This is a genomic window from Paraburkholderia sp. 32 (assembly GCF_050435345.1).
Lineage (GTDB): Bacteria > Pseudomonadota > Gammaproteobacteria > Burkholderiales > Burkholderiaceae > Paraburkholderia > Paraburkholderia tuberum.
Map to the genome: position 1 here is coordinate 2,629,812 of NZ_JBNDKD010000003.1, position 57,145 is coordinate 2,686,956.

Genomic DNA, 57,145 nt, shown 5'->3' on the forward strand with positions numbered 1-57,145 from the left:
TTACCGCGATTTCCACGTATTTCACAAAGTCGGGCGCTCATGGTTTCGGCGAGTTCGATCATGCGGATCTGTTCCTCGCTCGGTGCGCTTACATGGAAGCGCAGTCCGCCGAATTTCTCTTTCACCTGACTGGCCACGACCTGAGGTCCGCCGTTCTTCGTCGCTTGCTGCAGGTTCCAGCACAGCGCGTCGATGAGGTCATACCAGCCATCCCCGCATTCGAAACCCCAGGCTGCAAAGGACGACAGCAGTGCCGGCGCGTCGGGATCAACCGCGGCCGTAATGTCAAAGATCAGCGGGTAGTCGGCGCATAGCTTCGCATCCAGTTCAGGACTCAATTGTCTTCTCCGTTTCACCCATGCGCGCTAGCCGTACCAGGTCGGCGTCGACCAGAGCGTTATGTACGCGATTATGTGCTTAAAGCAGTCGCGCCCGGTCGTCTTTCGTGCCTAAGCCGCGCTCAAAAAGACGGCCGGGGGGGAGATGGCGCAAAGCGCAAACTAGCGGGTGCGCGCCATCTGGCGTATGTTTAGCGACACGTGGCGCAATCCGAGTCTGAAATGAACCAAACCCCAGAGGCCAAGGAGCCGCGCGGCCCGTTCGCCGGCCTCCTGATCGCGATCAAGTTGAAGATTGCGGCGCATGCCGAGCTTCACCCCGAGGAACCGTGCGCTGAAGCCATCTCGAAGCTTGCGGACATAACCCCGCTGCAGACGCACGACATTGCGATCAAGGGGCTTCCGGTCGCACTGCTCCGCGACGTCACGGCAACCTACCAGATCGTCCGTCGTAGTGAGGTGCTCCAGACCATCGGTGTGAGCGGGCGAACGCTGCAACGTGGCAAGAACTCTGATCTGACGCTCGATAGCAACGCAAGCGACCGGCTCATCCGGCTCGCAGCGGTGACCGAGCACGCAATCGACGTTTTTGGTTCCACGGGCGCGGCCGAACGGTGGCTTGTCGCCCCGGCCGTCGGGCTCGCTGGCAGAAGGCCGCTGGACCTGCTTCAAACTTCAGAAGGCGCCAAACTCGTCAAGTCGTTTCTGACGCGCATCGACTACGGAATCTACTGTTGACGGAACACTTCGACATGGCGAGGGGCAACCCGGAATATTGTTTGCGCGGCGCGTTTGGGAAGTGTCGGTATACGGACACTCGCCGTGTAGGCGCCAACCCGAATGAAGTGCGGGGAAGTTGAAGTTGAAGGTTCGTTGGACTGCACGCGGCGCGTTTGGAAAGTGTCCGAATTCGGACAGCCGCCGTGAAGCCGCCATTACGAATGGCGCGCGGAAGTTGGTTGTTGATTAGGCCTCGTCCTGCTCAGCGACACCGGTTCACAACCGCTCCATCCGCCGTTACCACAGCACCGCGAAGCGGCGTTTCTGCGCCATTATTTTGGTGTGTTTGCAACGGTTCCGGAGCCCCCTGCATTCGCGTGCCGTCTCCGCGCGAAAGACGGAGGCCAGTCCGGTACTCGTGGCGGCAGAAAAGCGGCTACCGCGTCGTCCATATGGCCCGCGCGCTCCAGTTCATCTGCTAGTGTGATTACACGGGCCCAATTTTCGGGAGCGCGCAGCACCTCGGTTGTAACCGCGCAGGCATGCTCTAGTTCGCCGCGATTAGGCAGTAACCTCGCGAGGCCGTCCGCCTGTGGATTTGCACGCAAATCTGAGCCACTGGGTCAGGTTTCCGTGCCAATCAACAGCGCGGACCGCACCAGCCAATCTCACACCGGCTTCTGACCGACCTTCCGCTCCTTGATTGAAGGGCGTCATTTGTTGACCGATTACAGAGAAGTGTCATCGCGTACCCCACGCCTTGATACTTCTCAAACCGCGAGAAACGAGTGAAAAGAATTCGCTGGGGCTTCCCTTAATCCGCTGCCAGACGATGGGTTTTGCACTCCGGATGACAGGAGCGCACGCTGCGGGCATGCGGGAAACAGTTCTGCTCGGGCGCGGAGGTATTCCCATCCCAATGCGGCTGGGTCCTTCCGCTTGATTGCAAAGCGAACGCTGATGTCCTTCGAGCCGTGTTCGCAGGATGCCGTTTCCCACTCTATTTCCACGTCTGACCGTTCATTTATTTCGCGTATCGCCGTCGCCACGATTCTCTGAAGGAAGTAGTGAGCTCGTGCGGTGCTGGCCCGCGACTTTCCTGGCCAGGAACGAACTACATCCAATGGAATCCAGTCCGTAGAGGCGTGTTCTTCATGCGCACGCTGAGAGAGATTGGCATACAGCGAGCGCGCGTAGGTCGACGGGAGATCTGGCTTGAACTCAAGGGGTAGCGCACCGGGAGATTCTTGTGAGCTGATATACCGTAAAAAGTTAGTGTTCACACTGAAGCCCAGTCGACCGCCGGCCATTGCACAGGTGCCCACGAACGGTACCGCCACAAATTCTGTTGAATGCGACATCGGGAATCCCACGTAAAGCACTTTCTGTGCGACCCTAAGCATGCGTTTCAGGCGCTCCAAGTCCTCGCTGTCGACACGCAGCAGCCATGCGAAAAAACTCAGGTCGACTTCATGCCAATCTTGTTCCTTTCCGGTGGGGAACGCCGCCGTCAATGCAGTGTTTGAATAAGCGATGAAGTAGATGACGCTAAGCACCTGCGCAGAAACCCAGATGAGGCCATCCGTCTGCCAGACCAACTGCTTCTCGCCGGCAACTCGCCGCGGGTGGCCGTTCCAAGGACTGATATTTTTTGACATTGAGTTTCCCAATTTTCTTTGCCTGCTCATTGCAGGGGAGTGTCGAGTGTCAACCACGCTTTTTTGGTGAAGAATGGCCGCTCGATTCCGGAGCGCCTTCGACCTCGTACGAGGAGCGTGGACTGCTACGGTCGTGTTGGCTCGCCCCTTTGTATCTGACCAACCGGGCGGTACCGCGGTGGGCTGTACCGGGGGGCGGCTGAGACGCGTTGCTGAGAGCTTTGAGCTTGCGATCGAGGGCAGACAAGGCCTCAATGGACACATGGATCACTTGCTGCATTTCAAGCAACGAGACGTCATTTGGCGCGCGGTTCAATATGCGGTTCATAAGAAAGGAGCGAGATTGAAGTGACGGAGTTGCAAACGGTTATGCACGCACGAATTCGTTCAACGCGAGCGGCACCGCGCCGACCAAATCGGCTGCAAATGAGTCGTTAAGTTGGAAAAGCCAGTGGCCCGAAGCGGCGATAGCGTTTCATGAGCCGCTTCTGGGTTTCACAAGCTGAGTTCGGAACGGCGCCTGTCGATGTATCAGCCAATGAGCTTCGAGTGCACTTCGGCGAGCCACTTCTCTACACTCTCGATCGCTATTCCTCCTTCGGTACCTTCGCCGTCAGCAGATGGACTACCGAGGGATTCGCTTGGGCAACGTGACTTGTCTCCACGCGGTAGCCAAATAACCGATGGAGTCCCAATGCAATGGCGCATGACCTTGAGTAGCCCCCCTCGCAGTGAACGACAATCGACACGATTTTCGGTGGCAGGGCAATGGTGAACGAGCGAATCGCCCGCGCTTGCTGTTCGGTGAACGCATGTACAAGCTTCTCCGAAGCTCTTTTGGAAAGGTTGGGGTTGAGGAAGTCCACGTCCGCGAAACTCAGGCGCAGCACATATTCGAATCCGTTGAGATCGGCCGCACGCCGATCTGGCGCCGTGATGGAGATGACCGCGATTGATGCAAGGCGAGGCAATTTCTCGGCATCGGTTCTCGACAGCGCAAACACCTGGCGTGTGCCATCGCCGGGCGGCCTGTACAGCTTGCCGATACAGTCTTGGAATCGCTGCGTCATGGCTCCTTCGGCCCCTTCGTCTCCCCATGTACAGCTGCGAGCCATTGGGCTATGCGCGAGAGCGCGGCGCCGTCGCTGATTCCTTTGGATGAGTCGAGCAAAAGGAAGCGTTCGACAAGCTCTCCCGGCTCGCGTCCGAATCGCTCCGCGCCGAACACCGCGTCGTCAACTGCCAACCAATGCTTCAGCCGTTTTCCGTACACATAGCTGCAAATGACATCGGTACGCTCTGTGCCGTCGAGCACATAGCTACGTCGGGGCTTGATGTCTCTGGTCGTGCCAACGACGCGCGGCCGCAGTTCGGAAAGCAGGTAAGCGATGACACGCTCTTCTGATAGCCGGCGTGCCCAGGAGGTCGTGAGCACAATTTCCACTGCCGGATAGGGCGCGAGCACATCAACGAGCAGAGGCGCGAATTCAAGCAGCGGGCGCCCCGTGTCGACGGCGACCTCATCGTTCTCGTCGACGTAGGCATTGCCGACATGGAGCGTGCCGTCGAAATCGTCGAAGAGAGTAGGCGTCGTGTTATCCATGCGCAATGGCGCGGGCGGAGCGCTTTTTCTACGCGGGGAGCGTCGCGCCATCACTTTGGACCAGTCAACGGGATGGCGGACCGCCTGGAGAGCGTCGGTTGTGTCATTTCGGTTCACGACAAGCATCTCCAGCCCCAAGCCATAGAGCACCTTAAACAGCGCTTCGGTGCCAATGGACCGCCCGTCCTCCAGGTTGCTCAATTCACTGACGTCAACGCAAAGATAGTCGGCGGCGTCGAGGAGGCTCAGTTCACAGCGTAGCCTAGAGAAGCGAATCAGTTTGCCAAGTGCATGAAGGCCTACTGCGAGTGGGCGGGGCGCCGCCTTCCGCGTGTATGATGTTGAAGACATTGTGTGTTCTACAGGACAAGTTGACTCCAGCTCCGATTCGCTAAATGACGTCACCGGTGTGCTGGTGTTCGGCGCACCGCGTCCTGATTCCGCCGTCTCGGAGAATACTGCCTCGATTGCCGCACACCTCACAGAGCCGCACACTCAACATCTCGGCCAATCCGATCATGCCCTCGTGTACCTCGTTTTGACCTCGAGCATGAAAGCGCAGCCCGCCTAATTTCTCTTTGACCTGTAGGGCGAGAACCTGCGGAGCTCCATTTTTTGTCTCGATCTGCAGGGCCGCACAGAGTGTATCGACGAGGTCATACCAGCCATCGCCGCACTCGAAGCCCCAGGATGCGAATGGCGAAGGCGTAGCAGGAAGGTCTGGATCGTCCGGATCGGCAATTGGCTCGGCGGTAAAGATTAGCGGGTAGTTGGCGCGCAGCTTGGCATCCAATTCTGGTCTCATCTGTTTTCTCCGTGGTTGGCGCATTGACGCACGCCGGCCGAGCCGAGTGTTTCGTCGATCACGTTGATCGCGGCGTCGAGCTTCCTGCAGTCCAGTCTCGAGAAGATACGGTGCGGACCAGTTACGAAGCGGCCCCGACGGCGATGGCAACTCATGTCGGGATCCCATAGAAGATTCGCCCAAGGAGAGTTTCCACTAACGCGGCGCCGGCAGCATCAGTCGCTGCGGCCTCGTACGGCGTCTTGCCACCGAGTTCGGGATGCGGGTGCTGCATCCAAGCGTCGGCGTCGGCCGCGTCATCCCAAACCTGCGTTGGGAGGCGCAGGAGCCGCCACGCCTGAATCGGCTTGTCGCGCCAGGTTTTCATCTCGTCCACGGACACACCGGTGACCGACGATTTCACTGAGCCTGCCAGTTCTTTATTGACCGAACACCGGCTCCCCTTGACGTCCGATACCGCGCCACGGTCGGCTCTCGAGGAAATTCGTCGAGTACAATGAAGCGGGCATGGCAGCAGCCTGAAACGTGATGAGGACGCTACCCTAACAGACGCGATCGGTCAGATCCAATTTCCACTTCGGACTGCTTGACAAAAGAACATTCAACGATATACAAAATCAGGAAAGTGTGGTTTTTTTGCGAAAGACTGGCGAGACGATTCCTGCGCATGTTGTTCCTGGTGACGCGAACGCATCCGATGCTTGTTCGCAAGGAGCACGAGCTGCCCGGGCCCGCTTTTCGCCTCGTCGAAGGTCCGGGGTCGCTACCGGGGAGGGTGTCGTTTGACCAGAGTGGCCTGCACAGGTCGAACCAGGCTCCTGCGTCTCTGGAGAGCCCGGGCGAAAGGCGCCGGGCCGGGTTGGTCAGGAAAAGGCCAAGGCGAGGCCGAAAACCTCGGGAGAAAGGTTTCTCGATGAACAGCTGGCCGTCGAGGCGCCGTACCGACATGGCCCACCTGTATCAGGAGAGGCACTTCCCCTACGCTGCAAGAGCGCAGTTCATGAAGAGAGAACTGGCGTCGCAATCGAGGAAGTTGCAGTCGCGCAAAGATGGGCTTGGACGAACGGGTAAGGCAACCGCCCAGGGGAGAGGAGGGTCGGTACTCCGTCCGGTCAAAGCCGTCATACGAGACTTGTGGGATTCGGCCCGCGCGAAGACGGCAAGGTTGGCATCCCGGATACGATGCCAGCCTATTGCCGCTTTTTTAGAAGTAGTCGATATGAAATACGTCGCTTAGAAGCGTTCCACGTCCAGCGAAATAATGCGCCTGTGGTCCAATCCCTTGGAAGTCGTACTCAATGACGCAACCAGCGCGCTATTGTGGGAAATATCCCACTACCTTCAACAGACCGTTCGGTTGCTGGCGCACGGCCAAATCAAAACCGAAGCTTGCGAGCTTGACAGGGTCGAAGTCACCCAACTGGCCGTCCCTGGCTACGAAAACATGCCCTTGGGGAATTTGAACAGCCTTGAATTGAAAAGGCGCTTTAGCCGTTACGGTCCCGTCGTCGTTTCGTGTAAAGAGCGCGTCAAACGCCAAATGCAACAGCACTCCTTGGTCTTGGGCCGACTGCTGTACTGGTTGACCTATCGCGTAGGTCGCAATCGCAGGTTGCTGCGCGACAGCATTTGGTTGAGTAACTGCGGCGGCTAGTGTGAAGACACCAAGACCAACGATGCGCGACCGATAGCGTGCAAGCTTTGTAAGGCTGCTCATAAGACTCCTTGCTTAGTTCACTTCGCTGCTCACGGTTCGGGTGGGGGACGGCGGCCGACCAAAGTTATTACTTTTATCACCGTTGTCGACTGGTTTACGGCAGGTATATTCGAAACTTTAAGAGCCGCAATCCGAAAGGCGTCAGCGTTTGGATGGAAACGATATGCACGGTTAGGGAAATACTTTGTGCACGTGAAGCCGTACCGTGGGCATCTTTCTGGGGCGAGCGAGGCGATGAGCTTTGCTGCGACCACGGGCGGTTACACCTGTGACATGGTGCGCGACGTGATGCTTCAGGCGCTAGAAAACCTTTCGCTGGTGAGTTGAAGGCTGACAGCTAAGTCGAATGGCTGGGCGACAACGGTTCTTGCTACATCGCCGACGAGACGCGGACGTTCTCGAGGAAAATCGGCCTGAAGCCGGTCACGACACCCGTCAGAAGTCCGCAGAGCGATAGGATGGTCGAGAGCTTCGTGAAGACGATGAAGCGTGATTGCGTTTCGTGGATGCCCAAGCCCGACCAGAATGGCACTGCAGAACTTGGCCATTGCGTTCGACCACTACAACGAATCGCATCCACACAGCGCCCTGAAACACCGCTCGCCACGTGAGTTTCGCCGGCAAGCAAATTCTCCAACCTAAGCGTGACCGCGTGTCCGGCCATGCAGGGGCAAGTCCAGCATCTAACCGCGCCCCATCGGCAGCCGAACTCACTTTTGACCTTGAACCCAAGCGCCTTGAGATGGGTGATATGTCTCAAAATCGGCGCTGATTCCGAGTGCGGATAGCTCAATCACAGTTTCGTCGTTAATCCCGTTGCAGGCAGTCACTTGACCGACTACGGTCTGTTCGTGTTGCCCCAGAAGATGGTGGCCTTTCGACGTCATGCTAAGCCCGTACCAGCTGTCAAAGGAAAATCGAATCGAAACATTTCCGATGCGTGTCTCGGCAACCCTCATGTGTGTTTCGGAAGGATATTTCCCAAAATCGCGGTCGACTTGGTGGTGAAAGTTTGCCCGCACGGCAACGTGCATTTTCGTTGTAATGAATTGGCGCAGATTTCCTGTGCCACCCAAAAAAAGGTTTAAGTCAACAATGTTGAGTTCACGTGCAATCGTATCCATCAAATCGGATAAATACGTCGCCATGTCTATGCCTTGCTTGAAATCCAGAAACCAATGCTCCGGCTCCTTTTCGGTTTGCCATTCGCTCCGTGGTGTGATGTTGCCATCTCCGTCGATGAAGCCGCTGTTCCGCAAGCGTTTAACAAGCTCAGGCATCTGGTCGGACGCTAAGCGAATTCGATTTCTCGTGGCGTAAATATTTAAATTTTGCAGATTCACCCAAAACCAACGTGCCTGCTTCTCAGACACCAGCCGATTGTGCTGATTTCGGATGAGTTCTTGCACCTTCAATTTCCACTTCGTCTTTGCACCTCGAATCTTTTCAGCGGAAATGTGCCGTTTGTCTCGCGACGGCATGTGTGCTCTAGCATGGTCATTTGGGCATAGTACGACGAGATTGCCTTCTTCGTGGCTATGACTCTTTGCCCAGTCCACGATGTGATGCACCTCGATTGCTTCATGGGATTTCTCGCAAATACAGCAAGTCTCTCTACTTTCCTCGAACAGTTTATTCAGCGTGTCGTCTGGAATCGATGGGCGACTTGCTTTGCGTATTGCTTCGATATTTTTATCGCTTAATCCTAGTCGTACGAGATATGCATCATCACTCAATTGGAGGTCTTGAAGTGTAAGCCCTAGCGCCACTATCACCTTCGCGCGTCTGTTGGACACACCTTTGCTCATCAATGCAGAGACGGTGGAATTCATGGCAATTAACCAATTTCACGTTCAACAATCATACGCAGACGACGTTCACCGTCGGTGTACCCATGGTTCTCATGCCCAAGCTGCGCCAATTCTCGCTCGCTCAAATTTGGTCACTCGCACATAGGCCTTCTTCAGCCCTCTGAGCGCTGACGTCTTGGCAGCTATCGCGGCTGCCTTCGGACTTCCGCCGATAACAGAGACTTCAAGTGGTCCGTCTAGTTTATCTACTGTATCTGTCGCAGATTTGGTGGTGGTCATAATTGTAGATAGGGGCGCTTTCTGACTGACTCGCACTATGCACTGCACGCCAGAAGCGCATCAACCAGTTGGAAAGCCCGATGAAGAGCTGACGCAGACGAATTGTTTGCTTTTAATATCAACACCGAAATTCTGCAAAACTCCAGGTCCATGAGCTTCGCAAAATCGACCAACCGGAAGGTCCGGAGGATTGCATGAAGCGATATGGTTGCCTAGTACATTGTTTGTGTTCGGGCCACCAGCATTGAAAGTCACCTCGAGCTGACTCAGAATCGGGGAAGTTTGCGCCATCAGATATACATCCGCAAGCTTAACAAACACCCCGGTAGAGTACCCGACTAGGACTGTCACAATGGCACCAACGATTTCGGCGACATAGGCTGTACCGACCCCGCTCTTGGCACTTTCTGCGTTATGCATGTCCATGATACACCTCGCACATGAACCAGCGATAGGGAACGCCTAAAGCATAGACGAGAATGTCTGGAAGGTCGTCGCGGTAAGAGGCGTGATGGGGCATCGGCGTCAGCGTCGAAAATTTCCGATTGACAGGGGTAGAATCGCGCTTCACCTAAACTTGCTGGAAAGGGAAAGATGCTGGATTTTAAGGAGCTATCAAAGGACGGGCAGGACCTTGAATTGCTGGTTCGAGAGATACTTTTTCGGCAAGGATTTGTCGTCAACTGGAGCGGAAAAGGAGCGGATGGGGGGCGGGATTTGACATGCGTCGAAGCTCGTGACAGCTTCATCCTGCCTGATACCAAGCGTTGGCTCGTGCAATGCAAGCACAATGCTCACGGTGGCGGCTCAGTCGGAATCGGAGACATCGATAACATAGTGGACAGCTGTGAGCAGCATAAATGTACTGCCTACCTCCTAGTCTGCTCGACCCAGCCGTCTTCGGCAGTGATAAACCGGCTGGAGTCGATGACAAAGGTTTCCGCGACGTATTGGGATGCCGTAAAAATTGAGCAAATTCTCTCAACGCCGAGAAACTGGACACTCGCACAACGTTTCTTTCCCATTTCCGCAAGCGCTGAGAACTGGCAAGTCTACGCAACCGAGAGACCTAATCACTGGGTCGTAAATCTGCGCGGTTACTATTTTCATTTGCAGAACCGTATAGGGTCAAGGCACGACTACCACCTCGAAGGTTTGAAATGCACGCTTGATGAAATTGAAAGCTTGGCTTTGCCAAAGGACCATTTTATCCGCGTCCGGTCGGTATATTACGACGACAAGAATGGTGGATACACATGGTACATGGACTATATGTATCCGTCAGGCTCCTATCAAGCTGTGTCGGCGGAAGCTATTGCTGACCTGTTGGGCGATGGGAAGGTTGGCGATGACGGACAGATGTACCGTTTCGACGTTCGTGCTACCGGCTACTTAAAATGGAGCGACCACTACGACCCCGACCACTACGACTATTACCTCGACAGCGAACGATGGACGTCTGTCGGCTCGCCCAGACCGAAAGATGCTGAAGATATCGAGTTCGCGGTTCGCTATCGCGAAGAAGTCCGAGAGCAGGAGTTGTCCGCGCGTGGCGGCCAGTTTTCGCGCCTGAAGGAGGCTCTCGACAAACTCCCATTCCTAGCAGTCGCGCGAGCAGTGAATGCGCATATCGAAGATATTGACAAGTTCTACGCGCGTAAGAACTGGCAAGAGATAACTTGGGCCGGCCCCGGCGAAAACCGGACACGAGGTAACGCTTAAACTTTGAGGTAGTCTTACGCCTATGTTTAAGCCCAGCTCTAACGTGGAACCCATTGAAGTTCTGACCCAGCCCGAACGGCGCCGCCGGCGCTCTGTCGATGAGAAGCTCGCGATAGTGCGCGAGACCTTCGAGCCCGGAGCAACCGTTTCCGGAGTTGCCCGTCGTCATCAGGTGAATGCAAACCAGGTGTTCGCCTGGCGCAAGCTCTATCAGGACGGAAGCCTGTCGGCAGTCAGTGCCGGCGAGCAGGTGGTGCCGGCATCCGAGCTGGCCGAAGCGATGAAGCAGATTCGTGAACTCCAGCGACTGCTGGGCAAGAAGACGATGGAAGTGGAAATCCTCCGCGAAGCAGTGGAGTACGGCCGGGCAAAAAAATTGATTGCGCGCTCACCATTGCTGCCGGGGGACGACCGATGAAGACGGTCTGTGAAGTCCTGGGTGTGTCGCGCTCTAATCTTGCGGTGAAATCAAAGCGCGACGCTGAATGGGTCGACAAGCGCAAGACGCCCGCCCGTGACGACATACCGCTCGTTGCGGAGCTCCAGGGGCTGGTTGCTGATTTGCCTACTTACGGCTACCGGCGCGCCTGGGCCCTCCTACGCCGAAACCGGGACGCACAGGGGCAGCCCCGGGTTAATGCAAAACGGGTTTATCGGGTCATGCATACTCACGGCCTGCTGCTCGAGCGCCGCCCTCGACATCCCGAATCCAGGCGCCGGCACGATGGCAGGGTCGCGGTGGACCGGAGCAATGCGCGCTGGTGCTCGGACGGCTTCGAATTCCGTTGTGATGACGGCTCGCCGCTGCGCGTCATCTTTGCACTGGACTGCTGCGACCGTGAGGCCATGAGCTGGGCTGCGACCACTGGAGGCTATACCGGAGACATGGTGCGTGATGTCATGCTTCAGGCTGTAGAAAACCGTTTCGATGGTGCGTTGAAGGCCGACAACGAAATCGAATGGCTCAGCGACAACGGTTCCTGCTACATTGCCGAGGAGACGCTGACGTTCTCGAAAAAGGTGGGCCTGAAACCCATCACGACGCCGGTCAGAAGTCCGCAGAGCAACGGGATGGCCGAGAGCTTCGTCAAAACGATGAAGAGAGACTACGTCTCGTGGATGCCCAAGCCGGACGCGAGAACGGCGTTGCACAACCTGGCCATCGCGTTTGACCACTACAACGAATCCCATCCGCACAGCGCCCTGAAATACTGCTCACCACGCGAGTTTCGCCAGCGAGCAAATTCACCAACCTAAGCGTGACCGCATGTCCGGTCATGCAGGGGCAAGTCCATAACTTCAACATACGAGTTGAACGACGACCACTTCTTCTCGGTATGGTTTTTTCTCCGCGTCTCTAACGACATGCATCTCCATGAACTCATGTCAAAATTTCCGCAAGTCTTCGAGACTCACTTCAGACTCTGCAAGCTGTTCGCATATGTGCCAACGGACGACGGCGCTGGTTCGGAATTGAGCGCGGACGATAAGGATGACGACCAATATTACGACCTTACGCTGTCGCTAGCACCGCATGTGGTCTCGGACGCGCTCACGGGTCGAATGATGCTTAACGAATACATGTCGAGAATGGCTGACGCCGTTGAAGCGTATCTTGCCAAGGCTGTAGTTCTTTAGAGGGAGAAAAGAGGCTTCAGGCCAACGACTGTGATGGTGACTCTTCGGCGTCGTGGTCTCGATTCAAGATTGCCGTCAGCCAGCGCGACGGCCAGATCAGGTGCCGCGGATATGTGCGCTAACCTGTCTTGCTGCAACTCGGCTGTCCAGCGGGACAAGCGACGATGCTTCTGCGGCTTCGAGCCGCAGCGATGGTTTGGCTGTTGCCTTTCCCGCCGCGCACCCCCACACCCTTTGCTACGGCAGCGACGTTGACTCGGCGAACATTCGAAAGTCTGTCTGGGGCCTTTCGGTAGCAGGCGGCGAATATCTGGACTAGGCTGAACTCAGCAGGACCGGAGGCTTTTTTTGCCAAGCATGGCCATCGGCATCATGCGGTCTGGGACGCACGCGCGAATCTGGCCGGCCCCCAATTGGAAACTAACATTGGAGCCGGGCAGAATTGAGGGTAATTGGTGCGGCGGCGGTGCACCTCGGGTGTCCTGTTGCAGTCTCTGCGGTCGGACTTTCGGGCCTGATTTGCAGCCGAATCGGCGTTGGGGCAAATTCCGGGGCACGCTGAAAAGCCATCACGGAAAAGTCGGCGTTTCTGATTTGCGTTTTTACAACGTTTTCGTGGCCCTCCTCTCAAAGCCGGCCTCCCGCCGATTTTTGTTTTTCTACATCGACAAACGCACATCGTCATTGCCCTCGATGAACGACTTGACCGCATGCCGTGCCTTCGGGAACAGCAAGCGCGACGCGCAGCCGAAAAAGCTCCGGTCAGAACTTATCCCACCCCTCCGCGATCAAGTCGGTCGCGCATGCGACGGGCGTGCATGACCTCGTTCATCGTCCTCCCCGCTTCGCCAGCGAGCGCCGAGCCGTCGCGGATCCGGTCGACCGACGTCGCGATGGGGTCCTCGATCTCCTGGCGGCGCTCGACGAGCGTTGCGCGAGGCTGCGCGCCTCGCTCGCGACCACCGCGAAGCTGCGTCCCTGCTCGCGGGCGCGCGCCGTTTCGACGACCGCGTTCAGCGCGAGAATGTTGGTCTGAAACGCAACGCCTCGATGATCGCCGTGATGTCCGCGATCTTCGTCGCGCTGTCGATGATGTGCCGCGTCGTGTTGACGACTCAGGGCCGGCCACCGCGCTTTCCCTTCTGCGCAACAGACAACGCAATGACCGAAAAATTAGAAGCTTGCACGGTTTTGCGCGTATTTAAAATGCGTGATGAATGCATCGCTTTTCGTTTGAATTTCGGTCTCTTTTCCATTTGGCAGCGATTCTCCATGCCAGCACAGCGGTGCTTTACCGGAGGACAATGTTTTATTCCATCCACCCGGAGCGGTCGCGGTTGAGGTAGGCTTAGCCAAACCCATCATGTCCACGTTTGCGCCTTGATGGACTGTCTGCCCTCGGGGGCACGCACCTCAATAGCTCGTCTCCAGGTATGTCAACTCCGGACCCCAACAACCGCGATCTCCGTGCCGCATTGAGCGACCTAGACGGCGCCCGCAACTGGATGGCGTCTATCTGCGGCCCCCACGGCCTGCAGGTCAGTCACCCAGAGCGCTTGCGCTTCCACCAGTCCGGCACCGTACTTCGTTCGATGGCGACGACGATAGGCTACGTCGAATACGGCACCGACGTGACGGTCGCGGTGAGTGAGAGCAGTCCGCTGAACTGCTACAGCGTGAGCCTGCCGATGGTCGGTCAACAGGAGCTCGCAGCACACGGCAAGAGGTGGTTGTCGGATCAGGATTGCGGTCTGATCGTCAGTCCGCAGGAATCGCAGGATCTCGCGATCACCGGCAATTGCCGCAAGCTGCACGTCGCGATTCCGCGCTCCGCGCTCCAACAGGTGCTGCAGACGATGCTGCAACGCCCCGTCGAAGCGCCGCTCGTGTTCCAGCCCGACATGGACGCAGCCGCCGGCGACCAGGCATCGTGGTGGCGCATGGTCAAGTTCCTGGCCGGCGAGATGGAGCGCTCGGGACCGTCGCTGGGGCAGCTTTACATGTCCAGCGAGTTCGAACTGACGTTGCTGAAGGGGCTGCTGCTGTCGCAGCCGCATAACTATTCGGAACAGCTGGCCAACGCGTCCGCGCCGACGCCACCGCATTATCTGACCCGCGCGCGCCAGTTCATTCACGACAACGCGCGCGAGCCGATCACGCTCGAAGACATCGAGCGCGCGTCGGGTGTATCGCGCTTCAAGCTGTTCGACGGCTTCCGTCAATATTTTGGCTGCGCGCCGATCGCGTATCTGAAACGCTACCGGCTCGAATCGGCGCGGCGCGATATTCTCGACGACCGCTCGGTGCGCAATATCTCGTCGGTGGCGTTGGGCTGGGGGATGTCGCATCTCGGCCGTTTTTCGACCGAGTACAAGGCATTGTTCGGCGAGTCGCCGTCCGAGACGCTGAAGCGCGCGGCGCGGCGTTAGAACGTCCTATCGCGCGTTGCTTTCGCCGAACTTCTCGTAAAACAGCCGGTAATCCTGAATACCCTGTTCGGTGAGCCAGGTCTTGATCGCTTCGACCATCGGCGGCGGTCCGCACACGTACATGTCGAAGCCATTCGATTCGAAAAACGAGCGGTCGAAATGCTCGGGAATCAGCCCGGTCTTGCCCGACCATTCCGGCGCCGGATTCATCACGACGGTCTCGACCGCGAATCCTTCGATGCTCGCCTTGTAACCGTTGATGCGCCCGGTCTCGCACAGATCGGCTGCATTCGTGACGCCGTAGTACAGATGCACCGGATGCGCGACATTGCGTTTCGCCGAGATGTCGTCGAGCATGCCAAGGAAGGCGGAGAGTCCCGTGCCGCCCGCCACCATCACGAGCGGACGCTCGACCTGGCGCAGATAGAACGTGCCGAGCGGCGCCTCGAACTCGACCGTATCACCGGCCTTGCAACGTTCGCGCAGATAGTTGCTCATCATGCCGTCGGGCAGCAGACGGATCAGGAATTGCAACTCGTTGCGCGCGTTCGGATGATTCGCGAACGAGTACGAACGCCATTCTTCGGTGCCGGGCACCTTCACGCGCGCATACTGGCCCGGCAGAAAATCGAGCTGACGCTCAAGCGCGCTCGCATCGACACGCAGAATCGCGGTCGTCGCCGACACCAGCTCGACGCCGACCACGCTCGCGGACACGGTGCTCGTGCCGGCGCCTTCGCACAGCGTCGAGTCGAAGTCGAAATAGAACGACGCATCCGACTTCACGCGCGTCTGGCACGAGAGGATCTTGCGCTGCGCGAGGTCTTCTTCGCTGAGCGTTTCGTCGTCGACGTAATCGAGCGTGTAGTCGCCCGATTCGCAGCGCCCCTGGCAGGTGCCGCACACGCCTTCGCGGCAGTCGAGCGGAATGTTCACGCCGTTCTTCAGCGCCGCGTCGAGCAGCAGCTCGTTCGGGCTCACATCGAAGAACGCGGTTTTGCCATCGGCGAAGCTCAACGCGACCTTATGTTTCATCGTCGTGCTCCCGGCTCACAGATGGTAGAAATCCAGCACCGCGTTGATGTGGTCGTTCAGCAGCAGCACGTGCTTGCGCTTGATCTTCCAGCTATCGCCCGACGCTTGCAGGTCGTACACCGCGCGGCCGTAGAAGTAGTCGGTCGAGCCGTGACGCGTGTACAGCGTCGACCAGTTCACGTTCGCTTCGACGCTCGAATCTTCGCGCTCGCTCAGACGCACGTTGCTGATCTGATGCATCGTGCGCGGCAGCGGCGTCGACGCGGCCGACTTGCCGGTGCGCAGCCGAAACACGCGGTCTTCGAGACCGGCGCGATCCGAGTAGTAAATCAGCGACATGCCCTGCTTCGGATCGGTCGTATACACGTGCTCGGAATCCCACTGCGGCACATGAAACACGCTCTGCGGATCGAATAAATCGAGGTATTCGTCCCATTGCTGTTTGTCGCACAGATCGGCCTTCAGATACAGAAACTGCTCGACGGAGTGTTGGAGTTGGCTCATGCCTGCTCTCCCTGCGATTCGATGGATTTGTCGAGACCCTTGAGGATCGTGTCGCGCCAGATGCCGTGCTGGTTCACGTAAAGCCCTTCGTGGGTCAGCTCGGTGCCGGTCAGATTCGGCTCGATGCCGAGCAGCGTGGTGTTCGCGGTCGCGCCGCTGGCCCACTTGTGATGCCCACGCGAGATGTCGCTCCAGCGTTCGAGGCGCGCCTGGAAGCCGCGCTGCTGCTCGCGGAACTCGACGAGATCGTCGGGCGTGCCCATGCCGGACACGTTGAAGAAGTCTTCGAACTGACGAATGCGGTTCTCGCGATCCTTCGCCGACTCGCCCTTCACGCCGATGCACTGGCTGATGACCTCGGTCCTGTTCCACGCGACCGGCCGCACGATGCGCAGCTGCGAGCTGATCTGGTCCATGAAGAACAGGCTCGGGTAGACATTCAGATTGCGCAGCCGGTGCATCATCCATTCGGCCTTGTCGTGGCCATAGGCTTCGACGAGCCGCGGCATCACGCTCTCGTAGCCGGGACGCACTTGCGGATTCGGCATGTCGCTGAACAGCACGCTGTGGCCATTCCTGAACGCGAACCAGCCGTCGTCGGTTTCGCTGTCGCCGGCGCCGAGCTTGCTGTAGTCGAGCGTGCCGCCGGGGTTATCCCCTTTCTTCGCATTCGCCTCGATGCGGTGCTGCACGGTCGCCACGTAGTTGTAGTGCACGGTGCTCACGTGATAGCCGTCGAGACCGTTCTCGTTCTGCAGCTTCCAGTTGCCGTCGAACGTGTAGGTCGACTTGCCGGGCAGCACTTCGAGCTCGCCGGTCGGCGACTGCGCGACCATCATGTCGAAGAAGATGCGCGCGTCGCCGAGATAGTCTTCGAGCGTGTCGATGCCGTCGACGTCGAGGCTCACGAACACGAAGCCCTTGTAGCTCGCGATGCGCGCTTTCTTCAGGCCGCGCACCGACTTGTCGAAGTCGTCGCGGTATTCGCCCGGCGCCTTCACCTTCACGAGCCGGCCGTCGTTCTTGTAGCACCATGCATGGAACGGGCACGTGAAGGTCGACTGGTTGCCCTTGGTCATACGCGTGAGCGTCGCACCGCGGTGCTGGCACGCGTTGATCATCGCGTTCAGGTTGCCGGCGCCGTCGCGCGAGATGATCAGCGGCTGGCGGCCCGCGCGCATCGTCAGGAAATCGTTCTTGTTGGGGATCTCGCTTTCGTGGCACGCATAGATCCAGGCCTTCTCGAAGATGTGCTCCATCTCGAGCGAGAACAGCTCGGGCTCCGTGAACATTTCGCGGGCAATCCGGTACACGCCTTCCGCGGGGCGGAAGTCCAGACAGCCGCTGACGAATTCGCGCCATTCCGAGGCGCTGCGCTTCTCGCTCATGATGTCTCTCTCTCCTTGTGTCCAATCGTTTGAACGTGACAGGCTCGATTGAATACCCAAGTGGCGAGGCCAACTATCCAGCCAATTCGCATTTGCTATCCGAATATTTGGACGGCGCCTGGATAATCTGGCGATCGGGCGCAACCCCCGCCGGACGGGACTTCTGGCGTGCCGTTCCGGTGCATGCGGGCAAACACCCGGCTACGCAAACGTTTGCCTGCGCGCCATGTCTGCTACGCTCACGTTTTCGTAGGTCGCGTTTTTGACGGTGATTGCCGAGACGCGGCCGCTTCTTCACGCGCGACGTTCAGCGCATGTCAGAACCAAAAACGCATGGTGACGCGCCGACCGAACAACGTGATTGCGATCAGTGTCTTACTGGCTGGCGCGATCCTCGCGATCGCCGTGTCGCTGCTCGCACAGATGCGCGACGATGCGTTGCGGCGCGCGCAGGACTCCATCGCCAACATATCCCTGCTGGTCCAGCGCGACGTGTCGCGCAATCTCGAGATCTACGACCTGTCGCTGCGCGCGGTGATCGACGGACTGAAGCAGCCGGGCGTGCTCGATCTGCCGCCGGAGATCCGCCAGATGGTGCTGTTCGACGGCTCGATCAGCGCAAAGGACATGGGCTCGGTATTCGTGCTCGACGAGAACGGCAACGTGCGCTTCGATTCAAGCGCGTGGCCGCCGCGCGCAAGTAACCATGCGGACCGCGACTACTTCAAGGCGCAGCGCGCTTCACCCGACGTCGGCCTGTACATCAGCCATCCGTTCAGCCCGAGCGGCACCGCCGACGACCTGCGCATCGCGCTGAGCCGGCGCATCTCGAGGCCGGACGGCAGCTTCGGCGGCGTGGTGGTCGGCACGCTGCGCCTCACGTATTTCCATCGGCTGTTCGACGGCATGAAGCTCGGGCCGAGCGGCTCGATGGCATTGATGCTCAGCGACGGCACGATGTTGATGCGCCGTCCTTACGATTCGAAAACGATCGGCATCAACCTGACCGGCACGGCCAACTTCTCGCGCTTCGTCAAGCATCCGAGCGGCGACTTCTTCGGCACGGCGGCGATCGATCGCGTCGAGCGCTGGTATGCGTTCCGCCATATCGACGGCTTTCCGCTGATCCTCGACGTCGCGCTCTCGACGCGCGACATCTACGTCGAGTGGCGGCGGCGCGCATGGATCATCGGCACGCTGATCGGCGCGCTCGACGTGACGATCATCGCGCTCGCGATCCTGTTCTCACGCCAGTTGCGTCTGCGCCGCGCGGCCGAGGAAGAGTTGCGCGAACTGGCGCGCACGGACGGGCTGACCGGCCTGAACAACCGCCGCGCCTTCGAGGAGCACGTGAACGACGAATGGCGACGCGCGCAGCGCACCGGCCGGCCGCTGTCGCTGCTACTGATCGATGTCGACAACTTCAAGGGCTTCAACGACCTTTACGGTCATTCGGCCGGCGACGAAGCGCTGATCGGCGTCGCGCGCTGTATCGCGCAGAACGCGCGACGTCCGGGCGATACGGCCGCGCGCTTCGGCGGCGAGGAGTTCGCGGTGCTGCTGCCGGACACCGGCGCGACGGGCGCGCAGCGGATCGCCGAGCAGATGCGCGCGGCGGTGCAGGCGCTGCAATGCCGCCATGTGGCCAGCACGCATCACGTGCTGACGGTGAGCGCAGGCGCTGCGACCGCGCAGGGCGCGGCGCTCGCGACGAGCCGCGCGCTAGTCGACGCCGCCGACGAAGCGCTGTATCGCGCGAAGGATGCCGGCCGCAATCGGGTGATGCTGTACGGCGCGCCGACGGACCACTCCGCGCGGGACGGCGCCGCGGTGACGCCGGACCCCGACCCGCGCCGGGCGAATTGACGCGCTTCCAGGGCTCGTTTCCCGAGCCACTCGTCGGCCCGCTTGCCAGCCCTTATTGCTCTCCGTAAACTCGCGCGTAACTTTTGCCGGACCCACGCCGCAGCGCGTGATCGGCACACACCACGCCGACCCTGAGGAGAATCCCCGCGATGGCCGCATCCTATTTCCCCCGCTGGCGCCGCCAGCCTGCCGGCGCCGAAGGCAGCATCGTCGGCATCGACGAACGGCTCGGGTGGCCGCAGATGTTCGCGATGGGCGTTCAGCACGTCGTCGCGATGTTCGGCTCGACCGTGCTTGCGCCGCTGCTGATGGGCTTCGATCCGAACCTGGCCATCTTCATGTCGGGGATCGGCACGCTGCTGTTCTTCGTGCTCGTCGGCGGGCGCGTGCCGAGCTATCTCGGTTCGAGCTTTGCGTTCATCGGCCTCGTGATCGCGGTGACCGGCTACGGCGGACACGGCGCGAACCCGAATATTGCGGTCGCGTTGGGCGGCATCATCGCGTGCGGCGTCGCGTACGGGGTGATCGGTCTGATCGTGGCGACGGTCGGCACGGGCTGGATCGAAACGCTGATGCCGCCGGTCGTGACCGGCGCGATCGTCTGCGTGATCGGTCTGAACCTCGCGCCGATCGCCGTGCATGGCGTGAGCGGCAGCAATTTCGAGTCGTGGATGGCGCTCGTCACGGTGCTGTGCGTCGGCGCGGTCGCGGTGTTCACGCGCGGCATGCTCCAGCGTTTGCTGATCCTGGTCGGCCTGCTGCTCGCCTACGTCATTTACGCGATCGTCACGAACGGCCTCGGCATGGGCAAGCCGATCGATTTCTCGATCGTCGCGAACGCCGCGTGGTTCGGCATGCCGCACTTCATGTCGCCGGTGTTCGACCCGCACGCGATGACGCTGCTCGCGCCGATCGCGGTGATCCTCGTCGCCGAAAACCTCGGCCACATCAAGGCCGTCAGCGCGATGACGGGCCAGAACCTCGACCGCTATATCGGCCGCGCGTTTCTCGGCGATGCGCTCGCGACGATCGTGTCCGGCTTCGCGGGCGGTACCGGCGTGACCACGTACGCGGAGAACATCGGCGTGATGGCGGTCACGAAGATCTATTCGACGCTGGTGTTCGTGATCGCCGCGTTGATCGCCCTCGTGCTCGGCTTCTCGCCGAAGTTCGGCGCGGTGATCCAGACGATTCCGGGACCGGTGCTGGGCGGTGTGTCGATCGTCGTATTCGGGCTGATCGCGGTGACGGGCGCGCGCATCTGGGTCGTCAACAAGGTCGACTTCTCCGACAACCGCAATCTGATCGTCGCGGCCGTCACGCTCGTGCTCGGCGCCGGCGACTTCTCGCTGAAGCTCGGCAGCTTCGGGCTCGGTGGCATCGGCACCGCGACGTTCGGCGCGATCATCCTGTACGCGCTGCTGAGAAGAAAGCCGACGCAAGGGCCGGTGGCCTGAGCGTCTTTTATCGGCACTGGCATTGCAAGCGCCGGTGCCGACGCCGATGCGGCAGCCAACTCCTACCTTTTGCGCGCGGTCAGCGCCGTCTCCGAAAGATCCACCTCGCGCATCAGCTTGTACAGCGTCTCGTCGTTGATGCGCTGGGTGTCGCGCAGGTCGAGCAGCGTCTTGCGCTCGGCGCGCATCGCCGCGAGCTTCATGCGGAATTCGAGCGCATCGGCACGGCGCGCGAGTTCGCGTGGCGCCTGTTCGTCGTCGAGCGTCGCGAGGCGGCGGCGGTACAGGTCCATCACCCGCGCGGTTACATCGGTCGCATACGCCTGAGCCGATTCCTCGAGGTCCGCGCATTCCGTGTCGTGCAGATGATCGACCGCGCGAATCGCCGACTGCGCGGCGAGCGTACGCGCGAGTGCTTCCTCGGCGGCATGCGGGTCCTTGCCGCGCCGCCAGCCGCGCAGCAGCAGCGGCAACGCGGCCACCGCCACCAGCAGCGACACCAGGATCACCCCCGACGCGATGAAGATCGCGAGATCGCGTCCCGGCAGCGGCGTGCCGTTCGGCAGCACCTCCGGCAGCGACAGCACGCCCGCGAGCGTCACCGCGCCGCGCACGCCGGCCACCGTCGTCACCGACACCATGCGCAACCCGGGCACTGCGTTCGCGACGCCGTGCTTCGTCGCGCCGCGGCTCGCGAACCAGCGCAGCAGCCACACCCACGCGAAGCGCATCGCGTACAGCGCGAGCGCCACCGCAACGATATAGCCGATCAGCAGCGCGACCTGCGCGTCGTTGGTTTCGTGCGCGTCGAGCAGCGCGCGGCCGAGGATGTGCGGAAACTGCAGGCCGAGCATGATGAACACCATGCCGTTGAACACGAACTCGATCATCGTCCACGTGCTCGAGGCCCGCACGCGCGAGGCGACCTGCCATTTTTCCGTGATGCTCGCGTAGTTCATCATCATGCCGGCGGAGACCGCGGCGAGAACGCCCGACAGCTCGAAGCGCTCGGCGGTCAGATAGGCGGCGAACGGGATCAGCAGGGTCATCACGACGCCCGGCGCGGGATCGCCTTCTTCGGTGAGATTCAGGAAGCGCGCGGACACGAAGCTGAACACCGCGCTCACCGCCGCGCCGACCGCAAGGCCGCCCACCGCGATGATCACGAAGCTCACCGACGCTTCACGCAGCGAGAACGCGCCGGTCAGCGCGGCGGCGATCGCGAACTTCAGCGCGACGAGGCCTGACGCATCGTTCATCAGCGCCTCGCCTTCGAGGATATGCATCAGTTGCACCGGAATCTTGCCCTTACCGGCGATGCCGGACAGCGCGACCGCGTCGGTCGGCGACAACACGGCGGCGAGCGCGAATGCGACCGGCAGCGAGATCTGCGGCACCAGCGCGTGCACGAAGTGACCGACCACCAGCACCGTCATGAACACGAGGCCTAGCGCGAGCATCAGGATCGCGCGGCGCGCCATGAAGAACTCGCGCTTCGGGATGCGCCAGCCGTCCGCGAACAGCAGCGGCGGAATGAACAGCAGCATGAAGATTTCCGGATCGAACGCGACGTGCAATTCGAGGCGCGGCCACGCGAGCATCGCGCCGATCGCGATCTGCACGAGCGGCAGCGGCAGCTTGAACGGCAGCGCGCGGGTCAGCATGCCGGACGCGGCGACGGCGAGTAGCAGGATCAGGACGGTAAAGACAATTTCCATCGTGTGTTTCGGGGATGAGGGGTGTCCCGGGAGAGGGCCCCATGCGCAGGGTCGAGTGTAGCCCGGCGGCGCGCGCGGTTGCCGCGAGCTTCGCCGCGACGTGGCCTGCGAATCCGTGCACCGCGACGGTGCGCGCGACGCCCACGGGCGGCGCACGGGCGCTGTCGCCGGTGCAATCTTTCGAGCGAGTTATAGCGCAGTGTGCGCCAGCGTGCGCATGGACCTTGCTTAACCGGTAACGATGACGCACATTTTGAGAGTTCGTTGCCGGTCGCGTTCGGACCGGCCGGCTCTCGCGTGAGAGGATTGCATGACGATTGCGCAACAGGACAGGGCGGCGAGCGTGCCGCACGGCTTCGAGGTCGAGGTGAGCTCGGGCCTTCAACGCTATTCGGTGCAGCACGGCGAACTGACGCTTACCAGCGTGTTCCAGCCGATTTTCAGTCTGTCGCACCTGCGCGCGGTCGGCTATGAGGGCTTGCTGCGCGCGCACGACGCGCTCGATCGCGCGGTGTCGCCGCTCGATGTGTTCGGCGAGGCCGCGCGCCTCGGCGACGCGCTGCAGATCGACCGGCTGGCGCAGACGCTGCATCTGGAGAACTTCAAGGTGCTCGGCGCCGAGCGCGAATGGTTGTTCCTGAACGTGCACCCGGGCGTGCTGACCGACCCGTATCTCGCGGCCGCTTTGCTCGCCAATCTGCGGCGGCTCGATCTGTCGCCGCGGCGCGTCGTGCTCGAAGTGCTCGAGCAGAGCGCCGAAGATCTCGATCGACTCGCCGACGCGGTGCGCGAGTTTCGCGAGCGCGGCTTCCTGATCGCGCTCGATGATTTCGGCGCCGGCCATTCGAACATCGAGCGGATCTGGCAACTGAATCCCGACATCGTGAAGCTCGACCGCGTCATGCTGTCGCATGCCGCGCATCGCGCCGACATGGCGACGATCCTGCCGGGGCTCGTGGCGATGCTGCATGAAGCGGGCAAGCTCGTGCTGATCGAGGGCATCGAAACCGAGCACGAAGCGCAGATGGCGCTCGCCTGCAATGCCGACTTCGTGCAGGGCTTTTTCTTTGGGCGGCCGAATCCGGGTGTTGCCGATCCGATCCACGCGGCGGTTTGCATCGGCGAAGTCACCGAGCGTTATCGTGAGCAGGCCGAGGCACGCGAGCGGCGCAGCGCGAGTCGCCTCGCGCCGTATCTGCGCGCGTTCGAGCGCGCCGCGGAGCGTCTCGCCGCCGGTGAGCCGCTCGACGAGGTGTGCTGGAATTTCCTCGCGCTCGATCACGTGGCGCGCTGTTTTCTGCTCGACGCGAAGGGGCGCCAGGCCGGCCGCAACGTCGTGCTGCGCGCCGATCGCGCGGCGCACGAAACGCGCTTTCTGCCGCTGGCCGACGCGCAGGGCGCGAACTGGCTGCGTCGTCCGTATTTCAGCGTCGCGATCAATGCGCCGGAGCGGGTGCACGTGACGCGGCCGTATCTGTCGATCAACGAGGCGTTGCCGTGCGTGACGCTGTCGGTGGCGACGCGCGTCGGCAGCGAGACTTGCGTGCTGTGCGGCGATATCGACTGGGTCGAAGACGAACGCGACGCGCGCATCTGACATGATGCCGTTTTCAACGACACCAGGTTGCGCTCATGTCCGTGCTGCTCGAAGTGATTGCCACGACCGTCGCCGATGCGCGCGCTGCCGCGCAGGCCGGTGCCGACCGTCTCGAACTCGTGACCGCGATGGGCGAGGGCGGATTGACGCCGAGTGTGGGGTTGATCGAGGCGGTGGTTTCAGCGGTCGGCGTCCGGGCAGCCGGCGTCCCCGTGAACGTGATCGTGCGGCCGCATAGCCGCGCGTTCGTCTACGACACCGACGACTACGCGGTGATGCTGCGCGACATCCGGGCCGCCAAGGCGGCCGGCGCGAACGGCATCGTGATCGGCATGCTCGATGCGGGGCGGGCGATCGACCGCGAAGGTCTCGCGCGCGCGTGCGAAGCTGCCGATGGACTCGCGATCACGTTCCATCGCGCGTTCGACGAGGCGCGCGATCTGCGCGAAGCGCTCGACGTATTGCTCGGTTTCGAGGCGGTGACGAATGTGCTGACGTCGGGCGGACAGCCGTCGGTGCTGCGGGCGCAAGCGACGATCGGCGAACTGCTGCGGCAGGCTGCCGGCTCGCATTGCACGGTGCTCGCCGGTGCCGGCTTGACGGTCGATGCGGTCGCGGAGTTCGTGAGCAAAACGCACGTCGAGGCCGTGCATTTCGGCTCCGGCGTGCGCGTGAACGGCAACGGACTCGCGCCAGTCGATCCCGCGAAGGTGATGCAGGTGAGGGCGCTGCTCGACGCAATGCAACGGTGAGCAGCGCAACTAACCACTTACTTCGCGACCACCACCGGAATGCCGCGCAATTGCCCGGCGCCCTTCATCTCCTCGAGCGACTTCTTCACCGCGACACCCGTCGCCGCATCGATGCCGAGGCGCGCGGCGAGGTCACGCTCACCACGCTTGACCCCCGCCAGATTCGCCAGCTTCACGTGCCCATACCCGCGCACGCGCGCATGCAGTTCAGCGAGTTTCGCGACGTCGTCGAAATGGCTCGCGTCGAGTTTCGCTAGCGCACGGTGCAGCGTGGCTTCGTAATCGCTCGCGAGCTCGCGCTCCATCTTGCGCTCGAGCGTGCGGCCGAACGGATCGAGCGCAGAGCCGCGCAGACCGCGCCATTTCGCGAGCAGGCCGAGCACGGGCCACATCCACTGACCATAGGTTTTCTTCGTCGGCACGGCGCCGGGCTGCGCACGCGTGAGCGTCGGCGGCGCGAGGTTGAAGCGGATCGTGAAGTCCTTGCCGGCGACGCCCTCGAACTGCGCTTCGAGCGCATCGCGGAAAGCGGCATCCGTATGCAGACGCGCAACTTCGTATTCATCCTTTACCGCGAGCAGCCGGTAGAACGTGCTCGCGACCGCGCGCGTCACGCGCTCGCTCGCCGCATCGACGGCGGTTTCCGCGCGCCGTGCCGCATCGACGAGCGAGCGATACCGCTTCACATAAGCCGCGCCGCCATACGCGAGCAGCCGTGCTTCGCGATGGGCGATCAGCTCGTCGAGCGTATCGACCCGCACGCTCGGCTTCGGTGCATGACGCGACTGCCACAGCGATTCGAGCGCGGCGGGATCAGCCGCGGCCATGCGCCCGATCGAGAACGCGAGCTGGTTCATCTGCACGGCGACGTTGTTCAGTTCGATCGCGCGCATCATCGCGGCGAACGACACCGGCACGAGACCGAGCTGCCACGCGAAACCGAGCATCAGAATGTTCGCGCCGATCGTATCGCCGAGAAAACGCGTTGCGAGCGCTTGCGCGTCGCACGTCGACATACGCTCTTCGCCGGCCGCGTGACGCATCTTGTCGATCAGCGCGTCGGCATGCAGCGTCGCATCCGGGTTCTGCACGAAGCTCGCGTTCGGAATCGCATGCGTGTTGACGACGATGCGCGTGCGGCCATGTCGCACCGTCTGCAGTGCATCGGCACTCGCGCCGACCACCATGTCACAGGCGAGCAGCACGTCGGCCTGCTGCGTGTCGATGCGGACCTGGTTCAGCCATTCGTCGCGGGCGGCAAAGCGCACGAACGACAACACCGCGCCGCCCTTCTGCGCGAAGCCCATGAAGTCGAGCACCGACGCGCTCTTGCCTTCGAGGTGCGCGGCCATGCTGATCAAGGCGCCGACCGTCACGACGCCGGTACCGCCGACACCCGTGATGAGGATGTCGTACGGCGCGGCATCGAGTTGCGTCGCGGGCATCGGCAACGCGTCGACGTGCGTGGCGAGCGCCTGCGGATCGAACGCGTCGCCCGCGGCTTTTTTCAGCGTACCGCCTTCGATGGTGACGAAGCTCGGGCAAAAGCCGTTCACGCACGAGTAGTCCTTGTTGCACGACGACTGATCGATGCGGCGCTTGCGACCGAGCGCGGTTTCCACCGGTTCCACCGACAAACAGTTCGACTGCACGCCGCAATCGCCGCAGCCTTCGCAGACTTCCTCGTTGATGAAGAGCCGTTTGTTCGGGTCGGGGAATTCGCCCTTCTTGCGGCGCCGGCGTTTTTCGGCCGCACAGGTCTGGTCGTAGATCAGCACGGTCACGCCGTCGGTGTCGCGCAACTGGCGCTGCACCGCGTCCATCTCGCTGCGATGGTGAAACGTCGTGCCCTGCGGAAACTGGCCGTGATGACCGTCGTATTTCTCCGGCTCGTCGCTGACCACGACGAAGCGCGACACGCCCTCGGCTTCGACCTGTCGCGCGATCTGCGGCACCGAGATGCTGCCGTCGACCGGCTGGCCGCCCGTCATCGCGACCGCGTCGTTATAGAGGATCTTGTAGGTGATCGTCGCGTTCGCGGCGACCGCCTGGCGGATCGCGAGAATGCCGGAGTGAAAGTAGGTGCCGTCGCCGAGATTCTGGAATACGTGGCGGGTTTTCGTGAACATCGAATGCGCGGCCCAGTCGACGCCTTCGCCGCCCATCTGAATCAGCCCGGTCGTGTCGCGCTCCATCCACGACGCCATGAAATGACAGCCGATGCCCGCCTGCGCGATCGAGCCGTCCGGCACTTTCGTCGACGTGTTGTGCGGGCAGCCGGAGCAGAAGTACGGCGTGCGCTTCACGCTGTCCGCCGCGTTCGACAGGATCTGCGGCGCGACCAGATCGACGACGCGTTCACGGCGATCGAGCGCCGGCTTGTGCTTCGCGAGCCAGTTCGCGAACACCGGGAGAATGCGCGACGGCCGCAATTCGCCGAGCGACGACAGCAGCAACGTGCCGTCTTCGGCGTGCTTGCCGATCACGACCGGCCGTGTGCCTTGTGTGCGGTTGTACAGATAGTCCTTGATCTGTTGCTCGATGACCGGGCCTTTCTCTTCGATCACGAGCACTTCGGACAGACCCGACACGAACGCGTCGATGCGCGTCATCTCCAGCGGAAACGACAGCCCGACCTTGTAGATGCGCACGCCGGCCGCGTCGAGATCGGCGACCGTCAGATCGAGCCGGCGCAGCGCTTCCATCAGATCGAGATGCGCCTTGCCGCAGGTGACGATGCCGACATTGGCGTGCGGGCTCGGCGCGATCCATTTGTCGATGCTGTTCATGCGCGCAAACTGGCGCACCGCGTCGAGCTTCGCATGCAGACGCGCTTCGATCGTCAGGCTCGGCAGATCGGGCCAGCGGTTGTGCAGGCCTCCGGCTGGTGCTTCGAATTCCGGTGGCGGTGTCCATTCGGTTTGCAGCGCGTCGAGATCGACGGTCGAGCCCGATTCGACGGTCTCCGAAATGGCCTTGTAGCCGACCCACGCACCGGAGAAGCGCGACAACGCCCAGCCATACAGGCCGAATTCGAGCATGTCCGCGATGTTCGACGGATTCACGACCGGCATGTGCCAGCCGATCAACGCGAAGTCGCTCTGATGCGGCATCGACGACGACACGCAGCCGTGATCGTCGCCCGCGACCACCAGCACGCCGCCGTGCGGCGACGAGCCGTACGCGTTGCCGTGCTTCAAGGCATCGCCCGCGCGGTCGACGCCCGGGCCTTTGCCGTACCACATCGCGAATACGCCATCGACGGTGCGCTCGGGATCGGCTTCGACGCGCTGCGTGCCGAGCACGGCGGTGCCGCCGAGTTCTTCGTTGATCGCGGGCAGAAAGCGGATGTCGCTCGCGGCGAGCAGTTTTTTCGCCTTCCACAACTGCTGATCGACCATGCCGAGCGGCGAGCCGCGATAGCCGCTGATGAAACCGGCCGTGTTCAGGTTGCGGGTCTTGTCGAGCGTGCGCTGCATCAGCGCGAGGCGCACGAGCGCCTGCGTGCCGGTCAGAAAGATCCGGCCGCGCGTCGCGGTGAGATTGTCGGAAAGCTTGTAGTCGGCGAGTGCGGGCGTGCCGTCGATGGGCAGGCGAGCGGTCATGGGGGAGTCTCCAAGGTTCTGGCTTCGCGCGCGGGCGGTGGGGTCACGGATGCCGCGCAGCGAAAGAGACTCTATTTTTTAGCGCTCGCGAGAGTGAATTATTTCTTCTTTAATCGGGCGTGCGCGAATGGGCGCGACGAGTCGCGCGTTTCGGCCCGCTTTTGAGCCGGATTTGCCACGCGGCGGCGCGCTTCGGGTATGCCCTGGGGTATCGTGAGGCGGCGAATGGGACGATGGCTATTGCTATTGCGCCGTGTTCGCCGCGATGTCCGGCTGGAGCGGTGCCGCATCGAGCGGCACGATTTCGTCGAAGTGCGCGTAGTCGATGTGGCTCACGCCGTCGCGCTCACTCATGATGTCGACGAACCGGTGCTGCCAGACGATCTGGTCGCAGGTCCACATGTGGCGCGCCTGCATGGTTTGCGACGTCGATTCGTCGATGCCTTCGAGCGTGAGCAGCAGCGAAACGTCGCGGCCTTTCAACGATTCGGCGTTTTCGCCGAACAGCGGGCTCGCTTCGTCGATGATGTGCATCAGCGTCCAGCCGAGCTTGAAGACCGGGTGCTGGTCGCGCACCAGCGCGAGGTCGTAGAGCTTGCGCAGCGTAAAGCCTTCGATCGAGGTCTCCAGACGCATGATGCGCAGCCGCGCGCGTGCCTCGGCGATCACGTTCTGACGCGCGTTGGCCGAGCGCACCATCAACGTCATGCGGCCGTCGATCGGCCGGATCACCGCGTAGCGCGCGAACATGATCTTCGCGTGCGGCCGCGAAAAGCGCGCGAAGATCAGTCCGGTCGCCAACGCGATGCTCGACATGCCGATGAAGATTTCGAGCGTCGCGATCCAGTGCGCGTAGACGGTTTGCGGATGCATGTCGCCGTAGCCGACCGTCGCGAGGGTTTCGACGCTAAAGAAGAACGCACCGCCGAAGCCCTTCGGAAACTGATTCGCGATCGGAGCGTCGCCGAGCATGTAGAGCGTGGCGAACACGATGTTGAGCAGCAGGAACAGCAGCGCGAGCGACACGAAGAACCCCGGCCAGCGCACGCCGAGCGCGCGGTGATACAGGTCTTGCCACAGCGGCGTCGGCATGCCGTGCGCGATCACCACGCGATCGTCGAGACGCATTTCGCGACTGCCGTGCGCGCGGCGCCTCGCGTCGGTGTCGCCGAGCGTGGAAAAACGGTCTGACGGTTCGCTTGCCATCACGCGCTCGTGGGAATGAAGACGTGGACAGCGTAGCATGGCGCGCTGCGCGAGTTTCCGCGCGGTGCGAAGGCAGCGCGGCGCGATGTATCGCCAGGGTGCGAGGTTGCGCGATGCCGTCGTTGAAATGCTTCCGGGCGCGTCCCGGAATTCAGGCTGGGTCAGGTCGCATCACGCGCGGCGTGCGGGTCGGACGCCGCCGCGCACCACACCCACCCAACCGCCGTCACGGAAACACGCGCGGCTTCGGAATTCCCGCGCCATGCTCGATATCGTCGACCGCCTGCCGATGCGCACTTTCCACCGCTTCGGCCTGCTCGGCATAACCCGCGTCGCCGCCGACCGTGGTCCACGCCTTGACGGCCTTCTCGCGATGACGGATTTCGTATTCCGCGTCCCAGCGCGCGCCACTGAGTTCGAGCGGACGAACGTGAATCGAATACACGCCATATTGGAACAGCTGTTCAGCCATGATCGCCTCCAGCCGGCCGATCCGGCAGCGGCGCGCCGATGCGCGAGGACGCGCGACGCGCTGCCCCTTGGTTCGGCCTACAGTTCGATTTCCCCGAGGATACGATGTGCGAGCGCTTTGGCTTCTTCGAGCGCTTCTCCCGGCGTCGACGAGGTCGAGTCGACTTCGTAGAGCGTGGTTTCCTGATCGGCGCTGGGTTCGCCTTCGTCGCGCGCGAGGGTGACGACACCTTGCCAGGCGTCATGTGCGACTTCTCTTATCGACGCGGTGGCCGTGTACAGCCCTTTGGTGTAGGTGACGTCCTCCATGGCCTCGCTCCTTTTCGCAAAGGTTTCGATGTTTTCATCCTAGCACGGCGTGGCGGGATCGGTTCCCGCCCGGGGCAGCTTCGCGCCGCGCGACGTGCTCGACATCCGTTACGCTACGCGCGCCCCAGGGCAGCAGAATTACAGCGTCGCGTTTTATAGCAGCGCGACCACCTCGTCGAGCGTCGGCGCGTGCGCGCCGGCGTGCCCGCAAGCCGCCGCGCCGGCCGCGAGCGCGAATGCGAGATGCTCGGGCCACCCGCGTTGCGGCGCGCTCATCAGGCTGAACAGCAGACCGCCGATCGACGCATCACCCGCGCCGACCGTATCGACCACTTCGACGCGCGGCGGCTTCGCCTCGATCACCGCGGCGCCGTCGAGCAGCATCGCCGCTTCGGGGCCGCGCGTGACGAGCACGGTGGCGGCGGGATTCATCGCGCGCAATTGCGCGAGCGCGGCGGCTTCGTCGCTGGTCTTGAAGATCATGCGCAGATCTTCGTCCGATACCTTGATCAGATCCGCGAGCGCCGCCATCTTGCGCAGCGTCGGCTCGTAGCCGTGCTCCATCAGGTTGCGATAGTTCGGATCGAAGCTGATCTTCACGCCGTGCGAACGCAACTCGGCGGCGAGTTTCGCCAGTGTGTCGCCGAGCGGCTGACGCACGAGGCTGATGCAGCCGAAGTGCGCCCACTTCACCGCGTTCATCCAACCGGCGGGCAGCTTCGCCGGCTCGAACGCGAGGTCGGCGCCGTTCTCGCCCATGAAGAAGTACGCGGGCGGATGCGTCTGATGCACGATCGCGAGCAGCGGCGGACGCTCGACGCGCTGCAGGAAGCGCATGTCGAGGCCGGCCGCGACGCTCGCGTCCCACAGCTCGTCGGAAAAGTTATCGACGCCGAGCGAGCCCGCGCACGCGGTCGGCAGGCCGAGCCGCGCGACGCAGCGCGCGGCGTTCCAGCCCGCGCCGCCCGGACGCGACAGCCAGTGCGATGCGCCGGTGCGCACGAGATCGGTCAGGATGTCGCCGGCGGATACGAAAACGGGGAGGTTGGTCGTCGCGCTCATTGTGCTTTCTCCGTGGAAGCCGCTGCGGCGGGAGCGGCTGATTCAGCCGCAGCGTTTTCGCCGAGCGCATGGGCGAGCACTTCGTAGCACGCGCCCATCGTGTGATAGTCGGTCTTGCCGGCCGGGCTCTTTTCGTCGCTGTACTTGCGGTTGTCGCAGGTGAGGATGCGATACCAGGCGCCGTACTTGTGGTCCACGAAGTGCGTCCAGCTATAGCGCCAGATCTCGTCGTACCAGTCCCAGAAGCGCTCGTTGCCGGTGCGCTTGCCGAGCAGCGCGGCGGTCGCGAACGTTTCGGCCTGCACCCAGAAGTACTTGTCGTGATCGCACACGGTGCCGTCGGGGCCGAAGCCGTAATAGAGGCCGCCGTGGTCTTCGTCCCACGCGTGCGTCATCGCGGCGTCGAACAGTTCGATCGCGCGCGGCAGCAGCCACGGCAGCGGACGGAAGCGTTCGAGAATCAGCAGCAGCTTCGCCCATTCGGTCTGATGACCGGGCTGAAAGCCCCACGGACGGAAGATGTTCGAGCTGTCTTCCTCGTTGTAATGCCAGTCGACCGACCAGTCCGCGTGAAAGTGCTCCCACACGAGTCCTTGCGACAGCTTCGCCTGGCGCAGCGTGATATTCGACGCCACGCGCTCGGCGCGATCGAGATACACCAGATGACCGGTCGCTTCGTGCGCGGCGAGCAGCGCCTCGGTGGTATGCATGTTCGCGTTCTGCCCGCGATACGTGCTGACACGCCAGTCGGCCGACGCGTCGTCGGCATAGAGGCCGGCGGCGGCGTCCCAGAAGCGGTGCTCCATCAGCTCGAAGGTCGCGCCGATCATCGGCTTCGCTTCCTCGATGCCGGCCATCGCCGCGTGCGAGTACGCGAGCAGCACGAACGCGAGGCCGTAGCAGTGGCGCGTCGCGTCGAGCGTGCGCTGTTTGCCGTCGCGCCATTCGATTTCCCAGTCGTAGCCCTCGTGCTGCGAGTCCCAGTGCGCGTCGCGCAGAAAGCGCAGGCCGTGGCGCGTGTATTCGAGGTGCTTCGGGTCGCCGAACTGCCGGTACGCCATCGCGTAGTTGAACACGTAGCGGCAACTGCTGACCAGGTGGCGCGTGGTGCGGTTGTAGATCGAACCGTCGTCGCGCAAGAAGTGGTAGAAGCCGCCGCTCGGGTCGAGCACATTCGGCGCGTAGAAGCGCAGCGTGTCTTCGATGTGCGCGAGCAGAAACTCGCGCTTGCGGAAGCTGGCGAACGGCGGCGCCTTCGCGGCGTCGCTGGAAAGTTGAAGCGGATCGGTTAGCGTCATGGCGTTTTCACCAAAGTACTGGCACGGGCAACGAGTTGAACGGGCAAGCGGACTTCGAGTTCGGCGGGCGAGTCTTCGAGCAGCAGTTCGACGCCGCGTCGGCCGAGCGCTTCCTTGTCGACCGCGATCGTCGATAGCGGCGGGGTAGCGTGGGCGGCGGCGGGGATGTCGTCGAAACCGATGATCGCGATGTCGTCGGGCACGCTGAAGCCGCGCGCGAGACACACGCGCAGCGCGGCAAGCGCGGCGGCGTCGTTGAACGCGAATACGGCGTCGGGGCGCGGGCCCGGCGCGTCGAGCAGGCGCTGCATCGCGCGCGCGGCGCCGGTGTCGGGATCGAGCCCGGCGTCGATGTTCACTTCGAGCGACGGATCGAACAGCAGCCCCGCTTCGAAGAATGCGCGCCGGTAGCCGAGCGCGCGCTCGGCGATGCTGAAGTGCGCGAGCGAGCCGCCGATGAACGCGACGCGCTTGCGCTGCTGCGCGAACAGATGGCGCATTGCGAGCGTGGCGCCACCGGCGTTGTCGAGATTGACCGAGCGCAAGCCCGGCGACCATAGATCGATCAGCACCAGCGGGCGTTGCATCGCGACCAGCGTGGCGAGCGTTTCGGGCTCGACGAAGCCGGCGATCGCGACGGCGTCGGGCGCGTGCAGGCGCATCTGGTGAATCACGTCCTCGGTCGGCCCGGCGGTCAGCACCGACGGCACGATGCCGCGCTCGCGGCACGCGTCTTCGACACCGTGCAGCACGTGCGAGAAGAACGGGCTCGCGGCGAAGTTGTTGTGCTGACGATGCAGCAGGAAAGTTAGCCGGCGGATGCGCGGACGCAGCTGCGCCGAGTCGTAGCCGAGCTGGCGCGCCGCTTCGACGACGCGTTCGCGCGTGGCCTCGGAAAGGCCCGGCTGATTCTTGAGCGCGCGCGACACGGTGCCGATCGAAACGCTGGCCGCGCGAGCGACGTCGCGGATGGTTGTGGCCATCGAATGAAGCTGCCGCGCGAGGCGAGGCAGCACGGGTTCAGGTCGGGCGATTGTATAGTAAAACGCAGATAAAGCCGCTCGCAAAACGCCAGCATGACACCAGTAAATACCCGTATTTTATGGACTTGTTGGAAATTAAGTTGTTTAGTAAAAATGCCTAAACAGCAGGCGGGCCGCTGTTTTCGAGACGGTTCGAGAATCGTCCTATGCCATCCGGCCGAGGCGACAGCGAGAGCGTTTGCGCGTGAAATAACGACAAAGGCCAGTGAAGAGCCAAAAGAAAAGCCGCCCGAAGGCGGCTTGCTTCACACGATCAAAACGACGCTCAGGGAGGGCGCTTATGAATGTCCTGTTTGCATTGCGTGTGTTTTCAACGGCGCGCGACGGCGGCGGCGGGTCGCCGCGCCGCGGCATTGCTCTCGCCGCTGAGGTCGCGGGCGCCCCAGCGTTGCGCGAGCGCGGCGCAGACCATCAGCTGGATCTGGTGGAACAGCATCAGCGGCAGCACCACGGCGCCGACCGCATGCGACGCGAAGATCACCTTGGCCATCGGCACGCCGGCGGCGAGGCTCTTCTTCGAGCCGCAGAAGATGATGGTGATCTGGTCCGCGCGGCTGAAGCCGAGCCGCTTGCTCGCGAAGATCGTCGCGGCCAGCGCGAGCGCGAGCAGCACGGCGTTTACCACGACGAGGCCGCCGAGCGCCGACAGCGGAATGGTGTGCCACAGGCCTTCGGTGACGGCCTCGCTGAACGCGCCGTAGACGACGAGCAGGATCGAGCCCTGGTCGACGAACTTCAGCACGCCGCGATTCTTCTCGATCCACTTGCCGATCAGCGGGCGCAGCAGCTGGCCGGCAACGAACGGCACGAGCAGTTGCAGCACGATGTTGCCGATCGTATGCCACGGCGACGCACCGCCGCTCGCGGCCTGATTCGACACGATGACGCTGACGAGTGCTGGAGTGACGAAGATGCCGAGCAGGCTCGAGGCGGACGCGCTGCATACCGCGGCCGGCACGTTGCCCTTGGCAATGGACGTGAACGCGATCGACGACTGGACCGTCGACGGCAGCGTGCAGAGGAAGAGGACGCCGGCGTAGAGCGACGGCGTGACCAGCGGCGAAAGGACCGGTTTAAGCGCGAGGCCGAGCAGCGGAAACAGCGCGAAGGTGCTCAGCAGCACCACGAGATGAAGGCGCCAGTGCGTCGCGCCCGCAATGATCGCCTCGCGTGACAACTTGGCGCCGTGCAGGAAGAACAGCAGGCCGACCGCGATGTTCGTCACCCAGTTGAACCCCACGGCGGCCTGCCCATGAACGGGCAGGAAGCTGGCGAGGATCACGGTGCCGACGAGGCACAGGGTGAAGTTATCGGGCAGGAATTTCGGGCGGGCCATGTCGCAATCTCGATTCAATGACGCGGTGTAAGCATGGGACGGGTCTGTCAGGCGTGGTCCATGCCAATGGAAAGCGGCTATTGTTGTCGAAAGCCGATTGAAAACGCAAATTCATTTGCCGAATCGATTAATGAAGTTTGCGCATTGACTCCCCAATCAGGCCGAGCCCATTCATGCGACGCGCCAGGTCTCAGTATTGGCGAGGTGCTTTCTCGCGACAAACCGTTTAACCATTGACGTTGCAAGCGGCGTTTATTTGCAACAAACGGCGCCCGCGCGGGCCAGGCGAAAACGCCGGCCAGCAAGCCGCGAGGCGCGTCCGCACGAGGGCTCCGGCGCGAAAAAACGCCGCAGTAACAGGGTGTTACATCCACCGACGAGACCTAACACTTTTTGGCTCGACACCCTCTGCCCCCGACCATAAATTACTCGTTCAAAGGCCGCAGGGATGCCCTGCGCCGCGACAGGAACGCGGCGCTTTTCTCCTCCCGCAACAGGTCCATCGCAGCTCGAACGGTGGATTTCAGGCAAGTCTTCGGGCGTGAGAGTCACAGGTGGACGGGTTGTCGAGAACGAGGCACTGGGCGTGGGGCGCGGTCATCGCCGTGCTGTGCTCGTTCGCCTATGCGAAGGAGCCGGGTGGGCCGCATGGCGGCGGTGCCGCCGCGGGCGGCGCTTATTCGCGCGACACTGCCGGGCGCGCGCCGCGCATGGAGATGCGTGGTGACGGCCGTCATGCCGGTGCGGGCGGCGCACCTGCTCCGCGCGGCTCGCGCAGTGCGATGGCTTCTCGTGACGCACGCGCGCAGCGCGGCAATCCGAATATCGCGGACGCCAATTTCGGTTATGGCTTCGGCAGCTACGAGTCCGGCATGCGCCGTGTCGGCGATCCGTCCGGCTATGCGGGCGCGATCACGCCGGTCAGCGCGGAGTCGCGTCCGGTGCCGCATCCCCCGTCCAACATGCCGATGCGCAACGGCTCGATCCGCGCCGACGTCGCCCGCTACAACGAAGAGCGTGGCGCAGCGCGCCCGATGCAACGCCCAGCCGACGATCCGCGTCAGCCGGGCGGTTCACCGTACCGGAATTAGCCGAGCGCGATTTCGCAAACCACCGCACCGCCCCAACCGCAGTCCCGAAACCCGTCTTCCGGATCCTTCCCGCGATCCCTCGCGCGGCTTCGCGCGCCTTCCTCTGCGCCGTAGCCCCGAATCTGACGTTTCGACGCCACACTTTTTTGAAAACACCCGGCATCGAATTACCGGTCAGCGTCAAATCCTGGCATTCTGCCGCGTCGCGCCATCGGCCCGTCATTTAAGGCGTTCACGCACGCTGTGGCGCGCCGTTCGCCGAATGCCGCATTGCGTCCAGGAGTCGGCGCCAGTCCGCTCTGAAGCGTCGTATCAAGCCGATAACCGACCAAACTAATCAGACCGATATACCCGCAATAAGCAGCGATATTTTTGTTCATAAAAATGGTCCGCAAAGATGGGACCCGCCCAGATTGACTCGACGATCGAACGGATAACAACAACGTTTCGCGCGAGCGCCCCCTTTCGCACAGCCACACCCTTTTGACAAAGATTGGAGAATCCATGAACACAAGCCTCAGCAGCGCGCTGAAGACTACTCTCAAGGCCACCGCATGCGTCGCCGCGCTGGCGAGCGCGTCGTCGGCGCTCGCGCAATCGAGCGTGCAGCTCTACGGCCAGGTCGACGAATGGGTCGGCTCGCAGAAGTTTCCGGGCGGCAAGACCGCGGTGGTCGTGTCGGGCGGCGGCATGTCGACGTCGTACTGGGGCTTCAAGGGGACCGAGGATCTGGGCAACGGCTACAAGGCGATCTTCACTATCGAAGGCTTCTTCCGCGCGCAAACTGGCGAGTACGGCCGCTTCACCGGCGACACGACGTTCTCGCGCAACGCGTACGTCGGCATCGAATCGCCGTACGGCACGGTGACCGCCGGCCGCCTGACGACGCCGCTGTTCGTATCGACGATCCTGTTCAACCCGTTCGTCGATTCGTACTGGTTCTCGCCGATGGTCTATCACGTGTACCTCGGCCTCGGCACCTTCCCGACCTACACGACCGACCAGGGCGTGACCGGCGACTCGGGCTGGAACAATGCGGTGTCGTATACGTCGCCGAACTTCAACGGCCTTTCAGCGACCGCGATGTACGCGCTCGGCAACACGACCCAGAACGGCGCGAAGAAGTGGAGCGGCCAGGTGCTGTACTTCCACGGCCCGTTCGCGGCGACCGCGGTGTACCAGTACGTGAACTTCAACAACGTGCCGGGCGACCTCGGCAGCTTCGAAACGTCGGGCGTGCCGGGTCTGCGCAGCCAGAGCGTCGCGCAGGCGGGTGTGTCGTACGACCTGAAGTTCGTCAAGCTGTACGGCCAGTACATGTACACGTACAACGACCAGCAGGTCACGAGCTGGCACGTCAACACGGGTCAGGGCGGCGTCACGGTGCCGTTCGGGCCTGGCTCGGTGATGGCTTCGTATGCGTATTCGCGTAACGGCGGCGGTTCGAACCAGACGCGCCAGACGGCGGCGGTCGGCTACGACTATCCGCTGTCCAAGCGCACCGATGTCTATGCCGCGTACCTGTATGACCACATCACCGGTCAGTCGAGCGGCAATACATATGGCGCGGGGTTGCGCGCGAAGTTCTGATCTCGGCCCACGGTGTCACCGCAAAGCCCGCGTTCCGCCCGGAACGCGGGCTTTGTCGATTTCGGGCGCCGCCGAATACGAGCGTTTGCTGCCGTTCTTTTGATAAACCCGGCAAAATGACGTCGATTGATTCCTGAAGCGAGCGACTGAGATGGACACCCTCGTCAGCATGAAAGTGTTTCGCCACGTGGTCGAAGCCGGCAGTTTCGTCGGCGCGGCGGAGAAGATGGAGATGTCGGCGGCGATGGCGAGCAAGCATGTGATGCATCTGGAGCAGCAGCTCGGCGCGCGGCTCCTGAACCGCACCACGCGTCGCGTCGCGCCGACCGAGGCAGGCCGCGAGTACTACGAGCGGCTGAGTCAGGCGCTCACCGAGCTCGACGAAGCCGGCCAGGCGGTCGGCGCGGCAAGCGTCGTGCCGCACGGGCGGCTGCGGGTGTCGTCGCTGTCGGCGTTCGGCCTGAATCACGTGATGGCCGCGGTCGCGGACTACGCCGCGCAGTATCCGCAGGTCACCGTCGATATGACACTGTCCGACCGCGTCGTCGAACTGATCGACGAGGGCTTCGACGTCGCGATCCGCGCGTCGCCGGGCGGGCTCAAGTCGTCGTCGCTGATCGCGCGGCAGATCGCGACCGCGCATCTGGTGCTGTGCGCATCGCCCGCCTATCTGCGCAAGCATGGCACGCCGAAGAGCGTCGCCGATCTCGCGCGCCACAACTATCTGCAGTACGCGGGCGTATCGGCGCTCGAAGTCGCGACCGGCGACGCGGGCTCGCGTGTGCGCCTGTCGGGCAACCTGATCGTCAATCAGCTCGAGGCCCAGCGCGTGGTCGTGCTGCATGGCGCGGGCATCGCGATGCTCGGCACCGAGGTGATCGGCAGCGATCTCGCCGAAGGGCGGCTCGTGCCGCTGCTCGTCGACCAGGTGCCGCCGCGGGAGCTGCCGATCCACGTCGTCTACACGAGCCGGCGGCATCTCTCGGCCAAGGTGCGCTCATTCGTCGATTTTCTGGCGGCGCGGTTCGCAAACGAATCGCTGTGGCCGTCGCTCGACCAAATCAAGGCGTTGGCGGTGCGGTAGCGTGTCGCGAAGCACCGAGCATACGTCGCCAATCGCCCGCCCCGCGCCCCGGCGCCGTGTTACCCCGTTTCTATATACTGATTGTGAGCACCCATCAGTTAAATGATCTGGGGGAGACATGACCGATCTGTCCACGCCGCAGCGTGCCGGCAGCCACGAACTGCCCGCGGGCCGGCGCCTGCGCTTCGTCACCGCCGCCGCACTGTTCGACGGCCACGACGCGTCGATCAACATCATGCGGCGCATCCTGCAGGCAAGCGGCGTCGAGGTGATCCACCTCGGCCACAACCGCTCAGTCGCCGAAGTCGCGACCGCCGCGCTCAACGAGGACGCCGACGGCGTCGCCGTGTCGAGCTATCAGGGCGGCCACAACGAATACTTCCGCTACCTGGTGGATTTGCTGCGTGCAAGCGGCGGCGAGCGCATCAAGGTGTTCGGCGGCGGCGGGGGCGTGATCGTCCCCGAGGAAATTGCCGCGCTCGAACGCGACGGCGTCGAAAAAATCTACTCGCCGCACGACGGTCAGCGGCTCGGTCTGCAAGGCATGATCGACGACATGATCGCGCGCTGCGTCGAAGGGGCGCGCGCGGCCGACGCGGCGCGGCCGACGCCGGTGCGCGAATGGCTCGCCGAGCTGGCCGCGCGGCCGTTGCCGCGTTGCGGTGAGGCCCATGCTCCGCACGCTGGCACTGCTGCTGGCTCGCACCCCGCCGATCCCGCCGCGCCGATCTTCCGCCGCCTCGCGCAACTGATCAGCGCGTTCGAAACGAACAGCGTCGACGCCGCCGCGTGCGACCAGCTAGCGACGCTCGCGCAAGCGCCACGCATCCCGGTGCTCGGCATCACCGGCACCGGCGGCGCGGGCAAGTCGTCGCTGACCGACGAGCTGATCCGCCGCTTCCGGCTCGACCACGGCGACACGCTGAACATCGCCGTGCTCGCGATCGATCCGTCACGCCGAAAATCCGGCGGCGCGCTGCTCGGCGACCGCATCCGCATGAATGCGATCGGCGATTGGGGCGACGGCGCCCGCATTTATATGCGCTCGATGGCGACGCGCGAGGCATCGACCGAACTCTCCGATTCGCTACCCGCCGCGCTGATGCTGTGCAAGGTGGCGGGCTTCGATCTGATCGTCGTCGAGACGTCGGGGATCGGTCAGGGCGATGCGGCGATCGTGCCGTTCGTCGACGAATCGCTGTACGTGATGACGCCGGAGTTCGGCGCCGCGAGCCAGCTCGAGAAGATCGACATGCTCGACTTCGCGAGCTTCGTCGCGATCAACAAGTTCGATCGCAAGGGTGCGCAGGATGCGCTGCGCGACGTCGCGAAGCAGGTGCAGCGCAACCGCGGGGACTTCGCGACATCGCCCGACGCGATGCCGGTGTTCGGCACGATCGCGTCGCGCTTCAACGACGACGGCGTGAGCGCGCTGTACCGGCGCATCGCTAATGCGCTGCGCACGCACGGCCTGCGCGAGGGCGGCGCACGGCTCGGCGCGACCGAAGGCCTGCGCTTTTCGAGCAACCTGCATGCAATCGTGCCGCCCGCGCGCGTGCGCTATCTGGCCGACATCGCGCAGACGGTACGCGGCTATCGAACGCGGGCCGACGCGCAGGCGCAAATCGCGCGGGAACGCTGGCAACTGGTCGAGACGCGCCGCATGCTCGGCGAGGCGGGCAGCGACGCAGCGTCGCTCGATGCGCTGATCGACCAACGCGGCGCCGCGCTCGGCGAGCGCGAACGCAAGCTGCTCGACGCGTGGCCGCAAACGGTGGCCGCCTATGCGGGCGACGAACATGTGGTGCGCATCCGCGAGCGCGAAATCCGCACCGCGCTGACGGTCACGACGCTGTCCGGCTCCGAAATCCGCAAAGTGTCGCTGCCGAAATTCGTCGATCACGGCGAGATCCTGCGCTGGCTGATGCTCGACAATCTGCCCGGCTATTTCCCATTCACCGCTGGCGTGTTTCCGTTTCGTCGCGAGAACGAGGACCCGACGCGCATGTTCGCGGGCGAGGGCGATCCGCAGCGCACGAATCGTCGCTTCAGGCTGCTGTCGGAAGGCATGCCGGCCAAACGGCTATCCACCGCGTTCGACTCGGTGACGCTGTACGGTGAGGAGCCGCACGAGCGCCCGGACATCTACGGCAAGGTCGGCAATTCGGGTGTGTCGGTCGCCACGCTCGACGACATGAAGACGCTGTATGACGGCTTCGATCTGTGCTCGCCGGATACGTCGGTCTCGATGACGATCAACGGCCCCGCGCCGACGATCCTCGCGATGTTCTTCAACGTCGCGATCGACCAGCGGATCGCGCTGAGCGAGCAACAGCAAGGCCGCCTGTTGACCGAAGCCGAACTCGCCGCAACGCGCCGCGCCGCGCTCGAAAACGTGCGCGGCACCGTGCAGGCCGACATCCTGAAAGAAGACCAGGGGCAGAACACCTGCATCTTCTCGACCGAATTCAGCCTGAAGGTGATGGGTGACATTCAGGCGTATTTCGTCGAACACGGCGTGCGCAATTTCTATTCGGTGTCGATTTCCGGCTATCACATCGCCGAGGCCGGCGCGAACCCCATCTCGCAGCTCGCGTACACGCTCGCGAACGGCTTCACCTACGTCGAGGCGTATCTCGCACGCGGCATGTCGATCGACGACTTCGCGCCGAATCTGTCGTTCTTCTTCTCGAACGGCATGGACCCGGAGTACACGGTGCTCGGCCGCGTCGCGCGACGCATCTGGGCGGTCGCGATGCGCGAGCGCTATGGCGCGAGCGAGCGTAGTCAGAAGCTCAAGTATCACGTGCAGACGTCGGGCCGCAGCCTGCACGCGCAGGAGATCGATTTCAACGACATCCGCACGACGCTGCAGGCGCTGATCGCGATCTACGACAACTGCAACTCGCTGCACACCAATGCGTTCGACGAAGCGATCACGACGCCGACCGAGGAATCGGTGCGCCGCGCAGTTGCGATCCAGCTGATCATCAATCGCGAATGGGGGCTCGCGAAGAACCAGAATCCGAATCAGGGCAGTTTCGTGATCGATGAATTGACCGATCTGGTCGAGGGAGGCTGTGCTCGCCGAATTCGAGCGGCTGACAGAGCGCGGCGGCGTGCTCGGCGCGATGGAAACCGGCTATCAGCGCGGACGGATTCAGGACGAGTCGATGCTGTACGAGCATCGCAAGCATGACGGTTCGTATCCGATCGTCGGCGTCAATACGTTCCTGAGCGCGCATCCGCATGAAGCGCCGCGGCCGCTGGTGCTCGCGCGTTCCACCGACGCGGAGAAGCAGAGTCAGCTGCGGCGGTTGCGCGACTTCCAGGCGCGCCACCGCGACGCCGCGCCCGAGGCGCTCGAACGCCTGAAGCGCGCGGTGATCGACGACGGCAACGTGTTCGCGGTGCTAATGGACGTGGTGCGCGTGTGTTCGCTCGGGCAAATCACCCACGCGCTGTTCGAGGTGGGCGGGCAGTATCGGCGCAATATGTAGGCCGCGAGCGGGCGGCCCGGCCCGGCCCGCTCCGTTCTTCACCTCAGCGCGCGATGCCGAGCCGCGCCTTCGCGTCGTTGTATTCCTTCTTCAGACGCCGCACGAGCTCGGCGACGTCCGGCACGTCGTCCATCAGGCCGACGCCCTGGCCCGCGCCCCAGATGTCCTTCCACGCCTTCGTCTTGTCGCCGCCGAAGTTCATCCTGGTCTTGTCCGATTCGGGCAGCGCGTCGGGATCGAGGCCCGCGTTCGTAATGCTCTCGCGGATGTAGTTGCCGTGCACGCCGGTGAACAGATTCGTGTAGATGATGTCCGACGCCTTCGCATTGATGATCGCCTGCTTGTAGCTGTCGACCGCGTGCGCTTCTTTGGTGGCGATGAAGCGTGTGCCCATGTACGCGAGGTCCGCGCCCATCGCCTGCGCGGCGAGAATCGAGCCGCCGTTGGCGATCGAGCCCGACAGCACGATCGGGCCGTCGAAAATGCGCCGCACCTCGCCGACCAGCGCGAACGGCGAGGTGGTGCCCGCGTGGCCGCCCGCGCCCGATGCGACCAGAATCAGCCCGTCGACGCCGGCTTCCAGCGCTTTCTGCGCATGACGCAGATTGATCACGTCGTGCAGCACGATGCCGCCGTAGCTATGCACCGCATCGACGATCTCGCGTGCCGGCGCGCGCAGGCTGGTGATGAAGATCGGCACCTTGTGCTCGACGCAGACGCGCACGTCGTGCTCGAGCCGCGCATTCGACTGGTGAACGATCTGATTGACCGCGATCGGGCCGATCACCGCATCCGGGTTCGCGGCTTTGTGCCCGGCGAGTTGCGCCTGGATCTGCGTCAGCCATTCGTCGAGCAGTTCGGCCGGGCGCGCGTTGAGGGCAGGGAACGAGCCGACGATACCGGCCTTGCACTGCGCCAGTACCAGTTCGGGATAGCTGACGATGAACATCGGCGAAGCGACGACGGGTAGCGCGAGGTTTTGCAGAACGGCGGGCAATGCCATGGTGCGAGTCTCCAGGTTGGGCCAACCGGTGCGACGTGCGCCGGCGAATAGATGAATGAGTTTAGCGACACGGCTTGCGGCGTGTTGACCGGCGAATGCGTGTGACAATCGAACGAAACCGGCATGTCGAAGTCGCGCCAAACATTTAAGAACGGTCGTTCGATTATAGGCGATGCGGGCGACCCGCGCGCGGTAGGCCCGTTTGGAACGGTTCGAAGGAGTATTCAGGTTCCATGTCTGCGTGGGATATCCCACCTCGCACGGACCTGTTGGCCTTCTACAATGCACGGACCTCAAACGATCAACGAGACGTCATGGCCTTCGAAAATTTCACGTCTTTTCGCGTCGCCGTGGGCGATGTCGACATTTTCGGAGTGAAGGGCGGCGCCGGGCCGCCTCTGCTTCTGCTGCACGGCCATCCGCAATCGCATCTGATCTGGGAACGCTGCGCCGCGCCGCTCGCGCAGCACTTCACGGTGATCGCAACCGATCTGCGCGGCTATGGCGCGTCGGGCAAACCGCCGAGCGATGCCGCGCACGCACCGTATTCGAAACGCGTGATGGCCGCCGACCAGGTCGCGGTGATGCGCCACTTCGGCTTCGAGCGCTTCCTCGTCTGTGCGCACGATCGCGGCGCGCGCGTCGCGCACCGGATGGCGCTCGATCACGCCGACGCGGTCGAGCGTTTGATGCTGCTCGATATCGCGCCGACACTCGCGATGTACGAAGCCACCGACCGCGCGTTCGCAACGCACTACTTCCACTGGTTCTTCCTGATCCAGCCCGAGCCGCTGCCCGAAACGTTGATCGGCGCAAATCCGGCCGCCTATGTCGACGCGGTGATGGGCGGACGTCACGCGGGTCTCGCACCGTTCGATCCCGCCGCGCTCGACGCGTATCGGGCGGCGCTCGCGCAACCGGGTGCGGTGCACGCGATGTGCGAGGACTATCGCGCGTCGGCGAGCATCGACCTCGAACATGATCGCGCCGATATCGAGCGCGGCAACAAGATCGGCTGTCCGCTGCGGGTGCTGTGGGGCGACAAGGGTGTGATCGAAAAATGCTTCGATGCGCTCGACGAATGGCGGCATGTCGCGCGCGACGTGAGCGGCCGCGCGCTATCGTGCGGGCACTATCTGCCCGAGGAAGCGCCGGACGAACTGGTCGCCGAGATGCTGTCGTTTTTCGAGACGCTCGAACAATAAGCGCCGGGCTGCTTCGCGCGACCTTCGTTTGACCAGCGATGGACCTTCGTTAGCCGAGCGGCGGCAGCCGTCGCGCGACCGGCGTCGACTTGACGATCGCCGTGCTGGTCTCCGCGCGCTCGGTCACTTTCGACAGGATCTCGTCGAGCTGTTCGATCGAATGCAGGTACAGGCGGCAGATGAAACAGTCGTCGCCGGTCACCTTGTCGCATTCGACGAACTCCGGAATGCGCCGGATCACTTCCTCCACCAGATGCAACTGCCCGGGCAGCGGCTTCACGCGCACTACCGCCTGCAGCGTGAAGCCGAGCGCGCGCGGATCGATCTGCACGGTGAAGCGCTCGATCACGCCCTGCGCTTCGAGCCGCCGCACGCGTTCGGCCGTGCTGGGCGCCGATAAGCCGACGACGCGCGCGAGTTCGCTGACCGGCTGGCGCGCGTCCTGCGCGAGCGCGGCGAGCAGTGCGCGGTCGGTGTCGTCGAGTGCGACCGGCGCGATCGATGCAAGGCGTTTGCTCATGATGGCCTTCGTTTATGAGGTGCAAATGCGGTAACGCTTAAGTTTAGCCATGTATTCGCGCGGGGGGATTAATTAGACTGCCAGTTATGCAGTCACAATCCGGGATCGAATCATGGCTTCGAACAAGGCTTCCGTCACGACCTCGAGCAGTTCGCCCAGCGACATCCGCCGTGGCGCGGCGGAGATGAGCGTCGCGATGCTGATGTCGGGCACGATCGGCTGGCTCGTCGTGTCTTCGCAGCAAAGCCCCTTCAACGTGGTGTTTTTCCGCTGCATTTTCGGCGGCGCGACGCTCGCGCTCGTGTGCGCCGTACTCGGCCTGTTCCGCCGCGAGCTGTTTTCGTGGAAGATGCTCGGCCTCGCGTTGCTCGGCGGCGCGGCGATCGTAGTGAACTGGGTATTGCTGTTCGCCGCGTATTCACGCGCGTCGATCTCAATGGCGACGGCCGTCTACAACACGCAGCCGTTCATGTTGGTCGGGCTCGGCGCGCTGGTGTTTCGCGAGCGCATCAGCGCATCGACGATCGCGTGGCTCGTGGTCGCGTTCGTCGGGCTCGTGTTCGTCGTGAAGGTCGAGCCGGCCGTGCTCGCGGTGCCGGGGCAGTATCTGGTCGGCGTCGCCTATGCGGTCGGTGCGGCGGCGATGTACGCGGTGTCGTCGATCATCACGAAGCGGCTGAAGGGCACGCCGCCGCATCTGCTCGCGCTGATCCAGGTATCGCTCGGCGTGCTGTTGCTCGCGCCGTTCGTACGCTTCGACGCGTTGCCGGCAAACGGCGCGCAGTGGCTCGAACTGATCGTGCTCGGCGTCGTCCATACCGGTCTCATGTACGTGCTGCTGTATGGCGCGATCCAGAAGCTGCCGACGTCGATGACGGGCGCGTTGTCGTTCATCTATCCGGTGGTCGCGATCATCGTCGACCGGCTCGCGTTCGGACAGACGCTCGCATGGATTCAGGTGCTCGGCGCCGCGCTGATTCTGCTGGCGGCGGCGGGCGTCAATCTCGGGTGGCGGATCGTGCCGCAGAGAAAGCGCTTATCGTCCACGTGATGCCGATTCGACATTCAATCGGATAGTGCTACGGATCCCGGAATAACGCGCAAGCGTTCAAGCGCCTAACGCCGTTTGATGACAGATCATGTATGCATTCGTAAAACGTGGCGTCAAATTTCTGTAGGGAAATCACCGATGCGATGCAAAAACCCACACGCGTATCATCGACAGCGACGCTGATCACGTCCAACAGATGTTCCGCCGCTCGCTTCGTCGAGCGGTTTTCTTTTTGGCAGCACGGTTTTGCGTTCCGGTGCGCTTTTCCACCGCGCCGGTCGAACCGGTCACATCACAGTTCAATGCCGCGCGAGAATGCGCGTGCCGTCCACTTCGAGCGGCCCATCGTTCGCCGCGAGCTCCCCGATCATTCCCTTCAGCAACGCGGGCCATTCGCCGCGCGGCTTCAGCATCGAGGCGGCGGCGCGCATCACGGCCGCGTCGTCGAGCATGCGCAAAAGCGTGTCCACGCTCATCTCGCGGACTTCGAGCAGCTTGAATACGATCAGCACCTTCAGCGCGTTCCTTGCGTTGCGCGCGGGATCGGCGCGCAACCAGGCGACGCGCGACATCGCGCGTTCGAGCGCCGCTTCGACCTGCGTGAACGGCGCGCCGTGGCCTGGGATGACGACGCGCACGTCGAGCGTTGCGATCAGGTCGAGCACGGCTTGCTGCTCGGCGAAGCCGCTTTCGCCTTCGAGTTCTGGAAAGATCACACCGAAGCCGTTTTCCCACAGCGCATCCGCGCTGATCAGCAAGCGTTCGTCCGCGCAATAGAGCATCAGCGAATGCGGATCGTGGCCCGGCGCGCCGAGCACCTGCCAGTCGAGTGCGCCCAGCCGCAAACGTGCGCCGGGTGCCAGCGTGCCGCTGAAGCCGAAGCGCTCGCAGGTTTGACCAGTCGCGCGAAAGCTGAGGCGCGTTTCGTCCCAGCCGCGCACGGCATCGGCTTCGGATGACGGAATCAGCGTGCGGCACGGCCACGTTGCCTGCAACAGTGCGTTGCCGCCGCAATGATCCGAATGCAGGTGCGTGTTGACGATCAGATCGAGCGGCCGCGTGCGCAACGCATTGCGTACCAGCGGGACCGTTTGCGATGCGTGCGTCGCATAGCCGGTATCGACCAGCGCGGCGCATGTGTCGTCGACGAGCAGCACGTTGTTCGACGACAGCCAGCCGCGCTCGAAAACCCGGATCGATGCGGGCAGCGCGATCATGGCGTGGCCGTGCTCGCGTGCGCGTTTGCGACCGCGGGGGGCTTCGGCATCACGAGGATCGTCGAGGTACCCGTCAACATCAGCTCGCCGCGCTGATTGACCACCGAACCTTCGAGATAGGTCAGATCGCCGTTCAGGCTCGGCTTCCAGTGAGCGTCGCGCACACGCCACGTGATCGTCAGCGTGTCGTGCGCCTGCACTGCCTTCTTCAGCTTGATATCGAATTCGAGGCCGAGCGGTTGCGCGTAAGTAGAGAAATGCGTGGCGAGCAGCGCCATGAAATACGCGGTGGGTTGCGTGCCCGACGCGATCAAGCCTCCAAAGCGGCTTTGCGCGGCATACGCTTCATCGTGATGCAACGGGTTCAGATCGACGACGAGCGTCGCGAACGATTTGATCGAATCCACCGACAACTCGAGCGTCGAACTGAACGTCTCACCGGGCGTCACGATGCGCGGCGCGGCGTTCATTGCTTCTCCTTCGTCGTCGATGTCGTGCGCAGCGCCATTAACGTCGCGTGGCGCACTTCGATCGCGTCCCACACCGCGCGCTTCGCGTCGTTGTCGAGCGTCGACCAGCCGGCGATTTCGTCGATCGTGCGCAGGCATCCTTCGCACCAGCCGGTCGATGCATCCATCCTGCACACGCTGATGCACGGCGACGGCACGCAACCGCCGTCGTCCCTGTCGTCGTAATCGTTGCCGCTCGCCATCGTGTTCAGGCCGGCTCGCGCAACGCGACATCGACGACGGGCGCGCCTGTGAGCGAGATCAGCTCCTGCGCCGTCAGATTGAACACCGCGTGCGGATGACCGGCGGCCGCCCACAGGCTCTCCAGCTCGAGCAGATCCGCATCGATCAACGTGACCGGCTCGGTCGCGTGACCGACCGGGCACACGCCACCGATCGCATAGCCGGTTTTTTCGCGCACGAACTTCGCGTCCGCGCGGCCGATCTCGCCGATGTGCGCGGCCACTTTCTTTTCGTCGACACGATTCGCGCCGCTCGCGATCACGAGCACCGGCGCGTCGTCTTCGCGGCGCCGGAACAGGATCGACTTCGCGATCTGCGCGACCGAGCAGCCGAGTCCGTCGGCCGCTTCGGCGGAAGTCTTGCCGGTTTCCGGCAGCATCACGATTCGCCCCGCGTGACCGCGTCCGCGCAGCAGCAGCGCGACGCGGCGTGCCGAGTCGGGCAGCGCGGCGAGATCGTCGGAGTCGAAGGACGCGAGGTCGTTCATTGTTTGGGACCCTGAATGAAAATGGATGCTGCGGTTATACGCAGGTGTTTGCTTCGCTGCGCGCCTTCGCGAGCAGCGCTTTACCGGCGCGCGACACGTTGGACCGGCCGATCGCGTTCGAAATGAAGTCGCCGATTTCGACCACTTGCGCGAGGTCGATACCGGTCTCGATGCCGAGGCCGTTCATCAGATACAGCACGTCTTCGGTCGCGACGTTGCCGGTCGCGCCCTTCGCATACGGACAGCCGCCGAGCCCCGCGACCGATGCATGAAAAATCTCGACGCCTTCGAGCAGCGCCGCGTAGATGTTCGCGAGCGCCTGGCCATACGTGTCGTGAAAGTGTCCCGACAGATGCTCGCGCGGAAACGCTTCGGTCACGGCCTCGAACACTTCGCGGGTGCGCTTCGGCGTGCCGACGCCGATCGTGTCGGCGATATCGATCTCGTCGCAGCCGAGCGCCGCGAAGCGCTTGACGACGTCGACGACCGACGCGACCGGCACTTCGCCCTGGTACGGACAGCCGAGCGCGCATGACACGCTGCCGCGAATCCGCAGCTTATGTTGTTTCGCCGCCGCGGCGACTGGCGCGAATCGCTCGATGCTCTGCGCGATGCTGCAGTTGATGTTCTTCTGCGAGAACGCCTCGCTCGCCGCGCCGAAGATGACGATCTCGTCGGCGTGCGCGGCGAGCGCGCCTTCGAAACCGCGCAGGTTCGGCGTCAGCACCGAGTAAATCGTGCCGTCGCGGCGTTCGATGCCGGCCATCAGGTCTGCGCCGTCGGCCATCTGCGGCACCCATTTCGGCGACACGAACGACGCCGCTTCGACGTTGCGCAAGCCCGCCGCCGACAGCCGGTTGATCAGCTCGATCTTGGTCGCGGTCGGCACGAATTCCTTCTCGTTCTGCAGCCCGTCGCGCGGACCCACTTCGACGATTTTCACTTGCTTCGGTAAGGCCATGATGTGTCTCCGATCCGATGCGGTTTGATCGCTGTCCCATCCAGGATGGGTGCTGCCGCGTTGCTGCAATTCAATTCAGCCTGCACGCCTGCGACGCGTGCGGGCGCGGGTTTCACTCAGTAGCCGCGTTCCAGTTGCACTGCGCCGCTCACCTGCTCGCCGCGCATCATCGCGCCGATCTTGTCCGCGACCTGCGCGACGCTGTCCTCGCGCAACGTCAGCGCCGACGTGTGCGGCGTGATCGTGATGCGCGGCTCGCGCCAGAAAGGATGATCGGCGGGCAGCGGTTCCTCGCGGAACACGTCGAGCGTCGCGGCGGCGAGCTGGCCGCTCGCGAGCGCAGCGAGCAGATCCGCTTCGACGAGATGCGCGCCGCGCGCGACGTTGATCAGATATGCGCCGCGCGCGAGCTTCGCGAAGACTCGCGCGTTCAGCACGCTTTCCGTGTCGGGTGTATGCGGCAGCAGATTGACGAGCACCTTCGCGCCGTCGAGGAAGCTATCGAATTGCGCGTCGCCGGCGAACGTCGCGATGCCATCGATCTGCTTCTCGCCGCGAGTAAAGCCGCGCACCGGCAGGCCGAACGAAGCGAGCGTTTGCGCGACCTGCGTGCCGAGCACGCCGAGCCCGAGCACAGCCACCGTGAACGTTGCGCGCGGATGCGGCTCGAGCACTTTCCAGCGGCGCTCGCCTTGCAGCACCTGATATTCGTCGAAGCGGCGCAGATAGCGCAGCACCGCATGCGTCACGTACTCGGCCATCTGCGCGCCCATGCCGGTATCTTCGAGGCGAATCAACGGCACCTCGGGCGGCAACGTGCCCGGATGCGCCCGTTCGAGCGCGAGAATCGCATCGACGCCAGCGCCGAGATTGAAGATCGCGCGCAGCGTATTGCGTCCGGCCAGCATCTCGCGCGGCGGACGCCAGACCACCGCGAAATCGGCTGGGCCGATGTCGCCGGGCTTCCATTCGCGCAGCTCGGCGGCGGGCAGAGCGCGCGCAAAGTCGTGCAGCCACGCGGCGGCTTCGGTGTGCGGTGCGTAGAAGAGTATTTTCATGCGGTGCGGAATGCGTCGGCGTCGATGTGGGCGTGAGCGGGACGGACCCGGAGCGCGCGACGGCAATCGGACGACGCGTGCGGGATCGGGTCTCCTCCCGGAATGAATAGGCTTCATTCTACTTTTTCGACGCAAATCGCGCGCGTTTGCGCACGCACGTGCGCTTCGAGATGCGTGCCGTGGTGGGTGTCGAGTTCGCGCGTACCCGCGCATTTCTTCGTTTGCCCGATAACGAAAGCACAAAAACCTGGTTCATCGATGCGCGACCGAGCGGGACAATGATTGCCTGGATTCCTTGCGCAGCGAGGCACGCACATGCTTTCATGCACCCGATCGATTGCGACAATTCCTAATTTGACGCAATTTGTATATTGATTAGGTTTCTTGAATTGCTGATCAAAGCTTCGCCATGAAAAACACCCCGAAGATTGGATCAACGTCCAACTTTCGGGGTGAATTTCGCCACTATGCGGCGACGCAGACCATTAGTTCGTGCACGCAGCGCATGCGGCTCAGCGGTTCCGCGACTCAATTCGCCACGCCGTGATCCCCATTCCCATGCGCACACCCATGCTCGCACTCGCTCTCCTCGACCGGCATCTGCTGCGCAGCCTCAGCGCGAATCCCCAGGCGCGCGAGCAGCTTGCGATCCGCTTCCGCCTGCGGGTTGCTCGTGGTCAGCAACTGATCGCCGTAGAAAATCGAATTCGCGCCTGCGAGGAAGCACATTGCCTGCAACGCCTCATCCATCTGCTCGCGTCCGGCCGATAGACGTACCATCGCGCGCGGCATCGTGATGCGCGCAATCGCGATCGTGCGCACGAATTCGAACGGATCGATCGCTTCGGTCCCGCTCAGCGGCGTGCCTTGCACCTGCACCAGATTGTTGATCGGCACCGATTCCGGATACGGCTCCATGTTCGCGAGCTGCGCGATCAGCCCCGCGCGTTCGCGGCGCGATTCGCCCATACCGACGATGCCGCCGCAGCACACGTTGATGCCCGCGTCGCGCACGCGTTCGAGCGTGTCGAGGCGATCCTGGTACGTGCGCGTCGAAATGATCTGGCCGTAGAACTCCGGCGACGTATCGAGATTGTGGTTGTAGTAGTCGAGGCCCGCATCACGCAGCGCCTGTGCCTGGTGCGTTTCGAGCATGCCGAGCGTCACGCAGGTTTCGAGGCCCATTGCCTTCACGCCGCGGATCATGTCCTTGATCGGCTCCAGGTGGCGGTCCTTCGGATTGCGCCACGCGGCGCCCATGCAGAAGCGCGTCGCGCCGTTCTGCTTTGCGACCTGCGCGGCGGCTAACACTTCGTCGACCGGCATCAGCTTGTCGGCGGCGAGACCCGTGTCGTGATGCACCGATTGCGGACAGTATGCGCAATCCTCTTCGCAGCCGCCGGTCTTGATCGACAGCAGCGTCGACAGTTGCACCGCATTGGCGTCGAAATGCTCGCGATGCGTTTGCTGCGCGCGAAACAGCAGGTCGTTGAACGGCAGTTCGTACAACGCGACGATATCGGCGACGCGCCAACGCGCGAGCGGCTTCGCTTCAGTGGCGGCGGCAGTCGGATTGCCGTTGGTGGCGCTCGTGTCGGCGGTGCCTGCTGCGATGTTCAGTTGTGTCATGTGATCGATCCTCGTAAACGGATGAATTTGGGTTCGGCGCTGCGGGGCAGCGCTATGCCGCGCGCAAGTGGCGCAGCGTTTGCAGAAGCCGTCGAATGTCGAGCTGTTGCGCTGCAAGCTCCGGCGACGGCGGGCTGATATGCGGCACGACGCCGAGCAACGGCGCGTCGTACGCTTGCGCGAAATGCACGCGAATCGACGCGATGTTTTCGTCGGGAAAGGTCATGTCCGGGTCGATGCGATTCGCGACCCAGCCCGCGAGCGTTAGACCGCGCGCGGCGATCGCTTCGGCAGTCAGCAGCGCGTGGCTGATGCAGCCGAGCCGCATGCCGACCACCAGCACCACCGGCAGCTTCAGCGCGACGGCGAGATCGGCGGTGTCCTGCGTCGCGGTCAACGGCACACGAAAGCCGCCGACACCTTCGACAACGACCACCTCGGCGAGCTTCAACGCTTGGCTGTGGCACGCGACGATGTGCTCGAGATCGAACGAGACGTTTTCCAGCGCCGCCGCGATGTGCGGCGCGGCCGGTTCCCTCAGCAGATACGGCGTGCGCATGGCGGGCGGCAGCAGCACGCTCGACGCGGCATCGAGCTGATCCGCGTCCTCGTTGTGCAGTACGCCGTTCACTTCGAGCGCGCCCGCCGCGATCGGCTTCATCGCGGCTGCCTGCAGGCCTTCGCGCACGAAGCCGCGCAATAGCGCCGACGACACAAAGGTCTTGCCGATTTCCGTATCGGTGCCGGTGACGAACAGCGACAGCGCGCCGTCATCGTTAATCATGTTGCTCATGCCGCGCGCGCTCCGACTTGTTGCAGGCCGGCCTCGAGCCGGTCGAGATCCGCATGGGAGTGCGCGGCCGACAGCGAGATGCGCAGGCGCGACGTGCCGGTCGGCACGGTCGGCGGACGGATCGCGGGCACCCACAGCCCCGCGCGATCGAGCGACGCGGCGATGTCGAGCGTCGCATCGTTCGCGCCGATGATCAGCGGTTGCACGGCCGTATGTGAATCGACGGGCAGCCACGGCGTCGCCTTCAGCATCGCGCGCGTGCGTTCGATCAGTTGCTGGAGATGCGCGCGGCGCGCATCGCCTTCCACGCCGCCGATGATGCGCAAACTCGCCGACACCGCATGCGCGGCCGCCGGCACCGACGCGGTCGTGAAGATATACGGACGCGCGCGCTGCACGAGCCATTCGATCACGGTCGCATGCGCGACGACGAACGCGCCGGAGACACCCGCCGCCTTGCCGAGCGTGCCGATCGAGATCAGATGCGGCGAGCGCAGCGCGGCTTGCGCAATCGCGCCACGGCCTTGCGGACCGAGCACGCCGAAGCCGTGCGCATCGTCGACGATCAGCCATGCGCCGTGCCGCTCGGCGAGTTCGAGCAAACGCGGCAGCGGCGTGATGTCGCCGTCCATGCTGAACACCGTGTCGGACACGATCACCTTGACGTCCGCCTCCGACGCTTCGAGCATCGCGCTCAATGCATCCACGTCGCAGTGCGGATAGATCTGCACATCCGCGCGCGACAGCCGCGCGCCGTCGATCAGCGAAGCGTGATTGAGCGCATCGGAGAACAGCGTCGTGCCGCGGCCCGCGAGCGCGGTCAGCGTCGCGAGATTCGCCATATAGCCGGTGCTGAAATACAACGCGCGGGCGTCGTCGAGAAAGCCGCCGGCAAATTCGGCGAGATCGTCTTCGAGTTGCGCATGCGCACGCGAATGACCGCCGAGCAGATGCGAGCCGCCGCTGCCCGCGCCATACAGGCGCGCGCCTTCGGCGATCGCGTCGATCAATTGCGGATGCGCGGCAAGGCCCAGATAGTCGTTGCTCGCGAAGCCGATGATTTCACGGCCGTCGACCGTCATGTGCGCGGCGCATGGTGTGTCGGCGGTGCGTCGGCGTCGGCGCAGGCCGCGCGCGTCGATTTCCTTCAGGCCTTCGGCGAGTGTGTCGAGCAGATGCATCAGCGGGTCTCCGCGAGCGTGGCGTCGAAGGTGTCGCGCGTGCGCGTGGCGAGCAGCGCGAGTTCTTCGTCGTCGAGGACGTACGGCGGCATCAGGTACACGGTGGTGCCGATCGGGCGCAACAACAGCTCGCGTTGCAGCGCGTTTTCGAAGAAGCGGCGCGAGAACGTTTTGGCTTGCCGAGGATCGTCGATCATTGCGTCGAACGCGAAGATCGTGCCGCGCTGACGCAGATTGCGCACCTGCGCGTGCTCGACGAGCGGCGCGAGCGCGGCCGCGAGGGTCGCCGATTTGCGTGCGTTGGCGGCGAGCACGTCGTCGCTCGTGAACAGATCGAGCGTCGCGAGCGCGGCGCGGCACGCGAGCGGATTGCCGGTGTACGAGTGCGAGTGCAGGAAGCCGCGCGCGGTATCGTCGTGATAGAAGGCCGCGAAGATCTCGTCGCGCGACAGCACGATCGACAGCGGCAGATAGCCGCCGCTGATGCCTTTGGACAGACACAGGAAGTCCGGCCACACGCCCGCCTGTTCGCACGCGAAGAACGTGCCGGTGCGGCCGCAGCCGACTGCGATTTCGTCGGCGATCAGATGCACGCCGTACCGGTCGCACAACGCGCGCAATCCGGCGACGTACGACGCGTCGTGCATCGCCATGCCGGCCGCGCATTGCACGAGCGGCTCGACGATCAGTGCGGCGATGCGGTTCGCGCGCGCCTCGAACAGCGCGCGCACATGGTCGAGCGCGCGGCGCGCGACGTCGGCGGCGGTTTCGCCCGCTTGCGCGAGCCGCGCATCGGGCGAGGCGACGACGTGGGCGTGACGAATCAGCGGATCGTACGCGTCCTTGAACAGCGCGACGTCGGTCACGCCGAGCGCGCCGATCGTCTCGCCGTGATAGCTGTTGGCAATACAGACGAATTCCTGCTTGTCGGCGTAGCCCCGGTTGCGCCAGCTGTGAAAGCTCATCTTCAGCGCGATCTCGACCGCCGACGCGCCATCCGACGCGAAGAACGCGTGGCCGAGCGTGTTGCCGGTCAACGCGTGCAGACGTTCCGCGAGTTCGACGGCGGGCTCGTGCGTGCAGCCGGCGAGCATCGCGTGTTCGAGCGTATCGAGCTGATCTTTCAGCGCCGCGTTGATGCGCGGGTTCGCATGACCGAACAGATTGACCCACCACGAACTGATCGCGTCGAGATAGCGATGACCGGCGCGATCGTACAGCCACGCGCCTTGACCGCGCGCCACGGGGATCAGCGGCAGACGTTCGTGGTGCTTCATCTGCGTGCACGGATGCCACACCGCGCGCAGGCTGCGGGCGACCCAATCTTCAGGGGCGACCGGGGGGACTGCTGACTTTTCCAAAGAGGTACTCCAGGGTGCTTTTTTGCCACGCACGCAAGCCTCGGCGAGTGCGCGGGGTCGAGATTAGCGGTTTATTTGGTCGCGCGCATCAACCGCGAAATGCTCGTATTTCGCGGTGGCGTCGAGGTTTAGCATCGTTCGATGCAGCTCGTTCGATTTCGTGAGGGAAGCTCGCCAATCGACGGAGATAGCGACGTCAAAGTAATGGGCTGTTACTGGCCGGAATTTGGGGTGACGAGGTGTTTTTTGCGGGGGAACGGAGCGCAAAAGAAAAAGCCCGCCGATACGGCGGGCTTGCGGCACATCAGAATCAGGCGCGATTCACGCCTCTATTCACGCCTCTATTCGTACTTCACTCCCGGCTCGCAATCGCTTTGCGCCCATTGGCATCGGCATCGCTTGCATCCGCCGTCTGCGAGTTCTGATTGCCCCACACGACCGCGTTATCGACCGCATACAACCGGCACGGATCGGAGCTCTGCTTCTGGCAATTCGTCACCGCCACCGACATCGGATCGTCGCCGCCCTCGGCCCACGACCACGCGCCCGAATCCGACACCGCGAACGCGCGGCTCGGATACTGATGCAGGAAGTTGCGATAGCCATTGCGGCCCTCGTTGTCGAGGTACGGCACCGAGTCGACCGCGTCGAGCGCGGCGAATCCGGTTGCCTTCGGCGCGGCCGGATCGGCGACGTGATACTGCACGGCAGTCGGCATACCGGCGCGCGCGAGGAACGCTTCGACGGCCGGCCACCATACGTGCACGCCGTCGCGGTCGCCGACCAGCCGATGCGCGTCGTTCTTGTAGTGGCCGAAGTCGACCATCTTCGCGCTGGCGCCGTGTGCGCCGTACGCGGCGTACATGCCCGCGACGAGCGGCGCGTTCCACACCGAATCGTTATCGCCATAGAGCCACAGCGACGGCACCGCAGTCTTCTCGCCGTACGCGCCGAATGCGCGCGTCAGATTGCCTTGCCAGTCTTCGCAGGCGTCCTGGCGCAGGCCGCCCGAGAAATTGATCAGCGCGCGCACGCCGGGCGCAGCTTCCGTGCCGTATGCGATCGTCGCAAGACCGCCATGCGAGGTGCCGGCCACCGCGATGTGCGTCGCGTCGACATAAGGTTGCTTCGACATGTAATCGATCGTCGCTGCGACGTCGCCGGCCTGGCCAAGGCCGTTGCGCTCGACGTCGCAGCCGTCCTGCTCGTACACGCCGTCCGAGTGACCGAAGCCCTGGCGGTTCGGCGCGACGACCACGTAGCCGCGGCGCACGAATTCGCGCGCGAACGGCAGC

At 63.2% G+C, this 57,145-nt stretch carries 52 protein-coding genes and 2 pseudogenes (2 of these 54 only partly in view); 18 read left to right on the top strand and 36 right to left on the bottom strand.

The genetic code is table 11. From position 1 onward, the window contains the following. Positions 1-338: the 5' portion of a hypothetical protein gene (locus OKW26_RS34985; RefSeq protein ID WP_429356469.1), read on the bottom strand. 58 nt of this gene lie to the left of the window's left edge; only the first 338 of its 396 coding nucleotides appear in the window; its start codon is at positions 336-338; the stop codon falls past the left edge of the window. Positions 339-560: 222 nt separating this feature from the next. Between OKW26_RS34985 and parS the strand changes: the two genes are divergently transcribed. Next, positions 561-1,076 carry a type II RES/Xre toxin-antitoxin system antitoxin gene (parS, locus tag OKW26_RS34990; RefSeq protein WP_429356470.1) on the top strand — a complete coding sequence of 172 codons (516 nt, stop codon included), beginning with the start codon at positions 561-563 and terminating at the stop codon, positions 1,074-1,076. A 752-nt stretch (positions 1,077-1,828) separates the two neighbouring features. On the opposite strand, the gene OKW26_RS34995 is transcribed toward parS, so the two are convergent. The 6 genes from OKW26_RS34995 to OKW26_RS35020 all read right to left on the bottom strand — a co-directional run bounded on the left by OKW26_RS34995 (position 1,829) and on the right by OKW26_RS35020 (position 6,841). Then, positions 1,829-2,716: a replication initiation protein gene (locus OKW26_RS34995; RefSeq protein WP_429356471.1), complete on the bottom strand. Its 888-nt coding sequence runs from the start codon at positions 2,714-2,716 to the stop codon at positions 1,829-1,831. 587 nt (positions 2,717-3,303) lie between these two features. Continuing rightward, complete coding sequence (locus tag OKW26_RS35000) at positions 3,304-3,786, bottom strand: hypothetical protein (RefSeq protein WP_429356472.1); 483 nt, start codon at positions 3,784-3,786, stop codon at positions 3,304-3,306. Continuing rightward, the gene (locus OKW26_RS35005) at positions 3,783-4,520 is read right to left on the bottom strand and encodes an HAD domain-containing protein (protein WP_429356473.1); all 738 of its coding nucleotides are present in this window, start codon (positions 4,518-4,520) and stop codon (positions 3,783-3,785) included. Before OKW26_RS35005 ends, OKW26_RS35000 begins: the two co-directional genes overlap by 4 nt. Before the next feature lie 190 nt (positions 4,521-4,710). Continuing rightward, the gene (locus OKW26_RS35010) at positions 4,711-5,124 is read right to left on the bottom strand and encodes a hypothetical protein (RefSeq protein ID WP_429356474.1); all 414 of its coding nucleotides are present in this window, start codon (positions 5,122-5,124) and stop codon (positions 4,711-4,713) included. 151 nt (positions 5,125-5,275) lie between these two features. Next, positions 5,276-5,527, bottom strand: a complete 252-nt coding sequence (locus OKW26_RS35015; RefSeq protein ID WP_429356475.1) for an antitoxin Xre/MbcA/ParS toxin-binding domain-containing protein — start codon at positions 5,525-5,527, stop codon at positions 5,276-5,278. 912 nt (positions 5,528-6,439) lie between these two features. Next, positions 6,440-6,841 carry a hypothetical protein gene (locus OKW26_RS35020; protein WP_429356476.1) on the bottom strand — a complete coding sequence of 134 codons (402 nt, stop codon included), beginning with the start codon at positions 6,839-6,841 and terminating at the stop codon, positions 6,440-6,442. 228 nt (positions 6,842-7,069) lie between these two features. Here OKW26_RS35020 and OKW26_RS35025 point away from each other — a divergent pair. Next, a pseudogene (locus OKW26_RS35025) lies at positions 7,070-7,483 on the top strand (integrase core domain-containing protein); the annotation flags it as partial. A gap of 68 nt (positions 7,484-7,551) precedes the next feature. Here OKW26_RS35025 and OKW26_RS35030 read toward each other — a convergent pair. Further along, positions 7,552-8,673: an HNH endonuclease signature motif containing protein gene (locus OKW26_RS35030; RefSeq protein WP_429356477.1), complete on the bottom strand. Its 1,122-nt coding sequence runs from the start codon at positions 8,671-8,673 to the stop codon at positions 7,552-7,554. Positions 8,674-8,991: 318 nt separating this feature from the next. After that, entirely contained in the window at positions 8,992-9,357 is a 366-nt protein-coding gene (locus tag OKW26_RS35035) for a hypothetical protein (protein WP_429356478.1), read from the bottom strand. Between the two features lie 168 nt (positions 9,358-9,525). Here OKW26_RS35035 and OKW26_RS35040 point away from each other — a divergent pair, with 168 nt between their 5' ends. The 3 genes from OKW26_RS35040 to OKW26_RS35050 all read left to right on the top strand — a co-directional run bounded on the left by OKW26_RS35040 (position 9,526) and on the right by OKW26_RS35050 (position 12,291). Continuing rightward, a complete protein-coding gene (locus OKW26_RS35040) occupies positions 9,526-10,653 on the top strand; it encodes a restriction endonuclease (RefSeq protein ID WP_429356479.1) in 1,128 nt (375 codons plus the stop codon). Positions 10,654-10,675: 22 nt separating this feature from the next. Continuing rightward, positions 10,676-11,910, top strand: a protein-coding gene (locus OKW26_RS35045; RefSeq protein WP_429356480.1) for an IS3 family transposase whose coding sequence is annotated in 2 segments (ribosomal slippage) — positions 10,676-11,030 and positions 11,030-11,910 — 1,236 coding nt in all. Because the reading frame shifts where the segments join, the coding sequence is not laid out codon by codon here. A gap of 54 nt (positions 11,911-11,964) precedes the next feature. Further along, positions 11,965-12,291: a hypothetical protein gene (locus OKW26_RS35050; RefSeq protein WP_429356481.1), complete on the top strand. Its 327-nt coding sequence runs from the start codon at positions 11,965-11,967 to the stop codon at positions 12,289-12,291. Between the two features lie 780 nt (positions 12,292-13,071). Here OKW26_RS35050 and OKW26_RS35055 read toward each other — a convergent pair. Then, positions 13,072-13,406: pseudogene (locus OKW26_RS35055) on the bottom strand (methyl-accepting chemotaxis protein); the annotation flags it as partial. Here OKW26_RS35055 and OKW26_RS35060 point away from each other — a divergent pair. Next, positions 13,354-13,632 carry a hypothetical protein gene (locus tag OKW26_RS35060; RefSeq protein WP_429356482.1) on the top strand — a complete coding sequence of 93 codons (279 nt, stop codon included), beginning with the start codon at positions 13,354-13,356 and terminating at the stop codon, positions 13,630-13,632. The pseudogene OKW26_RS35055 and the gene OKW26_RS35060 overlap by 53 nt on opposite strands. A gap of 134 nt (positions 13,633-13,766) precedes the next feature. Continuing rightward, on the top strand, positions 13,767-14,720 hold the full coding sequence (locus OKW26_RS35065; RefSeq protein WP_429356483.1) for a helix-turn-helix domain-containing protein: 954 nt from the start codon (positions 13,767-13,769) through the stop codon (positions 14,718-14,720). Between the two features lie 6 nt (positions 14,721-14,726). On the opposite strand, the gene antC is transcribed toward OKW26_RS35065, so the two are convergent. The 3 genes from antC to antA are packed head-to-tail and all read right to left on the bottom strand — an operon-like array spanning position 14,727 to position 17,647. After that, entirely contained in the window at positions 14,727-15,755 is a 1,029-nt protein-coding gene (gene antC / locus OKW26_RS35070; protein ID WP_429356484.1) for an anthranilate 1,2-dioxygenase electron transfer component AntC, read from the bottom strand. Positions 15,756-15,770: 15 nt separating this feature from the next. Further along, positions 15,771-16,259: an anthranilate 1,2-dioxygenase small subunit gene (gene antB / locus OKW26_RS35075; RefSeq protein WP_184026235.1), complete on the bottom strand. Its 489-nt coding sequence runs from the start codon at positions 16,257-16,259 to the stop codon at positions 15,771-15,773. Beyond that, complete coding sequence (antA, locus tag OKW26_RS35080) at positions 16,256-17,647, bottom strand: anthranilate 1,2-dioxygenase large subunit (RefSeq protein WP_429356485.1); 1,392 nt, start codon at positions 17,645-17,647, stop codon at positions 16,256-16,258. The genes antB and antA overlap by 4 nt, the downstream gene beginning before the upstream one ends. A gap of 333 nt (positions 17,648-17,980) precedes the next feature. Between antA and OKW26_RS35085 the strand changes: the two genes are divergently transcribed. Then, positions 17,981-19,513, top strand: coding sequence for a sensor domain-containing diguanylate cyclase (locus OKW26_RS35085; RefSeq protein ID WP_429356486.1), 1,533 nt, complete (start codon positions 17,981-17,983; stop codon positions 19,511-19,513). 149 nt (positions 19,514-19,662) lie between these two features. Further along, complete coding sequence (locus OKW26_RS35090; protein ID WP_429356487.1) at positions 19,663-20,970, top strand: solute carrier family 23 protein; 1,308 nt, start codon at positions 19,663-19,665, stop codon at positions 20,968-20,970. Between the two features lie 62 nt (positions 20,971-21,032). On the opposite strand, the gene OKW26_RS35095 is transcribed toward OKW26_RS35090, so the two are convergent. Next, positions 21,033-22,688, bottom strand: coding sequence for a Na+/H+ antiporter (locus OKW26_RS35095; protein ID WP_429356488.1), 1,656 nt, complete (start codon positions 22,686-22,688; stop codon positions 21,033-21,035). Positions 22,689-22,998: 310 nt separating this feature from the next. On the opposite strand from OKW26_RS35095, the gene OKW26_RS35100 reads away from it, so the two are divergent. Beyond that, positions 22,999-24,285: an EAL domain-containing protein gene (locus OKW26_RS35100; protein ID WP_090802732.1), complete on the top strand. Its 1,287-nt coding sequence runs from the start codon at positions 22,999-23,001 to the stop codon at positions 24,283-24,285. 35 nt (positions 24,286-24,320) lie between these two features. Beyond that, entirely contained in the window at positions 24,321-25,037 is a 717-nt protein-coding gene (locus OKW26_RS35105; protein ID WP_429356489.1) for a copper homeostasis protein CutC, read from the top strand. Between the two features lie 17 nt (positions 25,038-25,054). Here the strand turns inward: OKW26_RS35105 and OKW26_RS35110 are convergent, their stop codons facing one another. The 8 genes from OKW26_RS35110 to OKW26_RS35145 all read right to left on the bottom strand — a co-directional run bounded on the left by OKW26_RS35110 (position 25,055) and on the right by OKW26_RS35145 (position 35,367). Then, positions 25,055-28,642 (bottom strand): indolepyruvate ferredoxin oxidoreductase family protein, encoded by a 3,588-nt coding sequence (locus OKW26_RS35110; protein ID WP_429356490.1) that lies wholly within the window; start codon positions 28,640-28,642, stop codon positions 25,055-25,057. A gap of 243 nt (positions 28,643-28,885) precedes the next feature. Next, positions 28,886-29,848: an ion channel gene (locus OKW26_RS35115; RefSeq protein ID WP_429356491.1), complete on the bottom strand. Its 963-nt coding sequence runs from the start codon at positions 29,846-29,848 to the stop codon at positions 28,886-28,888. A gap of 226 nt (positions 29,849-30,074) precedes the next feature. Then, positions 30,075-30,320 carry a hypothetical protein gene (locus tag OKW26_RS35120; protein ID WP_090802738.1) on the bottom strand — a complete coding sequence of 82 codons (246 nt, stop codon included), beginning with the start codon at positions 30,318-30,320 and terminating at the stop codon, positions 30,075-30,077. Between the two features lie 77 nt (positions 30,321-30,397). After that, on the bottom strand, positions 30,398-30,628 hold the full coding sequence (locus tag OKW26_RS35125; RefSeq protein ID WP_018419210.1) for a hypothetical protein: 231 nt from the start codon (positions 30,626-30,628) through the stop codon (positions 30,398-30,400). A gap of 153 nt (positions 30,629-30,781) precedes the next feature. Then, entirely contained in the window at positions 30,782-31,690 is a 909-nt protein-coding gene (locus OKW26_RS35130; protein ID WP_184062694.1) for a carbohydrate kinase family protein, read from the bottom strand. Then, positions 31,687-32,988, bottom strand: a complete 1,302-nt coding sequence (locus OKW26_RS35135) for an AGE family epimerase/isomerase (protein WP_429356492.1) — start codon at positions 32,986-32,988, stop codon at positions 31,687-31,689. The genes OKW26_RS35130 and OKW26_RS35135 overlap by 4 nt, the downstream gene beginning before the upstream one ends. Beyond that, on the bottom strand, positions 32,985-33,971 hold the full coding sequence (locus OKW26_RS35140; RefSeq protein WP_090805561.1) for a LacI family DNA-binding transcriptional regulator: 987 nt from the start codon (positions 33,969-33,971) through the stop codon (positions 32,985-32,987). Before OKW26_RS35140 ends, OKW26_RS35135 begins: the two co-directional genes overlap by 4 nt. 370 nt (positions 33,972-34,341) lie before the next feature. Then, the gene (locus OKW26_RS35145) at positions 34,342-35,367 is read right to left on the bottom strand and encodes a bile acid:sodium symporter family protein (protein WP_429356493.1); all 1,026 of its coding nucleotides are present in this window, start codon (positions 35,365-35,367) and stop codon (positions 34,342-34,344) included. Positions 35,368-35,921: 554 nt separating this feature from the next. Between OKW26_RS35145 and OKW26_RS35150 the strand changes: the two genes are divergently transcribed. After that, positions 35,922-36,458 (top strand): hypothetical protein, encoded by a 537-nt coding sequence (locus OKW26_RS35150; protein WP_429356494.1) that lies wholly within the window; start codon positions 35,922-35,924, stop codon positions 36,456-36,458. 167 nt (positions 36,459-36,625) lie between these two features. Here the strand turns inward: OKW26_RS35150 and OKW26_RS35155 are convergent, their stop codons facing one another. Further along, positions 36,626-36,838: a hypothetical protein gene (locus OKW26_RS35155; protein WP_429356495.1), complete on the bottom strand. Its 213-nt coding sequence runs from the start codon at positions 36,836-36,838 to the stop codon at positions 36,626-36,628. Between the two features lie 124 nt (positions 36,839-36,962). On the opposite strand from OKW26_RS35155, the gene OKW26_RS35160 reads away from it, so the two are divergent. The 4 genes from OKW26_RS35160 (at position 36,963) to OKW26_RS35175 (ending at position 42,632) form a co-directional block, all read left to right on the top strand. Further along, entirely contained in the window at positions 36,963-38,048 is a 1,086-nt protein-coding gene (locus OKW26_RS35160) for a porin (protein WP_429356496.1), read from the top strand. Between the two features lie 151 nt (positions 38,049-38,199). Further along, positions 38,200-39,132 carry a LysR family transcriptional regulator gene (locus OKW26_RS35165; RefSeq protein ID WP_184051262.1) on the top strand — a complete coding sequence of 311 codons (933 nt, stop codon included), beginning with the start codon at positions 38,200-38,202 and terminating at the stop codon, positions 39,130-39,132. A gap of 118 nt (positions 39,133-39,250) precedes the next feature. Continuing rightward, complete coding sequence (locus tag OKW26_RS35170; protein ID WP_429356497.1) at positions 39,251-42,331, top strand: methylmalonyl-CoA mutase family protein; 3,081 nt, start codon at positions 39,251-39,253, stop codon at positions 42,329-42,331. Next, a complete protein-coding gene (locus OKW26_RS35175) occupies positions 42,264-42,632 on the top strand; it encodes a methylmalonyl-CoA mutase family protein (protein WP_429356498.1) in 369 nt (122 codons plus the stop codon). Before OKW26_RS35170 ends, OKW26_RS35175 begins: the two co-directional genes overlap by 68 nt. Positions 42,633-42,675: 43 nt before the next feature. Here OKW26_RS35175 and OKW26_RS35180 read toward each other — a convergent pair whose 3' ends face one another. After that, a complete protein-coding gene (locus OKW26_RS35180; protein WP_429356499.1) occupies positions 42,676-43,635 on the bottom strand; it encodes an NAD(P)H-dependent flavin oxidoreductase in 960 nt (319 codons plus the stop codon). Between the two features lie 314 nt (positions 43,636-43,949). Here OKW26_RS35180 and OKW26_RS35185 point away from each other — a divergent pair, with 314 nt between their 5' ends. After that, a complete protein-coding gene (locus tag OKW26_RS35185; RefSeq protein WP_429294382.1) occupies positions 43,950-44,840 on the top strand; it encodes an alpha/beta fold hydrolase in 891 nt (296 codons plus the stop codon). A gap of 49 nt (positions 44,841-44,889) precedes the next feature. On the opposite strand, the gene OKW26_RS35190 is transcribed toward OKW26_RS35185, so the two are convergent. Next, positions 44,890-45,360 (bottom strand): Lrp/AsnC family transcriptional regulator, encoded by a 471-nt coding sequence (locus OKW26_RS35190; RefSeq protein ID WP_184062678.1) that lies wholly within the window; start codon positions 45,358-45,360, stop codon positions 44,890-44,892. A gap of 112 nt (positions 45,361-45,472) precedes the next feature. Here OKW26_RS35190 and OKW26_RS35195 point away from each other — a divergent pair, with 112 nt between their 5' ends. Continuing rightward, positions 45,473-46,411: a DMT family transporter gene (locus tag OKW26_RS35195; protein WP_187618022.1), complete on the top strand. Its 939-nt coding sequence runs from the start codon at positions 45,473-45,475 to the stop codon at positions 46,409-46,411. Positions 46,412-46,710: 299 nt separating this feature from the next. On the opposite strand, the gene OKW26_RS35200 is transcribed toward OKW26_RS35195, so the two are convergent. The 11 genes from OKW26_RS35200 to OKW26_RS35250 form a co-directional block, all read right to left on the bottom strand. Then, entirely contained in the window at positions 46,711-47,628 is a 918-nt protein-coding gene (locus OKW26_RS35200) for an MBL fold metallo-hydrolase (protein WP_429356500.1), read from the bottom strand. Next, positions 47,625-48,098 (bottom strand): MaoC family dehydratase, encoded by a 474-nt coding sequence (locus tag OKW26_RS35205; protein WP_429356501.1) that lies wholly within the window; start codon positions 48,096-48,098, stop codon positions 47,625-47,627. Before OKW26_RS35205 ends, OKW26_RS35200 begins: the two co-directional genes overlap by 4 nt. After that, positions 48,095-48,340 carry a DUF1289 domain-containing protein gene (locus OKW26_RS35210; protein WP_090802758.1) on the bottom strand — a complete coding sequence of 82 codons (246 nt, stop codon included), beginning with the start codon at positions 48,338-48,340 and terminating at the stop codon, positions 48,095-48,097. Before OKW26_RS35210 ends, OKW26_RS35205 begins: the two co-directional genes overlap by 4 nt. Before the next feature lie 5 nt (positions 48,341-48,345). Further along, complete coding sequence (locus OKW26_RS35215; protein WP_429356502.1) at positions 48,346-48,867, bottom strand: YbaK/EbsC family protein; 522 nt, start codon at positions 48,865-48,867, stop codon at positions 48,346-48,348. A gap of 34 nt (positions 48,868-48,901) precedes the next feature. Next, positions 48,902-49,828: a hydroxymethylglutaryl-CoA lyase gene (locus tag OKW26_RS35220; protein ID WP_429356503.1), complete on the bottom strand. Its 927-nt coding sequence runs from the start codon at positions 49,826-49,828 to the stop codon at positions 48,902-48,904. Between the two features lie 116 nt (positions 49,829-49,944). After that, positions 49,945-50,886: a 2-hydroxyacid dehydrogenase gene (locus tag OKW26_RS35225; RefSeq protein ID WP_429356504.1), complete on the bottom strand. Its 942-nt coding sequence runs from the start codon at positions 50,884-50,886 to the stop codon at positions 49,945-49,947. A 528-nt stretch (positions 50,887-51,414) separates the two neighbouring features. After that, complete coding sequence (gene bioB, locus OKW26_RS35230; RefSeq protein ID WP_429356505.1) at positions 51,415-52,515, bottom strand: biotin synthase BioB; 1,101 nt, start codon at positions 52,513-52,515, stop codon at positions 51,415-51,417. A gap of 52 nt (positions 52,516-52,567) precedes the next feature. Next, on the bottom strand, positions 52,568-53,308 hold the full coding sequence (bioD, locus tag OKW26_RS35235; protein WP_429356506.1) for a dethiobiotin synthase: 741 nt from the start codon (positions 53,306-53,308) through the stop codon (positions 52,568-52,570). Further along, a complete protein-coding gene (gene bioF, locus OKW26_RS35240) occupies positions 53,305-54,489 on the bottom strand; it encodes an 8-amino-7-oxononanoate synthase (RefSeq protein WP_429356507.1) in 1,185 nt (394 codons plus the stop codon). Before bioF ends, bioD begins: the two co-directional genes overlap by 4 nt. Next, positions 54,489-55,850: an adenosylmethionine--8-amino-7-oxononanoate transaminase gene (gene bioA / locus OKW26_RS35245; RefSeq protein WP_429356508.1), complete on the bottom strand. Its 1,362-nt coding sequence runs from the start codon at positions 55,848-55,850 to the stop codon at positions 54,489-54,491. The genes bioF and bioA overlap by 1 nt, the downstream gene beginning before the upstream one ends. A gap of 352 nt (positions 55,851-56,202) precedes the next feature. Further along, positions 56,203-57,145 carry the 3' portion of a dienelactone hydrolase family protein gene (locus OKW26_RS35250; protein WP_429356509.1) on the bottom strand. It continues 365 nt past the right edge of the window, so only the last 943 of its 1,308 coding nucleotides appear in the window; its start codon lies off the right edge, out of view; the stop codon is at positions 56,203-56,205.

Coding starts and splice junctions, on each gene's coding strand:
- OKW26_RS35020 (WP_429356476.1), bottom strand. CDS start 6,841: ATGAGCAGCCTTACAAAGCTTGCACGCTATCGGTCGCGCATCGTTGGT.
- OKW26_RS35030 (WP_429356477.1), bottom strand. CDS start 8,673: ATGAATTCCACCGTCTCTGCATTGATGAGCAAAGGTGTGTCCAACAGA.
- OKW26_RS35170 (WP_429356497.1), top strand. CDS start 39,251: ATGACCGATCTGTCCACGCCGCAGCGTGCCGGCAGCCACGAACTGCCC.
- OKW26_RS35205 (WP_429356501.1), bottom strand. CDS start 48,098: ATGAACGCCGCGCCGCGCATCGTGACGCCCGGTGAGACGTTCAGTTCG.
- OKW26_RS35200 (WP_429356500.1), bottom strand. CDS start 47,628: ATGATCGCGCTGCCCGCATCGATCCGGGTTTTCGAGCGCGGCTGGCTG.
- antC (WP_429356484.1), bottom strand. CDS start 15,755: ATGAAACATAAGGTCGCGTTGAGCTTCGCCGATGGCAAAACCGCGTTC.
- OKW26_RS35125 (WP_018419210.1), bottom strand. CDS start 30,628: ATGGAGGACGTCACCTACACCAAAGGGCTGTACACGGCCACCGCGTCG.
- OKW26_RS35145 (WP_429356493.1), bottom strand. CDS start 35,367: ATGGCCCGCCCGAAATTCCTGCCCGATAACTTCACCCTGTGCCTCGTC.
- OKW26_RS35120 (WP_090802738.1), bottom strand. CDS start 30,320: ATGGCTGAACAGCTGTTCCAATATGGCGTGTATTCGATTCACGTTCGT.
- OKW26_RS35000 (WP_429356472.1), bottom strand. CDS start 3,786: ATGACGCAGCGATTCCAAGACTGTATCGGCAAGCTGTACAGGCCGCCC.
- OKW26_RS35135 (WP_429356492.1), bottom strand. CDS start 32,988: ATGACGCTAACCGATCCGCTTCAACTTTCCAGCGACGCCGCGAAGGCG.
- OKW26_RS34995 (WP_429356471.1), bottom strand. CDS start 2,716: ATGTCAAAAAATATCAGTCCTTGGAACGGCCACCCGCGGCGAGTTGCC.
- OKW26_RS35100 (WP_090802732.1), top strand. CDS start 22,999: ATGACGATTGCGCAACAGGACAGGGCGGCGAGCGTGCCGCACGGCTTC.
- OKW26_RS35210 (WP_090802758.1), bottom strand. CDS start 48,340: ATGGCGAGCGGCAACGATTACGACGACAGGGACGACGGCGGTTGCGTG.
- antB (WP_184026235.1), bottom strand. CDS start 16,259: ATGAGCCAACTCCAACACTCCGTCGAGCAGTTTCTGTATCTGAAGGCC.
- OKW26_RS35195 (WP_187618022.1), top strand. CDS start 45,473: ATGGCTTCGAACAAGGCTTCCGTCACGACCTCGAGCAGTTCGCCCAGC.
- OKW26_RS35010 (WP_429356474.1), bottom strand. CDS start 5,124: ATGAGACCAGAATTGGATGCCAAGCTGCGCGCCAACTACCCGCTAATC.
- bioB (WP_429356505.1), bottom strand. CDS start 52,515: ATGACACAACTGAACATCGCAGCAGGCACCGCCGACACGAGCGCCACC.
- OKW26_RS35040 (WP_429356479.1), top strand. CDS start 9,526: ATGCTGGATTTTAAGGAGCTATCAAAGGACGGGCAGGACCTTGAATTG.
- OKW26_RS35090 (WP_429356487.1), top strand. CDS start 19,663: ATGGCCGCATCCTATTTCCCCCGCTGGCGCCGCCAGCCTGCCGGCGCC.
- OKW26_RS35155 (WP_429356495.1), bottom strand. CDS start 36,838: ATGAACAAAAATATCGCTGCTTATTGCGGGTATATCGGTCTGATTAGT.
- OKW26_RS35190 (WP_184062678.1), bottom strand. CDS start 45,360: ATGAGCAAACGCCTTGCATCGATCGCGCCGGTCGCACTCGACGACACC.
- OKW26_RS35105 (WP_429356489.1), top strand. CDS start 24,321: ATGTCCGTGCTGCTCGAAGTGATTGCCACGACCGTCGCCGATGCGCGC.
- bioF (WP_429356507.1), bottom strand. CDS start 54,489: ATGCATCTGCTCGACACACTCGCCGAAGGCCTGAAGGAAATCGACGCG.
- OKW26_RS35220 (WP_429356503.1), bottom strand. CDS start 49,828: ATGGCCTTACCGAAGCAAGTGAAAATCGTCGAAGTGGGTCCGCGCGAC.
- OKW26_RS35035 (WP_429356478.1), bottom strand. CDS start 9,357: ATGGACATGCATAACGCAGAAAGTGCCAAGAGCGGGGTCGGTACAGCC.
- OKW26_RS35130 (WP_184062694.1), bottom strand. CDS start 31,690: ATGAGCGCGACGACCAACCTCCCCGTTTTCGTATCCGCCGGCGACATC.
- OKW26_RS35185 (WP_429294382.1), top strand. CDS start 43,950: ATGGCCTTCGAAAATTTCACGTCTTTTCGCGTCGCCGTGGGCGATGTC.
- parS (WP_429356470.1), top strand. CDS start 561: ATGAACCAAACCCCAGAGGCCAAGGAGCCGCGCGGCCCGTTCGCCGGC.
- OKW26_RS35110 (WP_429356490.1), bottom strand. CDS start 28,642: ATGACCGCTCGCCTGCCCATCGACGGCACGCCCGCACTCGCCGACTAC.
- OKW26_RS35215 (WP_429356502.1), bottom strand. CDS start 48,867: ATGAACGACCTCGCGTCCTTCGACTCCGACGATCTCGCCGCGCTGCCC.
- OKW26_RS35165 (WP_184051262.1), top strand. CDS start 38,200: ATGGACACCCTCGTCAGCATGAAAGTGTTTCGCCACGTGGTCGAAGCC.
- OKW26_RS35060 (WP_429356482.1), top strand. CDS start 13,354: ATGTCCGCGATCTTCGTCGCGCTGTCGATGATGTGCCGCGTCGTGTTG.
- bioD (WP_429356506.1), bottom strand. CDS start 53,308: ATGAGCAACATGATTAACGATGACGGCGCGCTGTCGCTGTTCGTCACC.
- OKW26_RS35180 (WP_429356499.1), bottom strand. CDS start 43,635: ATGGCATTGCCCGCCGTTCTGCAAAACCTCGCGCTACCCGTCGTCGCT.
- OKW26_RS35225 (WP_429356504.1), bottom strand. CDS start 50,886: ATGAAAATACTCTTCTACGCACCGCACACCGAAGCCGCCGCGTGGCTG.
- OKW26_RS35160 (WP_429356496.1), top strand. CDS start 36,963: ATGAACACAAGCCTCAGCAGCGCGCTGAAGACTACTCTCAAGGCCACC.
- OKW26_RS35115 (WP_429356491.1), bottom strand. CDS start 29,848: ATGGCAAGCGAACCGTCAGACCGTTTTTCCACGCTCGGCGACACCGAC.
- OKW26_RS35085 (WP_429356486.1), top strand. CDS start 17,981: ATGGTGACGCGCCGACCGAACAACGTGATTGCGATCAGTGTCTTACTG.
- OKW26_RS35140 (WP_090805561.1), bottom strand. CDS start 33,971: ATGGCCACAACCATCCGCGACGTCGCTCGCGCGGCCAGCGTTTCGATC.
- antA (WP_429356485.1), bottom strand. CDS start 17,647: ATGAGCGAGAAGCGCAGCGCCTCGGAATGGCGCGAATTCGTCAGCGGC.
- OKW26_RS35175 (WP_429356498.1), top strand. CDS start 42,264: ATGGAAACCGGCTATCAGCGCGGACGGATTCAGGACGAGTCGATGCTG.
- OKW26_RS35095 (WP_429356488.1), bottom strand. CDS start 22,688: ATGGAAATTGTCTTTACCGTCCTGATCCTGCTACTCGCCGTCGCCGCG.